The organism is Gordonibacter sp. An230, assembly GCF_002159915.1.
Taxonomy (GTDB): domain Bacteria; phylum Actinomycetota; class Coriobacteriia; order Coriobacteriales; family Eggerthellaceae; genus Rubneribacter.
This window is the reverse complement of record NZ_NFJP01000001.1, coordinates 288,358-332,631: the sequence shown is the minus strand read 5'-3', so window position 1 is coordinate 332,631 and position 44,274 is coordinate 288,358. Positions and strand designations below refer to the sequence as shown.

Genomic DNA, 44,274 nt, shown 5'->3' with positions numbered 1-44,274 from the left:
GGCGGGGCGGGCGTCGGGCATGGCGCTCACCCCCTCCTTATCGAGTAGAAGAAGCTGTCCGTCTCGTGGACCGACCACATGTACACCACGGGCAGGGCGATCCCATACTTCATGGAAGCCAAAGCCGGTTCGACCGACCTGATGACCGCGCAGAGGTCGCCGATCTTCAAAAAGACGTTTCCGGGGTCGAGGGAATTCAGCCGGAAATGGTTGTCTATGCACTCCCGCTCAGCATCGTACACGCGCACGTCGCCCGAGTGGCGACCGAGCAGAGATATGGGGTCGCCGTAGATGCGGTGGCAAACAAGGGATCCGGTGCGGGAGTGGAAGCCCGAGAGGAGGGCCCGCTCGGCGGCGTACATGGGGAAAAAGTCGCCCCACAGCGCGTAGTCGAGGCCCATCCCGTTGAAGTACTCCACGGCCCGCACCTGGCCGGCCCAGGGCGTGCCTAAGATCTCGGCCGCGCCCACCTGGGCGAGGTAGCCCCCGAGGGAGTGGCCCGTCACGTAGACGTCGTAGCCCCGGGCGGCGTACTTGGCGGCGACGCGGCTGGCAGTTCCCCGAGCAAGAGGCTCCTCGCCGTTGGCGTTCCAGACGCCCCCCAGGAAGTCGTTGATCCATTCGGGACCCTCGCTCGTGCCCCGGTAGGCCAGCACCACCTCCTTGCCTCGGACGTAGACGGTGGCGTCGTAGTGGGCTCCGAGGACGCCGACGGGCTCGCGCTCGAACTCGGCGACCTTCCACTCCAGGGCGACATCCCTGTCCTCGCCGTCTACGGGATCCACGCTCGCGCCGTTGAGGAAATAGTACCCCTCGCTGCTCTCTTGATCATACAGATCATGCCCCTCGGGCACTTCGGGAGCCCCCTTGATCTCGTCCATCCGGTAGAACCGCCCCTCCTCCTTGGCCGCCGTGCCGTCCTCGTAGCACAGCGCGGCCAGGATGGCCAGCGTGCGGGAGTCCGGGCCGTCGTAGGCCCCGGGAGAGCACGGGTCGGAAAGGATCTTGAGGTACGCACGCCGCTCGCCTTCCGACGTGAAGAAGGTCTCGACCGTCACCTCCTCGCCGTTCAGAAGACCGTCTCCGTCGTAATCGGCGCTCAGGTTGAAGTCGATGCCCTTGTAGGGCGCCGTGCCGTTCGCGAGAGTGAGCGTGCCGTCGAAGATGAGGCGAGAATGGTAGTCGGAGATGCCATCGCCGTTGGAGTCGGTCCCCCAGTCGTACTCGACGACGTAGCCGCAGGAGCCGTCGGTGCGGTAGCCCTCATTGACGAAGTCGTTCCAGCCGCCGTCCCCTCTGCGCCACATGCCGACGTAGTCCTCGTCGCCATAGGACCACTGCATGTTGTTCGGCTCTCCGGGCGACCAGTTCGTGTAGCCCACCGGGGTTCCGTCCACCCACTCGAAGCTCCGGCCGTCCCCTTCGACCACGTCGCGCATGCCTATCCAGTAGAACCCCTTCGAGCCCCTCTGAACGACCCGGTGAATCTCCTCCTGCTTCTCTGCGCTGTCGATGACGGCAAGGTGGCCGCCCTTGAGCCTGGCCGTCTCCTCGGCCTCAGTCCACGACAGCTGCTCGTCAACCACCTCGTAGCACGTGTCCTCGTTCCAGAAAGGCTCGAACTCGCTCGCATCAACCACGAGAAACGTCGAGAAATGCTCGGGCTGGAACACGATGCGGGCGCCGTCGCGCGACGAGGGCTGCTCCACGAGCTGCTGGGACTCCTCGTCGTACCAGTACACCTGCGGGTCGAAGGAGGGGTCGTCGAACAGGGCGGGATCGAGGTCGAACGTCACGGTCGCCCCGGCGCGCTCGTCGGGGGCCTCGAAGTTCCAACCGCACACGAAACCAGGAGTGCTCTGGAGGTCGAGGGCCGAGGGCGTGCCGGATATGGGCAGGATGTACGCTTGCTCGACCGCCTCGCCGGACGTCTCCACCGAAAGCGTCACGGACACCTTCTCCGAGGAGCGGCTCTCGCCGGCCTCGAAAGAGCCTTGGGCGACGAGGGGATCGTAGCCGCGCTCCACCTCCCATCCATCGTACGCGCCGTCGCCGTCGATGTCGGGCACGAGGGGGTCGGTGCCGAGGCGCACCTCGTCGCCGTCGGACAGGTAGTCGAGGTCGGTGTCGGCCGACACCGGGTCGGTGCCGAGGCGCACCTCCTCCACATTCGTCAGGCCGTCGCCGTCGGGATCCTCGTCGCCGTCGGGCGTGCCGTTGCCGTCGGTGTCGGGCGAGAGGGGATCATAGCTCAGGCGGGTGATCTCCAGGAAGTCCGAGAGGCCGTCGCCGTCGGTGTCGGGATTGCCCGGATCGGTGCCGTAGTACGTCTCCAGGTAGCCAATCAGACCGTCGCCGTCGGCATCGGCGCGGTCGATGGACAGGTCGTCCATGCGGTCGTTGCTGGGATACAGGAGCTCCACCGTATCGGAGGCCTCCTCCCCGTTCGTGAAGGCGCAGGTCACCGTCACGGTGTGCGAGCCCCTGAGCAGGCCCATGCCCTCCGCGACCCAATGATCGGCAACCTTGACGGCGCCGGAGTCGACCTCGTTGCCCTTGCCGTCGAGCACCGAGAACGACAGCGAGGCCACGTCGAGCCCGCCGGTGTCGAGCGACCCTTCCAAGAGGGCGTCGGAGGGAATCTCGTACATGTCCAGATCGCCCGCCTTCAAAAGCAGCGAGCGGTCGATCTCAAGCGACGCGGGCCGCCCCAGGTAGGTCGCGGTCACCGAGATCTCCCCGTTCGCGCCCGCCGCGGTCACGGGGCACGAGGCCCCGACCGTCCGCTCCACCCCCGGCGCATCGGACGTCTGGCCCTGCGCAGCCGATGCCGGGACGGGCGGAGCCAGGGAGGCCGCCAAAACCGCCGCCAGCAGGCACAGCGTCCCCTGCCGCGCGGCCCGGGCGGCTCGGGCGCGTCTGCGCGAGACAACCACGACGGCACATACCAGAGCCGCCATCGCCAACGCCGCAGCCACCACACACGCAGGGTCGCCCAGCTTCGCGAGGAGACCGCCGCCCGGCCCGCCGTCCCCGGCGTCGCCGCCCGCCGCCGCGCCGCCTTCCCCGGGACCCTGCGGGGCGGCCGCGCGCGCGGTCCCCGAAAGCGACAGCTCCCGCGACTCCCCGGCCGCAAGCGCGCCCACGACCGCATGGGACGCAGCCGGATCGTCCAGAACGACGCCCTGCGGAACGGACAGCGACGCCTCCACGCCGGCCAGCTCCGCGTCCGAGGCGTTCTCGAGCACGACGGTCAGCGCCACGCGGTCGCCTTCGGCGTACGAGTCCGCATCCGTCCGCACGGACACTGAGAGCGCCCCGTCGCCTCCCGAGCCCTCCGCCGCCATCGCGGGAACCGCGCCCGCGCCCAAGAGAAGCGCGAGCGCCAGGGCAGCGACGCCCTCCGCGCACCTTCTCAAAGCCTTCTTCCCCATGGCCCACCGCCTTGCTCGAAGCGTCGCCGCAGCGCAAACGTTAGTAAATTGACAGGATTTTACCGGCTCGAATGAGCCTCGTACAGCCGTTTCCCAAAAATGAGCAGGGCACTCCTCCCCCCGGTCGTTTTGACCGCCTGTGCGGCGCGTTCGCGCCCTCCCTCCGCGCCTTCCCCACCCCGGGGCCGCCTGCCTCTTGCAGGGCTACAGGGCCTCAACGTCACGGCAAACGTCCGGCGGCACTTCCGCTCGGGCAGTCACGGCGCTTCGCGCTTCCCCTAGAGTGATCGCACTCTATCCGACAGCGCGTCGAACGCTCGGCGCGCACGAGAAGAAAGGCGGCAACCCATGGGAAAGTTCAAACGCTTTTGCATGATCGTGTTCGTCATTGCTGCCGTGCTGGGCGTCGGCGTCCTCGCGTCCTTGTGGTTCGCGTGGGAGCCCTTGTTCCCCGCAATCGCGTGGCTGATGAGCATGCCCTGGTTCTACGTGGTGGAGGCCGTGTTGCTGGGCATCACCGCAGCAGGGCTGCTGGTCGTGCTCATCCGCGCGATCTCGGCGCCGGGCAAGCACTCGCAGCTTGAGCTCGATCGCGGCAACGGCAGCATCGCCATCACGCAAAACGCCATCCAGTCCACGGTCAAGCATGTTGTGGAGGGGCATCGCGGCATGTCCGTCAGCTCCGTCAAGGCGGACATCGCGAACAAGCGCGAGCCGCGCATGACCATTCACGCGAAAATCGACCCGGGCCGCAACGCCGAGCTGGGACAGCTTGGAGCTAAGCTGCAAGACGAGATCGCCGCGACGCTCGAAGCCTTCACCGGCTACCCGGTGGACAGCGTGCGCATCACGTTCATCGGCGACGCCGACGTGGTCACGCCCGCGTTCACCAACCAAGCCACCAGCCAAGCCGCCGACGCGCGTCGCCCTCACCAGACGCAGCCGGTGCCGGCCCACGCGGTGGGCAAGAGCGCGTAAGGAGGTGCACGCATGACCCAATTAGTGATGGAGCGGCACGTTGTCAACGAGATTGACATGCCTACGAAGCATTCGCCATCAACGCCGAAAGACGCCCTCGAACCTTCGAGCACCGCCAAGGAAGACACGCATGACGCCAAGCAGGTCGTCGGAATTCGGCAAAACGGCGCCCGTCGCGAGGATTCTCCGCAGAGCCACATCGCACTTGGCACGAGCAGCATGGCTTCCGCCAGAGGCGCAAGCGGCGAAGGCAAGGCCGAAAGCGCGCAAGGCGCCCGTGGCAAGGCCGCGGCCGGCACGCCCGGTCGCATCGGGAGCGAGTCTCACGGCAACGCAAAACCCGGCAAAAGCGACGCCGAGCCATCTGGCACCGAGACGAAAGCCGATACCGAAACGCAAAGCGGTCGCAGCGTATCCGCCGAAGCCAAGCGCGCGGTAACTTCCGCCATGGAGAATCACGGGCACGCGGTCCTCTACGGAACCATCGGGTTCGTCGCAGCGGCGCTCATCCTCATTGTGGGCTTCTGGCCCACTGTGCTGCTGGCGCTGTTCGCCGCCGTCGGCGTTGCCATAGGCATGTACCGCGACGGAGACCGCGCCGCTCGCGAACGTGTGAGCAGCGTCCTCAAGCGCCTCACCTAACAAGTTTGCACAAGCCGGCGGTGCGCGCCCGGCGACTGCGCGCGGCCCGACGCTCGACGGCCGTGCCCAAGCCGCCTGGCACGCACCGCCGGCAACACAGCGTTCATCCCCAACAGAAAGGAAGCACCATGGCCCAGAGCACCCTGAACCCCAGCAGCACCAAGAGCACCTACGACCCGTACTCCTCCGTAGACGAGAAGAGCAAGGGCAAGGGCGATTCCTTCGACCTGCGCGACCTCGAAGACGTCTCCGCCGAGCCGGTGTACAAGCTGGTCATCAACGAGAACGTCGTGGAGAAGATCTCCTCGCTCGCCGCGCAGAAGATCGACGGCATCATCGACATGAAGGGCAACGTCCTCTCTCGCATCCAAGAGGGCCTCGGCGGCGCCGACAAGACCAAGGGCGTCGACGCCGACATCATCGACGATGCGGGCGCCAAGCTCGACCTCGACGTCATCCTCGAGTACGGAAAATCAGCGCCCCAGGTGTTCGACGAGATCAAAAAGGTCGTCGGCGAGGACCTCAAGGACATGACCGGCCTCGAGGTGATCGAGATGACCGTGAATGTGGTCGACGTCATGACACAGGACGAGTACGACCAGAAGAACGGCAACAACAACGGCGACGGGCAGCAGGACGGCTCGTCCAACTAAAAGACGCCGCCTCGGCGCCGTGCCGCGGAGCCGCCCCGTCCGAGCTCCGCGCCCCGTCTCCCACGCCCGCCACGCCACGCGCGCGGCGGGCTTTCGCATGCAGGTCGAGGCTACACCGAAAAAGGCAGGTGGGATGCGGGAAGGAAAGCCTCGACGCACAAGGCGGAAACGAGCTGTCGCCACGCGCGACGAACGCGTTGCGGCGGAGTCGCAGCTGCGTCACGCACGCCCGCCATCGCAAGGGGCGCGCTTCACAACCAGCGCCGAACAGGGCGTGCTTCACCGCGCAACCTCGCGCTATCCCACCCATGCACATAAAATCGGGGGACGCCCCGTTCTGATCCTCGGCGAGCCCCCGTCTCACCGCAGCTCCGATTGGAGGAGCAGGGCTGCCGTTCCCCGTATTCCTCAACGCACTTCGATTCCTTCCCCGTGACAAAACGGACCTCACGCCCTCTCTGGACGCCTTCGCCCTGTCGGTCGGATGGGGCTGGCTGGATGCTCCGCGACGCTCGCGGGCCTTGTCGCACGCGAGAAACGCGCCGGACGCCCCACGTCAGATCCCGTCCGCAACGTCCCCGCATTCGCAGGAAGCCTGCTTGCCGCAGGAGGATTGTCCTCCGTAACGGCGCTCTACGCACACGCATCGCTTCCACCCGGCGCGCCCGACGCCGCGTTAAGCACGCGAGCGCTCTGGCCCACTCCCTGTCCCGGTAACCCCGAGACCGTCCCGCAGATGCGCGCCGTTTCCGCACTACCGCACATTCGAGCACACGCCATCCGAGCGCCCCGCATTTTCGCACGCCCTATCTGCGCGTTCCCTCCTGGACATACGTAATTGCTTCACGCGAAACAATCGACCCGATCCCAGCCAAGGCAACGCTTCGGGTACCAACGCGAAGAAGCGAATGGAGTATCCTCAGAAGCGTTTGACCTCAGCTGGCGCAAAGCGAGCGAGCTGCCTTATAATCGAGGCATAGTAAGGCGGCCGAAGCGGAAAAGGGAAACATGGTTAGCAGGGACGTGCAGGGGTTCGCGAACCTGGCTCATGAAGAGCTTCGCCACCCTGCACGCCTGTTCGGCATGGCTTTGTTCTGGACGTGGCTGCAAATTGTGTTTTCTTCGGCTGCACTGTCACTGCAATCGCCGCCAGACTCGCCCGTCGTTTTACAGCACCAGGTATGGACGCTCTCGCTGCTTATCACCTGTTGTGTGTTTTTCGTCACGCTCGTCGCCCGACCGCTACAAGCGTTGCGGCGCCACAGTGCTGTTGCGATATCGTCTGCGCTCATGGCCGCCGGTACGCTTTGCCTCTCCATACACCCCATGACGAACGAGGCGATAATCGGAATCGTCGGGGCAGCGGGCACAGGTATAGGCAGCGCGCTGGCATTCTTGCGCTGGGGCGATCATCTATCCAAGCTGAAGCCTCGACGCGTACTGTTTGACATGGCCGCATACGCAGTGCTCACTGCCGTGCTCTTCGGGCTCGTAGCACCTTTGCCGCCAATGGCGACGCGAGTAGCTGCCGTGACCATGCCGCTTGCGTCAGGCGTTTTGCTGTATGTTGCCGATCGCACTATCAGCGAACCTGCGCACATGCGTTCGGCGCATGACGGTCGCAAGCGCCACAGCATCGACCTGCTCGGATTGGCCGTACTAGGAGGGCTCGTCTACGGCGTCATGCGCAGCGCAACGCTGAACTTCGGGCAAGGAACGGCAGAGGAAGCCGCTACGGCCACCGTCATCGGCGTGGCCATTTCGGGCCTGCTGTTGACCGCAACGACGGTGTTCTACCGCAAGGAGAGCGAGCTCTATTTGGTATGCGAGGTGTCGTTCCCCTTGCTTGCCGCAGGTTTTTTGCTGCTTCCCCAGTTCACAGGGCACCTTCCGCTACCACTCATCGTATCCACGATCGGACATGGGTACTTCTACTTCTTATTGTGGGTGTTCTGCGTCGACCAATCCCACGCAACAGGACGCGATCCCTTCATCGTGTTTTCGGCAGGACTGCTCGCATTTTTGGGAAGCTCGCTCATAGGGTCGGTCATCAGCGATGCACTCACGCAGGCCGGCTTCGAAGGAAGCGAGGCCGCCAGCATCCTCTCACTTGTAGTGGTGTATCTTTTCGTGCTCGCGTTCGCAGTGCTGTTCAGGCGCGCACGCTCCGATCGCTCGCGTGATATGCGCGAGATGAACAAGCAGCATCAGCAGCAATTCGAGCACTGCACACAGTTAGTGGCCGAGGATGGCGGACTCACCGCTCGGGAAACCGAGATATTCGCCTTGTTGGTGCATGGCAAGGATCGTGCCGCCATCCGCGAACAACTCTGCATATCCAACGACACCGTAAAAACTCACACCCGGCGCATCTACGCGAAACTCGGCATCCATGCGAAGCAAGAGGCACGCGCCCTCGTCGAAGCGTGCATGGATCGCGAAACGCGAGGCATGTAGGAACGTCCGCGCAAGCCTCTGATCGCGTCACCCTCGGCGGGTTACGATTTCCTTCCATGTCTTTCACCCCTTGTGGGCGCTTTCGGCATTCCCATCCGAACCCTATGCTCGGCAGCGAAGGGATTCCTTCACCGGATGAAAGAGGAGGAAATCATGGGAAGCACGAACAGTCATCATGAGGCCAAAGGGAAAAGCTTGTCACGCCGTACGTTCCTCGCGAGCGCCGCGCTAGCGGGAACAACCGCCGCGCTGACGAGCTTGGGCGGATGTGCGCCATCATCTAACGGCGGCACCTCGAATGCGGGCAACAATGGATCTGGGGCAACCGCATCGCATGCCTGGCTCGACCCCGCGCCTGAGCTACCAGAGACAGTGGCCGAGGAGACATATGATGTCGTCATCGTCGGCGCGGGCATAGCAGGTTGCACAGCTGCACAAGCGGCAGCCGAAGCCGGTGCTAGCGTATACGTGGCCGAGAAGTTCGAAGGCGTCACCGCCCACGGCACCGACATCGGGGCTGTGGGGTCGTCGCTGCAACTACAGGAGGGCGTGAACATCGATTCCGCTCTCGCCGCGCGCCTCATCTACCAGTGGGGTCAATCGGAGGCAAACTATTATCTCATCAGAACGTTCGTCGAACGCAGCGGCGAGATAATGGATCGATACATCGACATGGCCAAAGAGACGGGCTACGAAGTTGTCCTCAACAGCGAGATGACCGCCCGTTCTGACTGGGACACGCTCGACGACCGCTTCAAGCAATTCCGCACAGCACACAAGTTCCTGCTTCCCGAGGGCAGCGATCTTCCCGAACAGCCATGGAATGTCGGGTACTTCATCAACATGGTGGCCGACGATGCACAGGAGCGGGGGGCCGTATTCGCGTTCAACACCACTGCCGAACAGCTTGTCCGCGAGAACAATGCGGTAACCGCCGTCATCGTGCGCGATGACGAAGGCGCAAAACGCATCAACGCCACCAAAGGCGTCATCCTGGCAACGGGCGGCATCACCGACAACGAGGAGATGAAGCGTTGCTTCTGCCCTATCGCACTGCGAGCCGACAAGTCAGACTACTTTCCTGTAGGAGGCAACCTGGGAGATGGCCTGATCATGGGCTCGTGGGTGGGCGCGGCCCTCTCGCCCTGCTATCCCGCCCCCATCATCCACCCAGTGAGCCTATCTGTTATGGGACCCGGCTTCGACACCTGTTGGCTCACCGTGAACCGCGACGGCATGCGCTACTGCTGCGAGGTGGGCTTCGAACCCATCGTAACGAACGCGCGCATGAACACTCCAGGGAACGTGGCATGGGCCATCTGGGATGCGCACTATCCCGAGCACGCGCAGCGACAGGAGCCGACGAAGTCGAAATCGTTCATGGACGGGCTGGAAGACAAGGTGGAACAAGCCGTAACCGATGGCGCTTTCTTCAAGGGCGAGACGCTCGACGAACTGGCCGAGGCAATCGGCGTGCCGGGTGACGCGCTCAAACGAACCGTCGAGCGCTACAACTCGTTCTGCGATGCGGGAGAGGATCCCGATTTCGGTGTTCCACCGAGATTCCTCAGCTCGGTCAAGGACGGCCCGTTCTACGCAAGCAACGTGTCGGCCTGGCTGCTCGCCCTCCCTTACGGTTTGCGCGTCGACCAAAACTCCCAAGTGCTCGACACCGAAGATCAACCTATTGGCGGGTTGTTCGCCATCGGCAATGTGCAAGGAGACTTTTTCGCGAACTCCTACCCTGTCACGCTGCCGGGCACAAGCCACGGACGCGGCATGACGTACGGCTATCTAGTGGGATCTGCGCTCGCAAGGGGAGAGACGCTCGGCGGATACAAAGCAGGTATAGCATAGGCTTTCGGCAAAGCCTCCGCTACGCCCTCTGCGTACGTACACTGAGCTGGGGAGAGGGAGTCGGTTCCTCTCCCCTCGTCCACCGTTCAAGGCAGCTTCCAAGACGACGCTGACACGGCACACGGCGCCATAGGCCGAGCATCCCACCCACGACCGCTCCGAACGCGCACCCACGCTACAACTTCCACTCCAAGCACAATACTGCTCGCCGGAGGACAGCATCAATTCAGAGAATCCAACGCATCGCGCCATGCATCCTGGCCTCAAACACGTTGAGAATGTTCGTGCAATCGCGCGAACAGCACGACGAAAGCAGCCGATCCTGCCACGCTCGCCCAATCAAACCTCCTTTCGCAAGGGCGAACGCGCGATCACCGAGACGGCAAGTCACCTTTTGCCCACAAGCTTGAATTTTCGAGCTGCGCGGGGAAACGACGCGCTACGATGGGAGGCGACGCGCGCCGTACCGCGCAAGACGAAGAGCGAGGAGCATTGCCCATGAACATCCTCGACTACCTGGCAACCGAATTCGCCGCCTTCGAGGAAAAGCCGTTCAATCCGGTGGACTCAGCCGCGCTTTCGCAATTCTGCATGGTGCGTGCCGAGGGAGTGGTGCCCGCCCTGCGCGAACGCAGGACGTTCCTTGGCCTGAAAACAATCGTCGAGAACCTCCTCTCCCCCGTCGGACACTCGGCACGCTTCGTCGACGCGCTACGCGCCGAGCTGTTCGACGACATGTTCACTGGCCTCGTGCCAGGGAAGATCAAGGAAAACCTCTTCGCGCTGGCCGCCAGCCCGCGCTTCCGCGACATGCGCCTTCGCGATTACCTGAGCCTGTTCGACACCGACCGTCAGATGCAGTTCGCGGCCATGACGTTCGTGCACAAGAAGGAGTTCGCCTACGTGGGCTTCCGCGGCACCGATGCCTCGTTCACCGGCTGGCGCGAGAACTTCAACATGGTGTACGATGCGCCCGTGCCGGCACAGGAGCAGGCCGTGCGCTACCTGGAGGCCGTCGCGCCGCGGCTGCCGAAACGCCTGTTCGTGGGCGGGCACTCGAAAGGCGGCAACCTCGCACTGTACGCGGCGCTACGGGCGAAGCCAGCCGTGCAGGACCGCATCGAGCGCGTGTTCACGCACGACGGGCCCGGCTTCAAGGCAGGCATGTTCGCGCCCGCCGATTGGGCGCCGCTCGAGGGCCGCATCCACCGCACCGTGCCGCAGGACTCGGTCGTGGGCCTGCTCATGGAGTCGCACGTGCCGCCGCGCGTGGTGAGGAGCACCGCCAAGGGCATCGACCAGCACAGCGTGTTCTCGTGGGAGGTGGCCGGCGATGACTTCCTCTACCTCGAGGGGCTCACCGACGGCGCGCAGCTCGCCGACGCCGTGCTCACCGAATGGCTGGCGCAGTTCAGCGACGAGGAGGTGGCCGTGGTGGTGGACGCGTTCTTCCAAGCCGTGGAGGCGTCGGGGGCGCGGGATGCCACCGAGGTGTTCTCGGGCGGCGCGAAGTCCATCGCGCTTCTGGGCGAGGCTGCCAAGAACGTCGACGGCGAAGCGCGCGACGTGCTGGCCGAAGCGCTGGGCTCCCTCGCCGAGGTGGCCGCCCGCGAAGCGACCCACGGCCTGCTGCAATGGATCACCCCCAAGGGGAAGGGGCAGGCGGGGGCGGCCGTCAACCCGAGCGAGGACGGAGTGTCGAAGACCCCCTCAAGATGACAGCGGAGTCCGATCCGGCTCATCCGCAACAGCGCTCGCCTTCGGCCGACGCCACGGGAAGGTGATGGCCGACGCGGGACAATGATCGGCGCATTCGTGACACTTCGTGCAATCGTGCAGCGCGCCCGTACCCGCATCGCGCACCAGGTCGATGTCGGAGCTGCACGCCGCATGGCAGGCGTCGCACGCAGTCCCCGTCGCCGTCGCCAAGCACTTCTCTTCGTCGATCGTCGGCACGAGCGTGCGGTTGAACCGCGCGAACAGGCCGAGGAACGCTCCCACGGGGCAGAGCGTGGCGCACCACTTGCGCAGCACCACCAGCTCGAACACGATCAACGCGGGGAACACGACCAGGTCGACCACCAGCTCGTTGAACATCGCGAGCCTGACGAGGGCGAACAGCGTGGCGAACGCGAGCCCGATAGGGCACACCAGGCAGAACACCGGGAACCCGAAGACGAGCGTGGTCGCCAAGGCGACACCAAGCACGCCGAGCGCCGACGTCCCATTCCTGCCAAGCCCCGGCCATCCGCGCTTCGAGAGAAGGCGGCCCTTCTTGCGGTCGGCGGCGAAGGCGTCACGCTCTCGCTTGTTGGTGACCAGCTTGCGCGTCAAAGGCACGGGGCAGACCCACGAGCAAAACGCACGGCCGAAGCACACCGCAGCGAGGACGGCGAGAACGATGGCGATCAAAGGCAGCGGCAGCACGATGCGCCCCGCGATCATGGTCTCAAGCGCGCCTACAGGGCACACGGCCGCGATGTCCCCGATGCCGAAAGCGGAAAGCGATCCCAGCCCCGTGCTCAGCACTACGCCCACGACGTACACGGCAAGCACGCCGAGCACCGTAGCCGTCCGCGCCACGCGGATGCGCCTGCGACGCGGCCGCGACGCTACCGAGGTCTTCTCCCCCGTTTCTTCGGCTTTCATCACGACACCTCCCCTTCCTTCGCCCGCACCGGCTCAACCGCGATGGCGCGCGCGGTGCCGCCGATGTAGCTTCGCAGGGAAAGCACGGGGCACACGTACTCGCACACGCCGCATCCGTTGCAAAGCGCCTCGTCGACTATGGGCATACCGTCGGCGTTCAAAGCGATCGCGTCGTAGGGGCACTCCTCATGGCACAGGTTGCAGCTGCTCGACGTCCAAGCGAGGCACGTTGCGCGATCAAGCTTCGCCTTGCCCACGCAACAGGCGGACACATCGCCCGCTTGCGCCGCTTCCACATCGAAGGCGCGAAGTGCGCCGGTGGGGCATGCCTCCGCGCAGTCGCCGCAAAAGTCGCAGAACCCCAGGCTGTAACGCATGACCGGCGTGCGCGCCTCCAGAAGGCCGTCGGAGATGGAAGCGACGCCTATGGCCTTGGTGCGGCATGCGCTCACGCAGCGGCCGCAATGGGTGCACCCTGCTAGGAGCGCGCGCTCATCCTGGCCGCCAGGAGGGCGAAGCATCTCGCCGTGCGCCGTCAACGCGCCGACGCCGCCCACGGCGAGCAAGGACGCCGACACGCCGGCGGCCGCAAGGAACGATCTCCGTGTGATCGACGCACGCAAACCGCCGTTTCCCGAAGAGGCCGAAAACCTCCCCCTTCGCTCGTCTTCATGAGGCGACATGGACGGACGCACCTCCTCGCCTGCACTCCATCTGCTCCAGCAGGGCGGCGTCCATGGCGATGAAGCCCTCCGTCATGGATGCGACGGCCCGGTAGAAATCGGTGTTCGCATACCGAGCGACATCCTCGCAGAATTGCGGCACCCAGTTCATCAGGTGGTTCGCCAAAAACGCGCGCTGTTCGTCGATGCTCGCCCACACGCCTTCCGCATCTCCCGAGCGTGCGGCGCGCTCGCCCTCGCGGCACAGAAGCGTCATGAACTCGAGCTCGAAAGCCACGTGGTCTTCCGGCTCGACGACGCCTCCCACGGAAAGCCCTTTCGTGCGATAGAGGCGAACCACCTCATCGCGAGCCTCCTGCATCACGAGGCCCTCAGGGCTCGTGTACACGCTCTCGTACGGAAACGCGGCGCCGCCCTGTGAGATGCCCGCCGCCAAAAACACTTTGGCGTAATCGACTGCGAGGTCCTTGCGCATCGTGAAGGACGGGCAGCTCAGCCAGGCCTGCAAACGCGCCGCGCCCTCAACGTAGCGCGCTTCACCTTCTTCCACCCGGAAGTCGATCTGCTTCAAGGCAGCGAGCAACTCGGCGTCCACTTCGCTGCGATACACGCGCGCGAAAAAGCCGTACAGGGCAACACGGTTCTCCGCCACTTCAAGGTATTCGGCACAAGCGTCCATGATCATTCCAATCTAACGAGCGAGGGAGGGGGCGGAGGACGAGGGCAAGAGGGCCGCCCTCCCGCCCTCGTCCTCCGGCAAGGGCTACAGGGTGAATCCGAAATCGATGATGCTGCTGCCCAGCGAGAACATGATGACGCGGAACGCCACCGCAGCCGCCACCATGCACACGGCGGCCGCCGCCAACGCGACCGAGGCCCCCTTGCGGTTTCGCACGAGCAAGGCGGCAAGCGGCGCGCCGATGCCGAGAACCACTACGACGCCCCAGAACAACAGGGCCATATCTCCGGTCAGCATGCGGGCTGCAGAGCGCGATGCGTCCTGATAGGGAGCGGTCGCCACCGAAACAGCGTACGCGGCAACCGCAACGGCGTGCACCGCCACCAAAGCGAGGGCGAACGCGTCCATGCGCTTGGCAGCCGGGGCTTCGACATCCGCGTCCTTCGCCCTGCCCGCTGTGAGCGCGTCGATCGCAAGGACGGTCACGCTTCCCAACGAAAGCGCCGTCGTGATGGAGACGAGCGGCAGCACGACAACGTTCCAAGCAGGCCGCGCCACCATAAGATAGCTCGATCCCACCGCGAACGTGACCACGAACGCGGGCACGACGCCCACTATGGCCAACGCACGCAGCGTGCCGGCCGAAGCCTTGCGAGCTTCGGCGACCAGGTACACGATCACGATCATCACGAGCAGCGCCGCGGAAAGCCCTTCGACGAAGATGCCGGAGCCCGGATTGGACAGCACGCCGAAGATCCGGTCGATATGCCCGAGGTGCGTCATGGACGCGATGGCTCCGACGACCACCGTGACAGCCGCCACAACGAACGCCGGGGCGACGATGCGCTCAGGCGCCTTGAATAACCCGCGGAACACCACCGTCATCGCATAGATTCCGGCGCCCCAGCAGATGAACGCCGCGAAGAAAACGAGGGACCATTGGATTTCCATGCTAGATCAGATCCTTCCATGTCGCGATCTTCGAATGCAGGATGTAGCGGATGGACGGCTGGTTGCCCACGTCGGGAAGCGAGTGGATCGCGTCGGCGTCGGCTTCGGCCAAAGCCTTCGACACATCGCTCGCCGGATCATCCGCATCGCCGAAGATGCGCGCGCCGCCCGAGCAGCACTTGACGCATGCGGGCTTGTCGCCCACTGCCTGCAGGTGGGCGCACAGCGTGCACTTCTCCACCACCTTCTGCTTCTTGTTGAAGGTGCGCGCGCCGTAGGGGCAGGCCATGGCGCAGTATTGGCAGCCGATGCACTTGTCGCGATCCACCAGCACGATTCCGTCCTCCTCGCGCTGGTGCGTGGCGTGCGTGGGGCACACGCTCACGCACGTGGGGCTGTCGCAGTGCTGGCACATGGTGGGCAGGAAGTACATCTCCACGTGGGGGAAGTCTCCGTAGGGGCCCATGGTCTCCACTTTGTTCCAATAGGATCCCAAGGCAACGTCGTTTTCCTGCTTGCAGGCGATCTCGCACGCATAGCAGCCGATGCACCTATCAAGGTCTATGACCATGGTCATCTTGCTCATCAATAAACCCCCTTGAACTGGTCCTTATCGTTGGTCGCTTCCACCTCGTCGTAGTTGGGAAGCCATGCCTCGAACTGCTCGGGCTCAGTCCAGATGCCAGCCGGCGCGCTGTCGGCCGGAGATATCCTCACCTGGAACCCGCGGTAGGTCACTGACCCGATGAAGTCGGCGAAGGGGCCTTGATCGTTCGTCAGCATGTTGATGTTCATCTCGGTGAAGCCTTTTGTGGGCGTATCGACGGTTTCGGGGAACCAGAAGCGCTCCATCCACGTGACGCCGGGGGCGATGCGCTTCGTCACATTGGCGCGCGCCTGCGTCTTGCCGCGGGGGCTTTCCAGCCACACCCAACCCTTGTGCTCGATGCCGTACTTCTCGGCGTCCACCGGGTTGACCCACACCTCGGGTACCGGGAACCGCTCGCGGATCCACGGGACGTTGCGCAGCGTGCCGTGGGTGTACATGCTCACATGGCCACCGGTGATGACGAGCGGGTACTCCTCCGCCAGCTGGGGGTCGAGCGGGCTTTCGTTCGGCTCGCGATAGTAGGGCAGCGGATCGTACTCGAAGCTGGCCGGCTCGAGCTCGTAGAGCGACCATGGCGCGCCGGTGCGACCCAAGGTGATGATCTGCTCGCCATAGCATTCGAGCTTCTTGGAGGGGGTGTTGAATCCTTGGGGCTTGCCCGTCTCCTCGTCGATGCGCTCGTACACGTGGAACTGCTGGTACTCCTCGTCGGTGCACGTTTCGAAGTAGCCATGCTCCTGCACGTAGTCGCACAGCTCCTGCCAGCTCATCGCATCGGGATCTTGCGACTTGAAGTTGGCCGTGAGCATCTCCTCCATCGAAGGCTCCCAGGGGATCTCCGTGCCTTCCCACAACTCGACGGCGAAACCCTCCGGAAGGTTCTCGGGCGTGGGTTTGCACTTCTCGGGATCGAAGGAGTCGATGAACCGCTGATGACCCTTGTCCGCCATCTTCTTGGCCAGCATGGAGAAGAACATGGGATCCTCCACCGCCTCCCACAAATGCGTGGTAGGCTGGCGCACGTAGAACTTGTTCTCAGCTCCGAAGCCCCAGTGGTTCTCCAGCCACTCAGTTGTGGGCAGCAGGTAGTCGCAGTACATGGAGAACGAGGTGGGGTACATGATGTGGTGCACGTTCAAATCCATGGACTCGAACGCCTCGCCCCATTTCGCCGCGTTCGGCATGTTCGTCATCTTGTTGAGCGAACGCTCGATGATGGCACGCACGCGGTAGGGCTCGCCGCTGAAGATGGCGTCGAGCATGAGCGAGTTGTGAGTCCACTCGCGGCGGCCGGAAGCCTTGTACTCGATGCAGCCGAAGCGTTTCTTGTACTGCTCTTCGGTCATGAAATGCTCCAGCGTGCCGGGCTCGGGCCAATAGGGGCCGTCGGAGGAGAACATCTGCATCATGGTGCCGGGCTTGGAGTAGTTGCCCATCATGGCCTCCAGGATGAACTGGCAGATGCCCACCTGCGGCGAGTTGACGGCGTGGTCGCCGGTCATGCCCATGGACATGAAGCCGGGCGTGTTCTCGGCGTAGAGGCGGATGGCCTCCTCGATCATGTCCGCTTCCAGCCAGCACACCTCGGCCGCCTTTTCCAGCGTCCATTCGCTGCAACGCTCGTGGATGAGCTGGTAGGCCGGCATGCACCGAATGCCGTTCACGGTGTAGGGGCCGCCTTCGAGCGCCGGCTCTAAAGCGTCGTCGTAGGGGTATGACATCTTCTGCGCCGAGCCGGTCTTAGCATCCCACACCATGTAGGCCAGCTCTTCGGGCTCGAGCCCGGCCTCTTCGGGCTTCAAAGTGTAGCCGGTCTCAAGGTTGACGAGGTAGGGCATGTTCGTCCACTTCATCACGGATTCCTTGTTGTACAGCTCGTGATCCATGATGTAGTTGATCCAGCACATCAAAAGCGCCACGTCGGAGCCGGGACGCACCGGAAGCCACACGTCGGCCTTGGAAGCGTCGGCCGTCATGCGCGGATCGACCACCACGGTCTTGGCCCCCATGGCGCGAATCTGCGCCGCCGGACGGCCTCCGCTCGCCACGCAGGAGCTGGAAGGATTCGAACCCCAAAGCACCATGCATTTGGTCTGGTCGCCCTTGATGAGCTCGACGTTGAGGCCCTCGTAGCTGACGAAGTCGTTGTTGTTCTTGCCCCACATGAGCTGCGACATGGTCTGACGCGGCTGCAGGCACTGCAGGCCGCCCGGCTCGAACTTGTGGCAGCCCATGACGTGGCACCAACGGCTCGCGTAGCCGTCGTAGTACGTGGAGCCGCCTCCGCCGTAACCCACCTGGATGGCCTCGGCGCCGTACTTTTCCTCGATCTCCAGAAGCTGGTCGGCTATCTCGTCGATCGCCTGCTCCCAGCTGATACGCTCCCACTGATTGGACCCGCGCTCGCCCACGCGCTTGAGCGGGTACTTGATGCGGTTGGGATTGTAAAGCGCCTGGATGAACGACAGGCCCTTCGCGCAGATAGCGCCTTTGGAGTACACGTGGTCGGGATCGCCCTCCAGCTTCACCACGCGGCCGTTCTGCACGTGCGCGAGCACGCCGCAGCGGCCCACGCAGCCGGCGCAGCAGGTTTTCACCACCTTGGTTTCCGACTCCTCTGCGGCCAAGGCCTCTTTCGGCGCGGAAACGAGGCTCACGAGCCCTGTTCCCCCTATGGCGGCAGCCAAACCCGCAATGGCCGTCGCACCCACGAACGACCTGCGGGTGATTTGAGCTTTACTCATCAATCCTCCTTTTGCGTTGATGCCGATTGTTCGCGACCAACCTGCTCAGTCCAACTGCGTCAGCCCTTGCCCGGTGGTCGTCCAACCCTTGTTCCATACCAGGCCGCCAGCTTTCTCAAGCTTGTCGAGATAGCAGCTCACCTGCCGCTTTCTCACGTCGAGCAACCCCTCCGCCACGAGCGCCTGCTCCACTTCCCGTTTGGATCGCGGGATGCGGCACAGCTCGAGCACGCGCCGGTACGCAGGATCCGCAGATCCGGCCGTCTCGATGAGGCGCGCCACTTCATCGGCCTCCTCGTGCTGGGCCCATACCCGCTCTCCCGCCTCGGTGGCAACCAACACCACATCGACCGCCCCGTCATCCGTTGCGTCCGACCCAGAATCGGCAGCCTCGGCGGCGTCGGACGCTTTCAATGCGCCCGATTCCACGAGCCATGACACGAGCGTGGCCGGTTCGTAAAGCTGCACGTGCATCTCGGGATAGGCGCATATCTTTGGTTCAAGGTCGCTGAAGGCGATGGGATCGAGGCAGTCTCCGAGAATGCGGTACAGCGCCTTCTCGTAGCGCGGCTCGGCGGAAATGCGTCGTTTGATGTTCTCCTCCATTGGTTTCACCCCCTCGTCGAGGGCGACATTATGGAAAACGCGCGCGGTGAGCACTACCGCATGACGCTTAAATCAAAGGGTAAGTTTTCTAACCGCTTCTAACCGCGTCTCTAAACCCGCCTCCATGAACCATGATTCACCTGGGGTTTTGGGACTAAACTTACCAAACAGGAGGCGGCGCCGGATCATATCCTATCCCCGAAGGTCATTTGATGCGTCGGCCCTCAGACTCCTATAATGCTTTCGTGGGTTAAACAGCCGGGGGAGAATGCGAGAAACGCATTCGGAGGACTCGCAGGAAAGACAGGCGCCTATGCAGGCCGAGATCAGGACGGGGACACAGACGCGGGGAGAGGGAATCTCGTTCGGCGCATGCCGTGCGATAGCGCTGCTCATGGTTGCCTATGCGCTGTTCCATGGCTGGGCCGACATCTTCTTCATCGGCGAGATCGTCGACCTTCCCACGACGGCGTGCAACTCCCATCAGGTTTTCATCTTGTTCCGCACGCTAGGGTTCTTTGCCTGCTTCGCGCTGTCGTACCGCCTCACGACCATCGCGAACCGGCGCGGCTCGCACCTTGCCTGCGCGGCGCTCTTGACGATGGGCACGGCGCTCATGCTCACCTCGGCCTTCGCGCCCGAAGCGGCGGCCTTCCTGCAATTCGGCGGTGCGGGCGTCGGAGGACTCGGCATCGGTCTGGCATCGATGCTCTGGTTCGAATCGATCACGCTCCTCAAGCCGCCCGCAGCGCTCGCATGCTATCTGCTTTCGGCGCTCATCACGCTTTCGCTCATCACGCCGCTTTACGCAGCCGGCTTCGAAGCCTTGGCGGCAGGCGGTTTTGCGGCGGCGGTGCTCACTCCCCTTGTCATCTGGCTTGGCACGCGATTCGTCGCCGCCCGTCGCATCGATCCTTGGGCGCTGACAAACGCGCGGCTGATCACCCGCGCGATCACGCTGCTATCCCTTTTCGGCTTCGCGCTCGCGTTCCGCGAGCCCATGATCGGCAACCAGATGTTCGCATCGGGCTCCTACACCGCCGTCGGGTCGCTCGCCATGGCGTTGATCATCCTCGTCGGCGTGGCCATATGGGGCCCTCGGTTCCGCATCTCGTTCGTCTTTCGCATCCTGCTCCCTTTGACCGCAGTGGCGTTTCTGCTGTTGCCCGCCCAGTTTCCGCTAATGGGGATCATCTCCGACACGTGCGGATCAGCCTGCGACGAGCTCGTCAAGATCCTGTGCATCGTCATTCTCACGCACCAGTGCTGGCGCAACGGCGCTTCCGCGCTGCGCCTGTTCGGGCTCGCCTACACCGTCCACGGCGCGCTTGTGTTCCTCGGCGGACAGGCATGCCTCGTGCTCATGGCCCAGGGAGTTTCGGAAGCCGACCTTTCCGCATGGTTCAACATCATCGCAGCTTTGGCCATCGCCGCGACCATTTTCATCCTGCCCAACGATCAGGATCTCGCGCCCATCTCTTTGTACGAGGAAGAGGCCGATTCGCCGGCCGAGCCCGATGACGAGGACGCTGCGCGCGCCGTGGCGCTGCGCTTCGGCTTGACGGCGCGCGAATCAGAGATCCTCGAGCTGATGCTGAAGGGCAAGGGCATCGACGACATCGCTGCCGAACTGGTCATCGCGCGCGAGACCGTGAAGACCCACCGCCGAAACTTGTTCCTCAAGTGCGAAATACACAGCGAGGAGGAGTTGAGGGGGCTGGCGAGGCGCGAGACGTAGGACCCCTCTGAAACCCGCACCCCTCGCCACCGAAAAAAAGTCGGCGAGGGCGTCATGGCGCAGCCGTTCGAGGAGCGTCGCTCGACCAGCTCCGCCATCTGCGGCTCGTTCGCCCCCTTACGCCGCAGGCATCTCGAGCGCTTCCACGGTCTTGTCGCTCAGCACGAACTTGAGCGGCTTCCTCGATACGGTTGCAATGAGGCCCTTCCCTTCCAGCTCTTGCAAGTACCGGCGCGCCGTCTGCGTGCTCACCTCGAGGTTCCCAGCGATATCCTTGAGCGAGGCCTCGGAAAACGCGCCGAACAGGTGGAAATGGGCCATAACGAACAGCACGTTCACAGCCATGTCGGTAAGCTCGCATCCCGATGCTAGCCGCCCCATGCACGCGCACGCGGCGTCGAGCTGCATCCGCTTCAGCTCGATGCTCTCGATGAGCGAGTCTTGCGCCAACCTGATCAGCTCTATGATCTGCATCACAAAGAAGGTGGCTTCAGCATGGTTCATCGGGCGCTCGGTCACGTCGAACGCTTTGTAATACTTACCCTTGTTCTCCGCGATCACGCGTGAAAGGGAGAGCACCGTCGTCTTCGACAGCGGCTCGCTTAAATAGAGCGCCAGCAGGTACCGCCCTGTCCTTCCGTTGCCGTCGTAGAACGGATGGATGTACTCGAACAGGAAATGCGAGAGGATGGCCGAGTACGTCTGCGGGATGTCGGGCGAGGCGACCAGCTCGATCATGCGGTCGACCATCTCAACGATCTTGTCCTCCGGGCCCACTCCCGTGTGAAGCGTCTTCTGGCTCGCCGACTTCACGTCCACGAGCCCGGCCCGGAACAGGTTCCCATCCGGAAGATCCCGGCCGTCGATGGCATCGGCGACCACCTTGTCGTAAATCGTCCTGATGTCGGCAGGCGTCTGGGGGTACACGTGGTTCGAATCGGTGAGTTCCAAGTAAAGGCTGGCGAATTCCCTGAACCGCTTCGCCTCCTTCGTCGGCCGCTTCGCCTCTGCGCTTTCGAGCGCCTCCTCGATCTGCCGACGGGAGCTGTGGACGCCCTCCATCTCGTTGGTGAACATGATCTCGTCCATGATGAGGCTGCGCAAATACGCCCACCGTGCGATACCCGGCAGATCGCGCCAGAGCTGGGACACCTTGCGCTCCGCCCGAAGCATCTTCTCGTTGAGGAGAGACAGCTCGCGCGGCGTTGCCAGGAAGAGCTCCCCCGAGGACAGCTCGATGCCCGTGCGGAATGAGGCGGGATTGTTGAGCCGCTTTTCAGCCTCGGCCCTCACATGCTCGACGCGCTCGGACGACGAGTCGGAATAGAAGAGCTTTTCCAGCGTTGGGTAGTCGCTCATATACTGATCCTGCCCTATTGTCATCAAATACAAGCGTCATTATACTACTCTATTTGATCAAAATCGCGATTTCTATCAAATAGCGACAGGGAATCAGTTTCTATTTGATACATTTCAACACCTGCATCACAAGAACCACTCGAGGTGGCCGCAGTTCTTGCAGACGAGTACCGTGGCGCTCCGGTTCGCCCAATCGAGGTCGAGGAACGTGAGGCCCATCGTGTTGAGCTGTGCCGACCGCTCGTCGAACGCGGTGCCGCCGCAGTGCGCGCACGCCACCTGCCTGCCCGCGAACTCGTAACCGTCATCCCCGCTCAGTCCGCGGTTGAAGCTTTCGAGAAAACCCATTCCGCACCTCCTTCGCCGGAGTTTCGCCTACTTCTTGAGTATCCTTTTCAAATAAGCGGTGTCAAGCAGGTTCACGGTCTCGAACTTGCCTTTGTAGAACACGGCCCAGTTGTTGAACACGCAGGGCAGGTCCTTCGCCGCCTGCAGGGAATCAACCTGGATCAACGTCAGCGGAACCCCATTCTCCTCGCAGTACCGCTGCACTGCGGCGATATGCCCGGGCACGTAGGGGCACTGGAAATCGTAGTAGATCGTCAGCTCGTCGCGCTCGATCCTCTGCGCCTTGGCGCGCGGCGTGAACGCCGGCACGGTGCCGTCGAACGACAGCGCGAGCAGCTCGTAGCCGTCATCGGTGGCGTCCACCGCCTCGAAGCCGAACTTCTTCGCGAACGACTGGTCGGACAGCCACGACTTCTGCTTCTTCGAGCCCAGCATGCACACGCCCGATTTACCCTGATCGCGCGCGTCGGCAAGGCAGTACTCCATGAGCGCGCGCCCGTACCCCTTTCCCCTGGAGTCGCCCAACACCCAGAGGCAGTACACGTACAGGTAATTGTCGCCCACGATGGGAGCCCATGCCGTTTCGAGCGGAGCGTACTCGATGAACACCGGGTCCCTCACCTGCAGCTTGCGGAACACATGGCCCTCGCGCAGGCGGTCGGCCAGCCATCGGCGCTTCGCCTCGACGCCCGGATGGGGCTTTTTGACGCGGATGATGCAGGAGAGGTGCTCTTCGGCGAGGTTCTCCGGCGTGAGGTTGACGAATTCGGGTTCCATTTTCCTCCTATAGAATCCATTCCAGGTGGCCGCAGCCTTGGCCAACGAGCACGAGGGAAAGCGTGCTGGCCCAATCGAGTCCGAGAAACGACGCGCCGGCCGTGTTCAACTAGGCCGACCACTCATCAAGCTCCTTGCCGCCGCAATGCAAGCACACCACCGATGCGCTTGCGACCTCGCGCCCGCCATCGTCCGGCGCCCCACCGTCGAACTCATCCAGAAAGTTCATGAGCACCCCCCTTCGTCGTCGATTTCCATTCCCTTCATACCGTATATATGTTCTATAATCGCAATTCATTGCAACAAGTGTTTCACGTGAAACACTTCGCAGCGGCACCGAAAGGCGTAAGCAGCGCATCGGGCGGGCGGGAGAGGCGCAGACCGCCAACCGGCGCAGGCGGACGAACGCGAGCAGCGCACCTGGCGCCCTCGGCGGGCGGACCTGCACGGCGGACGCATGCGTCCCATTCGATCGGCCGTCGGTCGCCAGCCGCCAAACGCATACCGACAGCCTGCGACGGGGAGCAGCGCGCCCGTCGAACCGGTGGCGGGCATGCAGGTGCCAGGTTGGCGACGAGGCCCCAAACGCACGCGGCGCACCCGGGAGGATGCGCCGCTTACGCCCTAGTCCGTGAAGTAGCTCACGCCGCCTTCGAACAGCCGCTGGAACCGGTCCCCCGGCACGTTCTTGTACAGGCCGTCGCCGCGGCGCTCTGAGTGGCCCATCTTGCCGAACACGCGCCCATCGGGGCTCGTGATGCCCTCGATGGCGAGCACGCTGCCGTTGGGATTCACCGAGAGGTCCATCGACGGCACGCCACACTCGTCCACATACTGCGTGGCGATCTGGCCGTTCGCCTTCATCTGCGCCAGCAGCTCGGACGATGCCACGAAACGGCCCTCGCCGTGGCTGATGGGCACCGTGTGCACGTCGCCCACCTCGCAACGCGAGAGCCACGGCGACAGGCTCGAAGCCACGCGCGTGCGCACGAGGCGGCTCTGGTGGCGGCCGATGTTGTTGAACGTGAGCGTGGGGCAGCCCTCGTCCATCGGGCGGATGTCACCGTACGGCACGAGGCCCAGCTTCACGAGCGCCTGGAAGCCGTTGCAGATGCCCAGCATCAGGCCGTCGCGATTCTGCAGCAGATCGCGCACCGCCTCGGTGACGGCAGGGGCGCGGAAGAACGCCGTGATGAACTTCGCCGAGCCGTCCGGCTCGTCGCCGCCGGAGAAACCTCCGGGCAGCATGACGATCTGGCTGCCCCCGATGAGGCGCGCCAGCTCGGCAGTGCTCTCGGCCACCTTGTCGGGCGTGAGGTTGTTGATGACGAACGTGTCCACCACAGCCCCCGCCTGCTCGAACGCACGAGCGCTGTCGTATTCGCAGTTGGTACCCGGAAACACCGGGATGACCACGCGCGGGCGAGCAAGGGGACCTCCGCTGCGCACAAGCGGAGCCGCGCTCGTAAAGGACACCGTCTCAACGACCTCCGCACGCTCGCAATCCTCGGCGGAACCCCTATACGGGAACACGTCCTCAAGCGCATGCTCCCACGCCTCCTGCAACGCGGCCATGTCCAGCGCTTCGCCGCACGCCGAGAACACGTAGGCTTCCGTCGTCGCGCCCAGCTCGTCGACGCGCAGGTGCTCGGTGGCCGTCGGCAGCGCGGCGTCGTCGGCCATCTCCACGAGGAAGCTGCCGTACGCAGGCGCGAACAACTCGTCAGCCGTCACGCCGTCGGCCAGCGCCACGCCGATGGCGTTGCCCACGCACATCTTGAACAGCGCTTCAGCCGCGCCGCCGTACCCCGGCGTGGACACCGCAAGGGCCGCTCCTTCGCCGATAAGGCGCTCCACCGTCGAAAGGGCTTCCAGAAGCCCCGCCGCTTCGGGACGAACGCCCTCATAAGAGGCGGGAGCGATGCGCACGATGCTATGCCCTGCGCCTTTGAACTCGGGCGACGTCACGCGATCGACCGGTCCCACCGCCGTCGCGAACGACACGAGCGTAGGCGGCACGTCCAAGTCCTCGAACGACCCGCTCATGGAGTCCTTGCCGCCGATGGCCCCAACGCCCAGATCGACCTGCGCCATGAGCGCGCCGAGCACCGCCGCCACGGGCTTGCCCCAACGCTCAGGCACGTCGCGCAGCTTCTCGAAGTACTCCTGGAACGTCAGGTACATGTCCGCACGCACGAACCCCGAGGCGACGAGCCTCGCCACGCTCTCGACCACGGCGACGTACGACCCTGCGAACGGATCGGCCTCCGTCAGATACGGGTTGAAGCCCCACGCCATGCCGCTTGCCGTGGTGGTCTCGCCGAGCACCGGCAGCTTGGCCGCCATGGCAAGCGCCGGGGTGAGCTGACGCGACCCGCCGAACGGCATGAGCACCGTACCTGCGCCGATGGTCGAGTCGAAGCGCTCCGACAACCCCTTGTTCGAGCACACGTTGAGGTCGGAGACGAGCGCCTCCATGCGCCCTGCCAGCGAACCGCCCTCCCACGTGCGCTCATACGCGCTCCCCGGCAGCACCCGCACATCTTGCTGCTTCGGCGCGCCGTTGGACGCCAAGAACGCGCGGCTCACGTCCACGATGGTCTGCCCGCGCCACGTCATGCGCACGCGCGCCTCTTCGGTGACCTCGGCGATAGGCGTGGCCTCAAGGTTCTCCTCGCGAGCCAGCGCCAAGAACGCCTCCACGTCCTCGGCGGCCAGCGCCACGGCCATGCGCTCCTGGCTTTCGGAGATGGCAAGCTCGGTGCCGTCCAAACCGTCGTACTTCTTGGGTACGCAATCGAGGTCGATGAGCAGGCCGTCGGCCAGCTCTCCCACAGCCACCGACACGCCACCCGCACCGAAGTCGTTGCAGCGCTTGATGAGGCGGCACGCCTCGCCGCGGCGGAACAGGCGCTGAATCTTGCGCTCGACCGGCGCGTTGCCCTTTTGCACCTCTGCGCCGCAGCTTTCAAGCGAGCCCGCGGTGTGCGCCTTCGACGAGCCCGTGGCCCCGCCGATGCCGTCGCGGCCCGTGCGCCCGCCCAAAAGCACGATCACATCGCCCGGAGCCGGCGTCTCGCGCCGCACATGGTCAGCCGGCGTGGCACCCACCACCGCGCCGATCTCCATGCGCTTGGCCGCGTAGCCGGGATGGTACAACTCGTTCACCTGGCCCGTTGCCAAACCGATCTGATTGCCGTACGACGAGTAGCCCGCAGCCGCCGTCGTCACCAGCTTGCGCTGCGGCAGCTTGCCCGCAAGCGTCTCGCTCACCGGCACCGTGGGGTCGGCTGCGCCCGTCACGCGAATGGCCTGGTACACGTAGCTGCGCCCGCTCAACGGGTCGCGGATGGCGCCGCCCACGCAGGTGGCCGCGCCGCCGAACGGCTCGATCTCGGTGGGATGGTTGTGCGTCTCGTTCTTGAACAGGTACAGCCAATCCCGCTCTTCCCCATCCACGTCAACCTTGCACTTCACGGTGCAGGCGTTGATCTCCTCGGACTCGTCGAGACCGGTCAAGATGCCCTTCGCCTTCAGCCAGCGCGCGCCGATGGTGCCCATGTCCATGAGGCACACCGGCTTCTCCTCGCGCCCCAGCTCGCGGCGCAGATCCAGATAGCGCTCGTACGCGGCGCGCACGGCGTCGTCGTCGATCCGCACATCGGTAAGCCGCGTGCCGAACGTGGTGTGGCGGCAGTGGTCGGACCAGTAGGTGTCGATCATCTTGATCTCGGTGATGGTGGGGTTGCGCCCCTCCTCGGCGAAGTAGCTCTGGCAGAACGCGAGGTCGGCCCCGTCCATCGCCAGCCCGCGCTCGGACAGAAACGCCGCCAGCCCCGCCTCGTCCAAATCGAGGAAACCTTCGAGCACCTCCACGTCGGAAGGCACGGGCTGCTCCATCCGCAGCGTCGTTCGCGGCTCAAGCGACGCCTCGCGCGCCTCGATGGGATTGATGACGTAGCGCTTGACGGCGGCCACGTCCTCGTTGGAAAGCGCGCCCTCCAGCACGTAGACGGTGGCGCTGCGCACCTCGGGACGCGCGCCTTGGCTGATCAGCTGGATGCACTCGCTCGCGCTGTCGGCGCGCTGGTCGAACTGGCCGGGCAGGTACTCAACCGCGAACACGACCCCGCCCCGCACATCGGGCATCTCCAACGTGGCCACGTCGGATTGCGGCTCGCTGAACACCGTGGGCACGCAGCGCGCGAACAGCTCTTCCGAGATGCCCTCCACGTCGTAGCGGTTCAAAAGCCGCACGCCCTCCAAGCGCTCGACGCCCACGATGTCGCGCAGCTCGTGCGCCAGCGCCTGGGCCGCACCGTCGAAACCGGGCTTCTTCTCCACGTAGACACGAGAAACCATGATCCCGCCCTTTCCTCTTCTTAGCTATTTGGTGGAATCCTTCGCGCTGGCCTTGCCGGCCGCGCGAGCATCGCCGGACGCGGAAGCCGCGTCGCCCGCGCCACTCTCGCCGTCTTTGCCCTTCGACCCTTCGGATGCCGCCTTCCCGACTTTCGGCAGCTTGAAGCCGCTGCCGAACAGACCGCGCTTCTTCGACGCGTCGGACTCGGCTCCGGCCGCCTCGGCATCTTCCTCGGCCTTCGCGGCGGCCTCTTTCTTGGCGGCACGCTCGGCGGCCTTCAGCTGCTTCTCGGCCGCACGCATCTCCTTTGTCTTCTTGCCCATCATCTCTTCCTGATAAGCGCGGCGCACCTTGCGGATTTTCGAAAATTCAACGTACAACGCGCCGATGATGCATGCGTACGCCAAGCCGAGCGTGACGTACGTACCCGCCTCGGGAAGGAACGAGCGTCCCAACCACGTCAGCACCGTCATCGCGATGGCGCCGATGAGCAGCCCCCACCATATTTTGCGCAGACGCTTGTATTCGGCGGTGGGAGGATTGTAGTACTGACGGTCGATCTCGACTTGCTTCGCGCGTTGAGCGCGCTGCTCGGCCTTCTTCTGCTGCTTCGTCTTCACCGTAGGCTGTATGCGCACCGACGAAGCGGCCTTCGCCTTGGGTTTCGCCGAAGCGGCGCTCTTGCGCGTCTGCCCACGATGCTCGTCGGTTTGATAGCGATCGTTCATAGGATTGCGCTGGGACATGGTGCTCCCTCAAAAAACTCGTAGGTCCAATACTCAAAAACTTGCAAGCCGAAGGCGAACTCTCAGCCCGAAAGCAACCCGCAGGCCGAACAGAAAAACCTCGCAGGTCCGCCGACGTCAGCGAGAGGCGTTGAGGTGCCCGAATTGCCGTGAAAGCCCAACGAAGCGGCCTTTTTGGCCGCGAGGAGGGCTTGGAGCGGCAAGCCAGGACGCCTCAACGCCTCGCAGCGTCGAGGCGTTCCGGCTGCCGTCAGGCAGACGGCGCAAGGCGCAGCGTCGAGGTGCTCCGTTCGCCGTCAGGCGAATGGAACAAACTCCCTGCCGGTGATCAGCTCGTAAGCCTGGATGTACTTCTGGCTCGTGCGCTCGATGATGTCCTGCGGCAAACGCGGCGGGGTGCCCTGTTTGTCCCAGTTGGCGGAAAGCCAGTCGCGTACGAACTGCTTGTCGAAGCTGGGCTGATCCTTGCCCGCCTCGTACTCATCGCCAGGCCAGAAACGCGACGAATCAGGCGTGAGAACCTCGTCGGCAAGGATGATCTTGCCCCCCAAGCTCCCGAATTCGAACTTCGTGTCAGCGATGATCACACCGCGATCAGCCGCATGGTCGCGCGCCTTCGTGTACACCGCAAGCGCCAGATCGCGCAGCTGCGCGGCCTCGTCCGCGCCCACCACCTCGCACAGACGCTCGAAGCTGATGTTCTCGTCGTGACCGCCGACCTCGGCCTTCGTGGACGGAGTGAAGATGGGCTCGGGCAGCTTCGAGGAGTTCACAAGGCCCGCGGGCAGCTGAATGCCGCACACCGTGCCCTGCTTCTGGTACTCCTTGAGGCCGGTGCCGGCCAAATAGCCGCGCACGATGCACTCGGCGGGGAACATGTCGGCCTTCTTCACCAGCATGAAACGGCCGCGCAGGTAGTCGGCGTAAGGCTTGAACCGCTCGGGCAGATCGGCCACGTCGGCGCTGATCAGATGGTTCTCCACTACACCGTCCAGAAGCTCGAACCAGAAGCAGGACAGCTGCGTGAGCACCGCGCCTTTGTGCGGGATCTCGTCTTCCAAGACATAGTCGAACGCCGAAATGCGGTCCGTTGCCACGAGCAGCAGCTTGTCCCCCAAATCGTACAGATCGCGCACTTTGCCTTGCGCATCGGGCTTGATGTCCATTCCGGTCATGCTCGTCCTTTCGTCGCTCTCGGCGTCGCGCCCCGGCGCGGCGGTCGACGCGCCTCCTCTTTGCCGACGCGTACCATTATCGTCTATTTCTGGTCTCTGCGCGACTTCCCGCGCGATTTCTGCTGCTTTTGCTGCCGTTGCTGCTTCTGGCCCTTCTGCTGGTCCTCCTCCCAGTACAGTGGGATGTGGATAGTGAAGGTGGCGCCCTCCCCTTGGCGACCCTCCACCTGCACCCAGCCGTCATGGCGGTCGACGATCTCCTTCACCACCGACAAACCGATTCCCAAACCGCCGCTCTCGCGCGTGCGCCCGGCATCGGCGCGCCAGAAGCGCGAGAACACCATCTTCGCCTCGTCGGGAGACAGGCCGATGCCCGTGTCCTGCACCGCGATGGACGCCATGATGTCGCCGGCTTTCACCCGCACGGCGATATGGCCCCCCTCAGGCGTATAGCGCACGGCGTTCGAGATGAGATTGGCCGTGGCTTGGCGTATCATGTCGGCGTCGCCGAGCACGCGCACGCCGCGCTCTCGCTCGTAGGACAGGGTGAGGCCCGAATCGGCCACAAAGGCCTCGTGCGTGGCCACGATGCCCTCGATAAGCTCGCCCACGTCCACCACCTCGGTTTTCATGGGGGTGGAGCGGTTCTCGAGCCGCGAGAGCTTCAAGATGGCGTCCACGAGGCGACTCAGGCGCTGCACCTCGGAGTTCACCGTCTCCAAGCGCTCCTCGTCGGCTTCGAACACGCCGTCCACCATCGCCTCCACCGTGGACTGGATGGCCATGAGCGGAGTGCGCAGCTCGTGCGCCACATCGGTGGTGAGGCGCCGTTCGAGCTTGCGATCACGCTCGATGGAATCGGCCATGGCGTCGAACGTCTCGCCGAGGCGCGCGATCTCGTCCTCGCCATGCAGCTCGGTGCGCGCCGACAGGTCGCCCTCTTTGATGGCTTTCGCCGTTTTGGTCATGCGGTTGATGGGGCTCACCAACGCCCGCGCGAACAGAAAGCCTATGCATGAGGCCAGCACGATGGCCAGCACCGTGGCGAAGGCCATGGCCTGGTACGAGTTATCGAGGAACGCCTCGTCGGTTTGCGTGGTCAGCGTCTCGGAGCCGTACACCCACACGCGCACCGAGCCAACGGCCACACCGTCCACTTTGATGGCAGCCGAAGCGAAGCGATTGCTGTCGGCGGCCGGAGGCGTGAGCGTACGCGACCCGGAGCCCATGTCGCCCATACCGTCCATACCGTCATCGATGCTGATCTCAGAAGAGGACCACACAACCGTACCCGCAGGGTCGCCAGTGCGGTTGTCGACGATGTCCACAGCAACGCCTGCGCTCAACCCAGCGGCGTACTGGCCGATGCGAAAAACCTCCTCGCTGCGCAGCGTGCCGGTGCCGGGCTTTTCTTCCGTTCCGGCGTACACGGCCGCAATGCGCTGGGCCGTCGACTCGGCAAGCGACTCCATGTTCGATTCGGTGTAGGTTTGGAAATGCTGCTCCCATACGAATGAGAGCACCCCGATGGCCACGAGGGCCGTCATGATGGCCACGAACGCGAACGCTGCCGTCACGCGCGTCGTGTATGTGAAATTCTCCCAGCCGAAGCGCTTGCGGCGGCGCTTCCTGTGCCCCTCGCTTTCGGAAACGCGAGCGACAGAACTAGCCGCGCCGTTCTCGGACTCGGCCGTAGCGCGCTCGGCCGCTCCCGGGGCATCCGCCGTATCGGACGGACACCCGGAGACGGTCATACGCTGTTCGCCCCCCTGCCGCACGTCGAACTACTGCGCGGCTTTGGTGGGATCCTCGAAACGGTAGCCCACGCCGTGCACCGTGTGCAGCCACTTCGGGTTGCGCGGATTGTCGCCGATCTTTGCGCGCAGGTTCTTCACGTGCGAATCGATGGTGCGCTCGTAGCCCTCGAAATCGTAGCCGAGCACCTTTTCCACCAGCTCCATGCGCGAGTACACGCGTCCCGGATAGCGAGACAGCGTGGTGAGCAGCTTGAACTCGCTGGCGGTGAGGTCGATCTCCTCGCCGTTGACAAGCACCTTGTGGCCCGACACGTCGATGGTGAGCTCGCCGAACTCCAACACCTCGCGTTGCGGCTCGCTGTCTGCGTGGACGCGACGCAAAAGCGCGCGGGAGCGGGCCACCAGCTCGCGAGGGCTGAACGGCTTCACCAGGTAGTCGTCGGCGCCAAGCTCCAAGCCGATGATACGATCTTCCACCTCGCCCTTTGCAGTGAGCATGATTATGGGAACGTCGGAATTGTCGCGGATGGCGCGGCAGACGCGCTCACCTGGCACGCGGGGCAGCATAAGGTCGAGGATGACCAGATCGAAATGGTGCTTTGAAAACTCCTCGAGGGCCTCCTGCCCGTCGCCGACCGCCGTCACCCAGTAGTTCTCGCGTTCGAGATACGCCGTCACGGCATCGCGAATGGCCTTTTCGTCCTCAACCAGAAGAATGCGTCGCGTTTCGTTGCTCATGGATCACTCCTCAAGCTTGTCGTCGTCTCGGCAGCGGAACAAACCACGCTGCGCGGACCAGCCCCGAACCCGCTGATCGTGTTTGCAGTTATTGTAGCAATTCCCCTGGACGCAGCTGTAACCTGTGCGGGAAATGACACAATAAACACCATGGTAACCCGCAGATCGACACATGCCAATCACGCGCGTCCAAGCGGCTCGTCCAAACGCCGTGCAAACAGGCGAAACGCTTCCAACGAGAAGGGGACGTTCTACGCGGGCGGCGAAGGCTCGCGCGGTCTAGGCGGACACGTGGGCAACGTGGCCGGACTGGGCGGCGCCGCCCACCCCGACAGCGGGCGGCGCGGCACGCCCAGCGTGGGCAACGTAGCGGGCTTGGGATCTGGAAGCGGTGTTGGCAAACCGCATCGGCGAGCCTCCGGAGCCGGCCGCTTCTCCTCTGCAGCACGGCCCACCCTCCGGCCCTCCTCCTCGTCCTCGCGCCCCTCGATGCGCACGCCCTCGAAAGGCCCGGCGCGCGAAACATCGTCCGCAAACGGCGTGCGCGTTCCCACCCCAAGCGGCGGCGAGGTGCTCCTCACACGGCGCCACTTCCTGTACGGCGCGCTCGGGATCGGCGCGCTGGCGGCGGCGAGCGCGGGCGGCACGGTGCTCATGCAGCAGCTGGAAAGCGAGCCGGACGACGACATCGCCGTGCTCGAAGTGCCCGAAGACGCCGTGACCGCCGTGATCGCTTCCGACGCCTTCGCGGAGGTGGACTTCGCGGAGCGTATGCAGCTGACCAGCACCTGCGAGCTGCCGTACGGCTCGCTCGTGTGGGCAAATGACGACGAGATCGCCGCATGCCTTCTGCCAGGGGAAACCGGGAAGCCGCTCACGCAGGTCGCGCTGCTCTCGATCTCGTCGGGCAGCTATGTCATCGTGCTCGAGCAAGCCGTGGGAATGGACGAGGGTTTCGAGGTCTATGACGTGCGCGCCACCTCCTCGGGCCTCGTTTGGACCGAAGCCGACATCCTCGATGGCGTATGGCGCATTTACACCGCCCGAACAGACGGATCGAGCCTCGGCACGCCTTCTCTCGTCGACGAGGGAAACTCCGACTGGGAGACCCCCGCCATCGCCGCAGTCGGCAACCGAGCGTTCTGGCAGGTTCTTCCGAAAGCCGATGGGGCAAAGCAAGCCGAGGACTCTCTGCTCAAACGCGCCACCATGGGCGCGACGGACGTCGAAGTGGCATGGACATCTCACGGACGCATGGCATCGGCCCCTTACGGCCTGAAGGACTCTCTCGTCATCACGCCGCGCACCGACACCAACTCCATCCACTACCAGCTCACCCATCTTGACGCGACCTCGGGCGAGACGCTCGACACCCTCGTGCTGCCCTCGTCCATGAAACCGCTTGAAGCGGGCTACGGCACGACGGGATTCTCGTTCGCGTTCGATGGCGCCTACCAATACGGCGACGGGATCTCGGATCTCGGCACGTACCTGCCCGCCATCACCGTGGCCGACGGCGCCTACAGCGGCGCACCTTGGGTGCGCTTCGATCGCTCGCCCTCGGCGGCGCCGGCATGGTGCGGGCCGTTCTTCATGGTGAAGTCCACCTCAGCCGTGTGCGGCGTCGACCTTGATGCCCGCGAATGGTTCGCATTCGATGTGGAAAGCGGCGCGGACACCTATGGGGAGTACCTCGCCTCCACCGGCATCCGCGACACTGTGGTGACGTTCTCCAACATCGACGACAAGCCCGTTGACGCCGACCCGCGGAAATGCTGCCTCGTACGCGTCTGGACGCCCACAGCATAGGATGAGGCCTCGCACCCCGCGCAGCTCCTCCCTGCGCTCCTTCCAAGACCTGCCGACAGCGAATGCGCGCCGAACATGCATGCTATGTTAATGGGCTTGTTTTTGTCATTACGGCACCACCCGATGGCTACCGGGCAATATCCGGGGCTTTGCGCCCGACCAACCCCGACAAGCGGCGCCCGCATGACCAGTAAAAGATCCAAGTTCGCCCCCCTTCGTTATAATGAGCTCAACGGGACGAGGGGGCGACGATGCCGGCAAGAGAGCTCTTGCTCATAGCGCTGGGGGGCGGAACGAACCTCAGCTTATACGGAATAGGAGTCTGGAACGGCAGCACCGTGCTGACGGGCGGCTCTCTGTTCGGCCCCGATGCCCAAACGCTCTCGGACTGGTATGTGCTCTTCGCAACCGTCGGCATGCTCCTCGGAATCCTCGCACGCGCGGCAATCTCTGCGGCAACGGGTGCGAACGGGCGCTTCCATGTGCGCACAACATGCGGAACCGCGATCTGCGCTGCCGTATTGCTGCTGGGAGGGTTTTGGACCGACAACCTCTTCGCGCTGTGCCTCGCCGGACTGTGCACCGGATGGACGTATGCCTGCCTGCAGGTGTTCTGGATGACGCGCATCTCCATGATCCCCTCGAAAGCCCGAATCGCCTTCCCCCTCGTGCTGGCATGCTCCGCGCTCGCCAACGCGTGGTATGCCTCAACGCCCCGCGACCTGCTCCACATCTTCCTGGCCGTCGCGCTGCTGACGTCGACCGCGTGCAGCATCGTCCTTTTTGCCCTTGGCGCCGACAGCCGCTCTCCCCTGCACCCGATTCCGGCATACCGCCTGAAAAGCGAGTACATCCTTGCTCTCAAACAGTTCGCAGAGGTCCTCTTCTGCGTCATCGCGTTGCAGACGGTCGCTCCAACGATGAACTACATGGGCCTCATGAACACGCTCGACCCAGCCACCCAGCTTGGTGTCGTGTGCGTAGCCCAGACGATAGCCGCCGGCGTCGTTCTTCTCGTGCTCGGCCGCGCAAAGGGCCATCAGCACTCCGTCCAGCTCTTCAAATTCGCAACTCCTGTGCTCATCTTGGCCTTGTTCCCCGTTCCGTTCGCAGGCCACCCCTACTCCCTGGGCGTGCTCCTTGCGGGATCGTGCCTGCATTTCGTGGTGGTGTCAGTGCTGTTCTGCGTGGACGCTGCATCCCTCGCGCGACAGAACCGCCTGACGTTCGAGCTGTTCTACTCCTTAGGATACTTCGTGCTCATGACCATCTGCGTCGCCCTCGAGTACGTCATGCCGATGGTGCTCCGCTCGTCGAATTCGGCGGAGCTGCTGTTGGTGTTCGGCGTGTTCTTCTGCATCTACGTCCTGAGCATGGCCTTCATGCACACCCGCAAGCGCAAGCAGGAGGCCAGAGACGACCGTGTCGACCTCTCTGCGGCGGCATCCCACCCCGACGCGCAGAATAGAGGCCTCGAGCCCTCCACCACATCCCCCGTCGATCCGTCCGTATGCGTCCGCGCCCTTCAAGTCCGACACGGACTGAGCGACCGCGAAGCGCAGGTCGTAGGGATGCTGCTGCGCGGAAAGAACGTTCCTGCCATCGCCGAAGAGCTTTTCATCAGCCAAAACACCGTCCGCTCCCACGTTAAGCGAATCTATCGGGCAACGGGCATCCACGCCCGCCAAGACCTCATCAGCTATTGCGAGCGCATCGGCGAGAACGGCGAAATCACCTAGCCCTCCATACGAATCACCTATTTTGAGACACGGGAGGCGCTTCATCCTCACCTATCGTGTACGCCGCCCCGCATACGAGGAAGCGGGGCGGCACCGACAAGGAGAGGAGAACATCATGGGAACCCTGTCCAGACGATCGTTCCTGACCGGATCGGCCCTCACCGCAGGAGCCATCGCTTCGCTCGGCATCATGGGTTGCGCCCCGAAACAGGCTTCGTCCGCGCCCGGAGAGCAGGAAGGCGTCGCATCCGGCACCGCCGACGCGGCAACGGACGTGCGCGCCCATGCGGCGAAGCTCAATCCGCAAAACGCCCCGTCCTCGCCTGCGAGCGGGACGTGCCCGTCGCTGTTCACCGAATGGAAGATGGGCGCCCTCACGCTGCCCAACCGCGTGGTGAAGTCGGCTGCGGGCTTCATCGGCGTCACATCGCGCGGCATCACGGGCGATCTGCACCTGCAACACTACGCGTCCCTCGCCAAAGGAGGCGCGAGCATCGTGTACTGCGACGACTTCGCCGAGCTGTACGACCACTTCAAAGCCGTCCCGGACGTGGGCAAGTTCGCGGAATGGACCGAGGACGAACTGCGCACGTTCGCTTCGGCCATAAAGGACAACGGCAGTCTCGCAGGCTATCAGCTGGCCACCATGGGGCTCATGTTCAGCGGATTCGAACCCGACCCGAACGCGCTGTTCCAATCCTCGGATTGCATGGACATGACCGCCCAGGAGATCCAAGATCTCATCGCCGACACCGTGAAAGTAGCATCCACGCTCAAGGCATGCGGCTTCGACTGCGTGGAGATCAACGCAGCCGGCGAGAACATCGGCCAGACGTTCATGTCGCGCAACCGCAACAAGCGCGACGACGAATACGGCCCGCAATCGTTCGAGAACCGCACGCGCTTCGTCTGCGAGATCGTACGCGGCATCAAAGAGACATGCGGGGACGACTTCCCCGTGCAGGTGCTCATCAACGGCGTGGAGGAAAACGACAAGAACGTCGGAGACAACGCCTTGTTCACCACCGTGGAGGAGAACAAGGAGATGTGCAAGCTCATCGAGGAGGCGGGCGCCGACTCGCTGCACATCCGCATCGGGCCCTGCGGCATGCACGTTGCCGAATTCGCAGGAGATCTGTATTTCGCAGGCTACGGCATCGAGGGCACCACGGGCTACGGAACCCAGTTCGACTTCCAGCGCCATTGGCAAGGCATGCTCAAAGCCGATCAATCGGGCCTCGGGGTCATGACGAAGGTGGCCGCCGAGATAAAGAAGGCCGTCTCCATCCCCGTCGGCGCCGTCACCTACATGGACCCCGCGCGCGACCCCGAGTTCTTCGAGCGCCTCATCGCCGACGGCGAGATCGATTTCATCCTGATGAACCGCCCCTTGAGCGTTGAGCCCGAGTACCTGGCCAAGCTCAAGGAAGGACGCCTGGACGAGATTCGCCCCTGCACGCGCTGCATGCACTGCCACTGGGATGCCGACTTGGAGGGCAACCAAGTGTTCAGCTGCCGCACGAACGCAGCGCACCCCTTCCGCATCGTATCCGGCCAGCTACCCGGGCTCTACGAGCCGGAACCGGCCGCCAACGCGAAGAACGTGATGGTGGTGGGAGGCGGCCCTGCCGGCATGGAGGCCGCGCGCGTGGCAGCCGAACGCGGCCACAACGTGACGCTGTACGAGCGAAAAGGCGCGCTCGGCGGGCTCTTGGAGTTCGCGAGCAACGTGAAAGGCCCGCATGAGAACCTGATCCCGCTCAAGACTTACCTGGCCAAACAGCTGGAAGTCGTCGGCGTGAACGTGGTCACCGACCAGGAGGTGGACGCGAGCTTCATCAACGAGCAAGCGCCCGATGCGGTGGTCTTGGCCGTGGGAGCGGTGCGCGACACGCTGGGGCTTTCCGGCAGCGGCGGCACGAACGTCGTCTCCATCGACGACTTCCTGACCGCCGACGTGGCCGACGACGTGGTGGTGGTCGGATCGAACGCCCAGGCCATCGACACCGTGATGTACCTCATGGCGCAGGGCAAGCACGTTCAAGTGGTCACGCCCAGCCCCGCAAGCGCCATCGGCGCGGGCCACTCGTACTGGATCAAAACCTACACGCAACCCCTCATCAAGGCGCTCGGCACGCGCTTCTGGCCCCAAGCCGAGGTGGTGAGCGTGAACGATGGCAGCGTGACCATCAAGACGGACACCGGCGCGGAAACGGAACTGGCCTGCGGCACGCTCATCGAAGCGCTGGACGGGCTGCCCAACACCGACCTCGCGCAAGAGCTCTCCATGGACGTCTATCCCGTGGGGGACTGCGCGAACCCCTTCAACATCGGCGAGGCCATCTGCACCGCCAACGCCGCCGCACGGACCATCTGAGAAAGCCCCCTCAAGGTGCGGCCCTGGCAGGTCAGCCAGGGCCGCACCGACGCGCATCGGCGCAAGGGACCTACGTCGCCGCCAGGAAGAATGCCTCTCGTTCGAACGCAGCCCCCGTTGCCCAATCGGCAGCCACCCGCCATGCATGCCCGACGGCCCCTCCTGCGGGAAGTCGGATAGCCAAAGCGCCGTGTCGATGCCGCTCGCCGCGCATGCCGACAATCCCACCCTACCCACAAAAAACGCCTTCACGAACAGCGAAGCTTCCTGCCCCCATTACAGTTTGAGCCGAGCTCCGAACCGACTCTTATGCGTTCACCCAGCCTTGGAAATACGATTGGAGCCGGCCTTGCGAGGGCAGCTGGTCGACCGCCCCGGACAGCCTTTCCGCCCCCTCTTCCTCGCATATGCCCGATCAGCGACTTGCGCGCCAACCTCAACGAGGCGTGCGACTTGGCACGCGAAAGCCAAGAGCCTGGCTCATGACCAAAAGCGGAAATCGGGCCTCATGGCGATCGACTGCGAAACGCACGAGAACAAACGACATCACGAACACTCTGGGCAAAAGCCGCAGGAATGCCGAGATAGAAGCGCAGTGCCGCGAGGAAACCGCCAGTCAAGCGGAACGAGGCGAGCGAATGCGATGCATCTTCGCCCATCAGGGCCCCTGATACACGAGATACGCTGCCGCTCGCGGACACGTTCGACCCGAAGTCCATCCCGAAGTCCATCGTCGTTTGCCTTGGCGAAGCGCAAAAGTCCCTCGCCGCCGCGCTGCGCACCTACCACAGCATCGAGGAAACAGTCGCCCCGATCAGCGATACGCCCGCTTCAGGAAAGCTGTTTTTCAACGACGCCTTCGACTGGAGGGGCCACCGCTCCCACCTGGCGTGTTCTACACCTTCGACAAGGAACCCTCACCATCTGGCGCGCTGTTTACACCCGCCAATACATCGACGACTACGCCCTCGCTGACTGGGAGTCAGATCGCGCGAAATCGTCACACGCCCCGCTCACCTCTCACCTCCCACATAAGATCGGAGTTTGCCTGCTCGTATTCGTTGAGCAGAGAAGGCAGGGCATCGTACTCTTCGGGGGTGTAAAGCCGAACGTACCAGCTGCATTGGGAGAAATGTTCAGCCAGATCATCCTGCAAAAAGCCTTTTCCGTGTCGTGCGTATATCTCGTTATGCCCGACATACAACTCCCAATCGGACAGCGCTTCGAGCTCCTCCCGCGAGTAGTACCGACTATCGCTGTCGGGAAGGACGTACTCCGACGAAGGCGCCAGCGCGCCCAAGCATGCCGGAGCTATCCCGCGAAGGGAGATGGCCGCAGAAGACAGAGGAGCGAAATGCATCACAGCCAGCGCCGAAACAAGAGAAGCTCCGAGCAATCCGATGCCCAGCCAAAATGATCTCCAGAAGACGTCGCGGGAAGCCCACGTCGAAACCGGAGGATATGCCCTGCCGGGAGGAAAATCGGGAGGGTAGTAAGACGCGATACCCTCCAAGGAGAGTTTCCACTCGTCGAGAGAGGGCGCACGTCCCTTTTGGCGCACCTCCTCAACCATGCGCGCCAACCGAAAGCCGTCCACTAGCTCAAAATCGTCATCGATCTCGCGAACCCATTGCCTGGCAGTCGGCAAAAACTTGCCAGTGGTGATAAAAATCATACGATCAGCTTTGCACTTTCGATTGGCGCCGGCAAGCTTCTGCACGAGTTCGCGACCTACCGACTGGTCGGGAGCGTAGCATTTGCATTCGACGATCGCCGTCTTTCCCTCAGGGGTCACAAGCTCTATGTCGCGCCCCTCGTCATTCGAGCTTGACGTGACATGCACTTTGCAGCCCATCCGCTCATACAGCTGCGCACAGAATCGCTCGAACGCATCGCCAGCCGCTTTCTTGTCGCGCTTCCCCTGGGAAAAGCACCATTCGTAGATCGATTGCGCGCGAAAAGCCGACTCCCACCCGATTCTTTTGCGAACGAACCGCTCATAGCCGTCTCGCTCTTCGAGACATCGCGCTATCGGAACTCCCTTTCCCCGCAGCTCTTCAACGAGCAGAAGCGTATGCCATGGGCTTGCGCACGCAACAAGAAACCGTCCGATGCGCAAACGGCAAGAACCCCATTGCACGCGATTGCCGTTGCGCCTTCCATCCTTCGAGCCATCCTTGTTGGGGAACGTCCAGCGTGGAAAGTCGAGAGCGAAAACACCAGCCCCCTCTCGCTTCCTCCGCACATGAACGCGAAAGAAGGGCTGGGGCTTCACGCCGTACTCTTTGTAGAACTCTTCACGCATACGCCTATGGTAATAATCTTTCATCGACCATAGAGCGCATGCGCAAAGGGCTAGTGCCGCCGCAATCAGCGGTAGCGCTAGCCCTATCAGGAGAACACTATCGAATACCCCCCCCCATTGTCACTTCAAACATTAGAACTCCAGCCCGTTCAGACGGTCGAACACCACGTCCTTGCGGGTGAGGAAGTCCCACGGGTCGAAGATCTCGTCGAGCACTTCCTTCGTCAGGTTCGCCTCGGGGTCGGCCTCCAAGCGCTCGCGGTAGGTGGGGCCGTCCACCGCGTTCTGGATATCCTCCCACACCTTCATGGCGTTGCGCTGCACGATCACGTAGGCGTCCTCGCGCGTGATGCCCGTCTGCACGAGCGCCAGCAGCACCTTCGAGCTGAAGATGAGGCCGCGCGTGCGCCACAGGTTATGCTCCATCTTGGCGGGGTAGGTTTGCAGGCCGTCGAGCATCCATTGCATCTTGCCGAACATATAGTCGAGCGCGATGAAGCTGTCGGCCAGCGCCACGCGCTCGGCACCGGAGTGGCTGATGTCGCGCTCGTACCACAGCGCCACGTCGTCGAGCGCCACCTGCGCGTTGGACTTCACCACGCGCGCGAGGCCGCAGACGCGCTCAGCCGTGATGGGGTTGCGCTTGTGCGGCATGGCGCTCGAGCCCTTCTGGCCCTTCGTGAACGGCTCCTCGGCCTCTATCACATCGGACTGCTGCAAGAGGCGCACCTGCATGGCGATGCTCTCCAGCGTGGCGGCGGTCACGGCCAGCGCGCACATGACCTGTGCGTGACGGTCGCGCGCGAGCACCTGCGTGGACAGAGGATCGGGAGAGAGCCCCATCTTCTCGCACACGTACTGCTCCACAAACGGGTCGATGCTGGAATACGTGCCTACCGCGCCCGAGATGGCGCCCGTGGCGGCCACCTTGCGGGCCTCCTCCATGCGCGTCTGGGCGCGCTTGAGGGCCCAGGCCCAGCTGCCGAACTTCATGCCGAACGTCATGGGCTCGGCGTGGATGCCATGGGTGCGGCCCACGCAGAGCGTCTCCTGGAACTCGAACGCGCGGCGCTTGCACGTTTCGCCCAGCTGCTTGATGTCTTCGAGGATGATGTCGATGGCCTGCGTGATCTGGTAGGACAGCGCTGTGTCGCCCAGGTCGGACGACGTCATGCCGTAGTGCACCCAGCGGCTCGGCGGCTCTTGGCCCTCGGGCACGTCGGCGTCGATGTACTCGGCCATGTTCGTGGTGAACGCGATGACGTCATGGTTCGTCACCTTCTCGATCTCGTCGATGCGCTCCACGGTGAAGTCGGCATGCGCGCGGATCCACGCGGCCTCCTCCTTCGTGATGCCGGACTTCCCCAGCTCGGCCTGCGCCTCGCACGCCAGCACCTCGATTTCCTTCCAGATGGAGAACTTGTTCTCGAGTTCCCAGATGGCGCCCATAGCCGGGCGCGTGTAACGGTTGATCACGCCGGTCCCTTTCACCCTATTCCGCCTGATGGTCTTAGCTTACCGTATACGGCACCCCCCTGGCGTATTTTCACGGAAAGCGCCGAGGGGCGGCGCGTTCGTCGTCCTGTGCCAGCACCTCCGCAACGGTGGCGCAATGCTTGTAGCCGCCCGCACTTTTACCTTAGCAGAAAAATCGACTTATGAACGAAAAGGGCTTCGACTAACTTTTCGCAACCTGGTGTTATGATCGGCAGGCGTTAAAACCGCCTCGAAAAATCGTTCATAAATCGATTTCTCTGCTAGCAACAGCGGTAGCGCTTGACGTCTTTATTCTTAATCGAGTATCATTATTCCTACTGAGTTGCTATGTTTTAAGGAAGGGTGGCGCCATGGAGAATCTAGCGGCGGGGAGCGTCCGATCCGTCAACGTGTCACGATGCAAGGGCGGACGCAAGACGCCGTGCGCGAACGGTGCCACCATCGAGGAGAACCGCGGCATGGCGGGCGATGCGCACGCCGGCGACTGGCACCGACAGGTTTCGCTTTTGGCGTGGGAGTCCATCGAAAAGGCGCGAGCCATGGGCCTTGACGTGGCCGAGGGCGATTTCGCGGAGAACGTCACCACCGAGGGTATCGACCTGCTGTCATTGCCGCTGGGCACGCGTTTGCGCGTAGGCGGGGCGGTCTTGGAGCTCTCGCAGATCGGCAAAGTGTGCCACACGAAGTGCGCCATCTACCACCTGGCCGGCGACTGCATCTTCCCCCGCGAGGGCGTGTTCTTCGTGGCGTTGGAGGGCGGAGAGGTGAAGCCCGGCGATCCCGTGCAAGTGATCGCGCTGGGTGACGGCACGTGCGCCCACACCCCTCCCGAAGCCCTTGAGGAGCTGGCTGCGGCTCGATAGCCTCCTGAACGGAAGCGCAACGCAGATTCGAAAATGGCTAGACGCAAGCCTCTATAGCGACTTGAACAGGGCGCGCACCTGATCGAGCACCTCGGTATCCACCACGACAATCGCCTTGTCGCCCGGATAGAGCACCGAATCCTCACTCACCACTTCCACGTTGTCATCGTCCTTGGGCGACACAGCGGCGATGAGGCTGTTCGGCGGCATGGGAATGGACGATGCGAGGATACCGTCCTCGTTGGAATGGTGGCGCATGCGCGGAACAACGATTTCGGCCAGCACCACGTTACCGTGCGTCAGCGACGAGGCCACGCTCATGCTGCCCAGAAGCGTCTCCTCTTCGATAAGGTTCGCGATGAGCGTGGTTGACGATACGCATTCGATGCCCACCTCCTTGAAGATACGAAGGTTCTTAGGGCTGTTCACGCGCGCAATGCAGCGCGGCACGTTGAACACGCGCTGCGCGATCTCGCACGACACGAGGTTGTTGTCGTCCTGGCCAGTGGTGGCCACGAACACGTCGGCGCGACGAATACCCGCATCCTCCTGATACTTCGAATCGCATCCGTCGCCGCGAATAACGAGATAGCGACCTTGCAGTACCACCGACAGGCGATCCGCCGTAGCGAGGTCCTTCTCGATCACCGCCACGTCGTTACCACTCGAAAGCAGCACGCTCGCAAGGTACTCGCCGATCTTGCCGCCTCCTGCGATCACAATGTACATAGCCGTTCCTTTCTGCTGCGAACCGCCCGTCCGACGCAATCGTCGAGCGCCTCCGTCGGCAACCTCAAAAGGCGAACGTCACGGCCGAGGCCGCCTCGCACGCCAAGCGAGTCGGCGCTCCGTCCAATCCCTCTCCACGCGCTCGCGCAAAAGCGCTTTGCGCGAGCTACGCGTACGGAAAAACAAGTCGATGCGAAAGGGGCGAGCCCGCTCGCTGCGAAGAACCGCCCTCCGATCGCCGGAACACCGAAACCATCAATCCTGCACGTACTTTGAAAACGACTCTATCAGCTCATGACGCACGCACACGAGCACCGAGTCGCCGTTATAGAGAATGGAGTCGCGCGTGGGGATGGAGCTGGCCGAACCGTCGCCGCGCTCGAACGCGATGATGCGGATATCGTGATCGCGCTCTATCTCGGACACGCGAATGGTGCGCTTGTCCCCCTCGCGCCAACTGAGGTCGAGCGAGAAGCGCAGCACTTCGAACTCGCCGAACGTGTCGAGGTGCGCCCCGTGGCCGGACACGATCTTGCTGAACACGTCTTCGGCCACAAGCGATGTGCCGCACACGTAGTCGATACCCAGCTGCATGTAAGCGCGCTCATGATCGGGATTGTACAGACGGGCGATGACGTGCGGCACGCCAAACAGCCTGCTGCCCACCTCGGCGCACATGAGATTCGTGTTGTCGAACTGCGTGACAGCAGCCATGACGTCGCAGTCCTCGACGCCCGCCTTCACCAGCGTCTCCTCATCGAAGCCGACGCCTTGCACCGTGGAACCGTTGAAGTTCCGTCCCAGATTGGCGAACGCGTCGGGGTTGCGGTCGATCACGCATACGTTGCTGCCGTTGTCGGACAGCATGCTCGCCAATTGGGAGCCGACGCGACCGCAGCCAACGACGATCACATTGCTCATACCGATCCTTTCGCCGGGCGCGCGCACGCGCCGTTTTCGTCCAGCGCATAGGATACTGCAATCAGCCCCTGCATGCACGGACAGCATAAA

32 protein-coding genes are annotated in these 44,274 nt (G+C 63.7%); 11 read left to right on the top strand and 21 right to left on the bottom strand.

Translation table 11 applies throughout. The annotated features are described in order from the left end of the window. Positions 1–26: 26 nt before the first annotated feature. Positions 27–3,434, bottom strand: a complete 3,408-nt coding sequence (locus B5F40_RS01205) for a lectin-like protein (RefSeq protein WP_087192541.1) — start codon at positions 3,432–3,434, stop codon at positions 27–29. Positions 3,435–3,782: 348 nt separating this feature from the next. On the opposite strand from B5F40_RS01205, the gene amaP reads away from it, so the two are divergent. From amaP to B5F40_RS01175, 6 genes are all read left to right on the top strand, one after another. Continuing rightward, positions 3,783–4,412 carry an alkaline shock response membrane anchor protein AmaP gene (amaP, locus tag B5F40_RS01200; RefSeq protein WP_087192540.1) on the top strand — a complete coding sequence of 210 codons (630 nt, stop codon included), beginning with the start codon at positions 3,783–3,785 and terminating at the stop codon, positions 4,410–4,412. Positions 4,413–4,424: 12 nt separating this feature from the next. Further along, positions 4,425–5,054, top strand: coding sequence for a DUF2273 domain-containing protein (locus tag B5F40_RS01195; protein WP_239442835.1), 630 nt, complete (start codon positions 4,425–4,427; stop codon positions 5,052–5,054). Positions 5,055–5,182: 128 nt separating this feature from the next. Further along, positions 5,183–5,707: an Asp23/Gls24 family envelope stress response protein gene (locus tag B5F40_RS01190; RefSeq protein ID WP_087192539.1), complete on the top strand. Its 525-nt coding sequence runs from the start codon at positions 5,183–5,185 to the stop codon at positions 5,705–5,707. Between the two features lie 1,008 nt (positions 5,708–6,715). Next, positions 6,716–8,164, top strand: a complete 1,449-nt coding sequence (locus B5F40_RS01185; protein WP_087192538.1) for a helix-turn-helix transcriptional regulator — start codon at positions 6,716–6,718, stop codon at positions 8,162–8,164. Positions 8,165–8,317: 153 nt separating this feature from the next. Next, entirely contained in the window at positions 8,318–10,021 is a 1,704-nt protein-coding gene (locus tag B5F40_RS01180; RefSeq protein ID WP_162610841.1) for an FAD-dependent oxidoreductase, read from the top strand. 498 nt (positions 10,022–10,519) lie between these two features. Next, positions 10,520–11,740 (top strand): Mbeg1-like protein, encoded by a 1,221-nt coding sequence (locus B5F40_RS01175; RefSeq protein WP_087192563.1) that lies wholly within the window; start codon positions 10,520–10,522, stop codon positions 11,738–11,740. Here B5F40_RS01175 and B5F40_RS01170 read toward each other — a convergent pair. From B5F40_RS01170 to B5F40_RS01140, 7 genes are all read right to left on the bottom strand, one after another. Continuing rightward, positions 11,732–12,670, bottom strand: coding sequence for a 4Fe-4S binding protein (locus B5F40_RS01170; protein ID WP_087192536.1), 939 nt, complete (start codon positions 12,668–12,670; stop codon positions 11,732–11,734). The genes B5F40_RS01175 and B5F40_RS01170 overlap by 9 nt on opposite strands. Next, positions 12,670–13,353, bottom strand: coding sequence for a 4Fe-4S dicluster domain-containing protein (locus tag B5F40_RS01165; RefSeq protein ID WP_087192535.1), 684 nt, complete (start codon positions 13,351–13,353; stop codon positions 12,670–12,672). The genes B5F40_RS01170 and B5F40_RS01165 overlap by 1 nt, the downstream gene beginning before the upstream one ends. Then, positions 13,340–14,032 (bottom strand): TorD/DmsD family molecular chaperone, encoded by a 693-nt coding sequence (locus B5F40_RS01160; protein ID WP_162610840.1) that lies wholly within the window; start codon positions 14,030–14,032, stop codon positions 13,340–13,342. The genes B5F40_RS01165 and B5F40_RS01160 overlap by 14 nt, the downstream gene beginning before the upstream one ends. Positions 14,033–14,116: 84 nt before the next feature. Beyond that, positions 14,117–14,983: a DmsC/YnfH family molybdoenzyme membrane anchor subunit gene (locus tag B5F40_RS01155; RefSeq protein ID WP_087192533.1), complete on the bottom strand. Its 867-nt coding sequence runs from the start codon at positions 14,981–14,983 to the stop codon at positions 14,117–14,119. 1 nt (position 14,984) lies between these two features. Continuing rightward, on the bottom strand, positions 14,985–15,569 hold the full coding sequence (locus tag B5F40_RS01150; protein ID WP_087192532.1) for a 4Fe-4S dicluster domain-containing protein: 585 nt from the start codon (positions 15,567–15,569) through the stop codon (positions 14,985–14,987). Then, entirely contained in the window at positions 15,569–18,337 is a 2,769-nt protein-coding gene (locus tag B5F40_RS01145; RefSeq protein ID WP_087192531.1) for a molybdopterin-containing oxidoreductase family protein, read from the bottom strand. Before B5F40_RS01145 ends, B5F40_RS01150 begins: the two co-directional genes overlap by 1 nt. Positions 18,338–18,382: 45 nt before the next feature. Continuing rightward, complete coding sequence (locus tag B5F40_RS01140; RefSeq protein WP_087192530.1) at positions 18,383–18,943, bottom strand: hypothetical protein; 561 nt, start codon at positions 18,941–18,943, stop codon at positions 18,383–18,385. A gap of 313 nt (positions 18,944–19,256) precedes the next feature. Here B5F40_RS01140 and B5F40_RS01135 point away from each other — a divergent pair, with 313 nt between their 5' ends. Further along, positions 19,257–20,681, top strand: a complete 1,425-nt coding sequence (locus B5F40_RS01135; protein WP_162610839.1) for a response regulator transcription factor — start codon at positions 19,257–19,259, stop codon at positions 20,679–20,681. A 117-nt stretch (positions 20,682–20,798) separates the two neighbouring features. On the opposite strand, the gene B5F40_RS01130 is transcribed toward B5F40_RS01135, so the two are convergent. The 8 genes from B5F40_RS01130 to B5F40_RS01090 form a co-directional block, all read right to left on the bottom strand. Then, entirely contained in the window at positions 20,799–22,040 is a 1,242-nt protein-coding gene (locus tag B5F40_RS01130) for a Fic family protein (RefSeq protein WP_087192528.1), read from the bottom strand. 126 nt (positions 22,041–22,166) lie between these two features. After that, positions 22,167–22,388, bottom strand: a complete 222-nt coding sequence (locus B5F40_RS01125; RefSeq protein WP_087192527.1) for a DNA-binding protein — start codon at positions 22,386–22,388, stop codon at positions 22,167–22,169. A gap of 27 nt (positions 22,389–22,415) precedes the next feature. Next, positions 22,416–23,165 carry a GNAT family N-acetyltransferase gene (locus tag B5F40_RS01120; RefSeq protein WP_087192526.1) on the bottom strand — a complete coding sequence of 250 codons (750 nt, stop codon included), beginning with the start codon at positions 23,163–23,165 and terminating at the stop codon, positions 22,416–22,418. A gap of 624 nt (positions 23,166–23,789) precedes the next feature. After that, positions 23,790–27,527, bottom strand: coding sequence for a phosphoribosylformylglycinamidine synthase (locus B5F40_RS01110; RefSeq protein ID WP_087192525.1), 3,738 nt, complete (start codon positions 27,525–27,527; stop codon positions 23,790–23,792). Between the two features lie 24 nt (positions 27,528–27,551). Further along, on the bottom strand, positions 27,552–28,274 hold the full coding sequence (locus B5F40_RS01105) for a hypothetical protein (RefSeq protein ID WP_239442834.1): 723 nt from the start codon (positions 28,272–28,274) through the stop codon (positions 27,552–27,554). 296 nt (positions 28,275–28,570) lie between these two features. After that, positions 28,571–29,449, bottom strand: coding sequence for a phosphoribosylaminoimidazolesuccinocarboxamide synthase (locus B5F40_RS01100; protein ID WP_087192524.1), 879 nt, complete (start codon positions 29,447–29,449; stop codon positions 28,571–28,573). A gap of 83 nt (positions 29,450–29,532) precedes the next feature. Next, complete coding sequence (locus B5F40_RS01095) at positions 29,533–31,203, bottom strand: sensor histidine kinase (protein ID WP_087192523.1); 1,671 nt, start codon at positions 31,201–31,203, stop codon at positions 29,533–29,535. Between the two features lie 30 nt (positions 31,204–31,233). Continuing rightward, the gene (locus tag B5F40_RS01090) at positions 31,234–31,944 is read right to left on the bottom strand and encodes a response regulator transcription factor (RefSeq protein ID WP_087192522.1); all 711 of its coding nucleotides are present in this window, start codon (positions 31,942–31,944) and stop codon (positions 31,234–31,236) included. A 291-nt stretch (positions 31,945–32,235) separates the two neighbouring features. Between B5F40_RS01090 and B5F40_RS01085 the strand changes: the two genes are divergently transcribed. From B5F40_RS01085 to B5F40_RS01075, 3 genes are all read left to right on the top strand, one after another. After that, positions 32,236–33,753 (top strand): Tat pathway signal protein, encoded by a 1,518-nt coding sequence (locus tag B5F40_RS01085; protein ID WP_087192521.1) that lies wholly within the window; start codon positions 32,236–32,238, stop codon positions 33,751–33,753. 251 nt (positions 33,754–34,004) lie between these two features. After that, positions 34,005–35,492 (top strand): LuxR family transcriptional regulator, encoded by a 1,488-nt coding sequence (locus tag B5F40_RS01080; protein ID WP_087192520.1) that lies wholly within the window; start codon positions 34,005–34,007, stop codon positions 35,490–35,492. Positions 35,493–35,607: 115 nt separating this feature from the next. Then, positions 35,608–37,869, top strand: a complete 2,262-nt coding sequence (locus tag B5F40_RS01075; RefSeq protein ID WP_087192519.1) for an oxidoreductase — start codon at positions 35,608–35,610, stop codon at positions 37,867–37,869. Positions 37,870–38,375: 506 nt separating this feature from the next. Here B5F40_RS01075 and B5F40_RS15770 read toward each other — a convergent pair. The 3 genes from B5F40_RS15770 to purB all read right to left on the bottom strand — a co-directional run bounded on the left by B5F40_RS15770 (position 38,376) and on the right by purB (position 41,650). Further along, positions 38,376–38,600: a hypothetical protein gene (locus tag B5F40_RS15770; protein ID WP_140396368.1), complete on the bottom strand. Its 225-nt coding sequence runs from the start codon at positions 38,598–38,600 to the stop codon at positions 38,376–38,378. A 269-nt stretch (positions 38,601–38,869) separates the two neighbouring features. Then, positions 38,870–40,174: a restriction endonuclease gene (locus B5F40_RS01070; protein ID WP_162610838.1), complete on the bottom strand. Its 1,305-nt coding sequence runs from the start codon at positions 40,172–40,174 to the stop codon at positions 38,870–38,872. A gap of 132 nt (positions 40,175–40,306) precedes the next feature. Beyond that, complete coding sequence (gene purB / locus B5F40_RS01065; protein ID WP_087192517.1) at positions 40,307–41,650, bottom strand: adenylosuccinate lyase; 1,344 nt, start codon at positions 41,648–41,650, stop codon at positions 40,307–40,309. Between the two features lie 371 nt (positions 41,651–42,021). Here purB and B5F40_RS01060 point away from each other — a divergent pair, with 371 nt between their 5' ends. Continuing rightward, positions 42,022–42,534 carry an MOSC domain-containing protein gene (locus B5F40_RS01060; RefSeq protein ID WP_087192516.1) on the top strand — a complete coding sequence of 171 codons (513 nt, stop codon included), beginning with the start codon at positions 42,022–42,024 and terminating at the stop codon, positions 42,532–42,534. Between the two features lie 51 nt (positions 42,535–42,585). Here B5F40_RS01060 and B5F40_RS01055 read toward each other — a convergent pair whose 3' ends face one another. Together B5F40_RS01055 and B5F40_RS01050 are read right to left on the bottom strand one after the other, a co-directional pair. Next, positions 42,586–43,263, bottom strand: a complete 678-nt coding sequence (locus tag B5F40_RS01055; protein WP_087192515.1) for a potassium channel family protein — start codon at positions 43,261–43,263, stop codon at positions 42,586–42,588. 255 nt (positions 43,264–43,518) lie between these two features. Next, positions 43,519–44,184, bottom strand: coding sequence for a potassium channel family protein (locus B5F40_RS01050; protein ID WP_087192514.1), 666 nt, complete (start codon positions 44,182–44,184; stop codon positions 43,519–43,521). Positions 44,185–44,274 lie beyond the last annotated feature (90 nt).

Coding starts and splice junctions, on each gene's coding strand:
- B5F40_RS01195 (WP_239442835.1), top strand. CDS start 4,425: ATGACCCAATTAGTGATGGAGCGGCACGTTGTCAACGAGATTGACATG.
- B5F40_RS01080 (WP_087192520.1), top strand. CDS start 34,005: ATGCCGGCAAGAGAGCTCTTGCTCATAGCGCTGGGGGGCGGAACGAAC.
- B5F40_RS01175 (WP_087192563.1), top strand. CDS start 10,520: ATGAACATCCTCGACTACCTGGCAACCGAATTCGCCGCCTTCGAGGAA.
- B5F40_RS01135 (WP_162610839.1), top strand. CDS start 19,257: ATGCAGGCCGAGATCAGGACGGGGACACAGACGCGGGGAGAGGGAATC.
- B5F40_RS01055 (WP_087192515.1), bottom strand. CDS start 43,263: ATGTACATTGTGATCGCAGGAGGCGGCAAGATCGGCGAGTACCTTGCG.
- B5F40_RS01205 (WP_087192541.1), bottom strand. CDS start 3,434: ATGGGGAAGAAGGCTTTGAGAAGGTGCGCGGAGGGCGTCGCTGCCCTG.
- B5F40_RS01190 (WP_087192539.1), top strand. CDS start 5,183: ATGGCCCAGAGCACCCTGAACCCCAGCAGCACCAAGAGCACCTACGAC.
- B5F40_RS01130 (WP_087192528.1), bottom strand. CDS start 22,040: ATGAGCGACTACCCAACGCTGGAAAAGCTCTTCTATTCCGACTCGTCG.
- B5F40_RS01165 (WP_087192535.1), bottom strand. CDS start 13,353: ATGTCGCCTCATGAAGACGAGCGAAGGGGGAGGTTTTCGGCCTCTTCG.
- B5F40_RS01155 (WP_087192533.1), bottom strand. CDS start 14,983: ATGGAAATCCAATGGTCCCTCGTTTTCTTCGCGGCGTTCATCTGCTGG.
- amaP (WP_087192540.1), top strand. CDS start 3,783: ATGGGAAAGTTCAAACGCTTTTGCATGATCGTGTTCGTCATTGCTGCC.
- B5F40_RS01050 (WP_087192514.1), bottom strand. CDS start 44,184: ATGAGCAATGTGATCGTCGTTGGCTGCGGTCGCGTCGGCTCCCAATTG.
- B5F40_RS01090 (WP_087192522.1), bottom strand. CDS start 31,944: ATGAGCAACGAAACGCGACGCATTCTTCTGGTTGAGGACGAAAAGGCC.
- B5F40_RS01095 (WP_087192523.1), bottom strand. CDS start 31,203: ATGACCGTCTCCGGGTGTCCGTCCGATACGGCGGATGCCCCGGGAGCG.
- B5F40_RS01125 (WP_087192527.1), bottom strand. CDS start 22,388: ATGGGTTTTCTCGAAAGCTTCAACCGCGGACTGAGCGGGGATGACGGT.
- B5F40_RS01170 (WP_087192536.1), bottom strand. CDS start 12,670: ATGAAAGCCGAAGAAACGGGGGAGAAGACCTCGGTAGCGTCGCGGCCG.
- B5F40_RS01140 (WP_087192530.1), bottom strand. CDS start 18,943: ATGGAGGAGAACATCAAACGACGCATTTCCGCCGAGCCGCGCTACGAG.
- B5F40_RS01160 (WP_162610840.1), bottom strand. CDS start 14,032: ATGGACGCTTGTGCCGAATACCTTGAAGTGGCGGAGAACCGTGTTGCC.
- B5F40_RS15770 (WP_140396368.1), bottom strand. CDS start 38,600: ATGGACTTCGGGATGGACTTCGGGTCGAACGTGTCCGCGAGCGGCAGC.
- B5F40_RS01185 (WP_087192538.1), top strand. CDS start 6,716: ATGGTTAGCAGGGACGTGCAGGGGTTCGCGAACCTGGCTCATGAAGAG.
- B5F40_RS01075 (WP_087192519.1), top strand. CDS start 35,608: ATGGGAACCCTGTCCAGACGATCGTTCCTGACCGGATCGGCCCTCACC.
- B5F40_RS01070 (WP_162610838.1), bottom strand. CDS start 40,174: ATGCGTGAAGAGTTCTACAAAGAGTACGGCGTGAAGCCCCAGCCCTTC.
- B5F40_RS01060 (WP_087192516.1), top strand. CDS start 42,022: ATGGAGAATCTAGCGGCGGGGAGCGTCCGATCCGTCAACGTGTCACGA.
- B5F40_RS01120 (WP_087192526.1), bottom strand. CDS start 23,165: ATGGAACCCGAATTCGTCAACCTCACGCCGGAGAACCTCGCCGAAGAG.
- B5F40_RS01180 (WP_162610841.1), top strand. CDS start 8,318: ATGGGAAGCACGAACAGTCATCATGAGGCCAAAGGGAAAAGCTTGTCA.
- B5F40_RS01105 (WP_239442834.1), bottom strand. CDS start 28,274: ATGTCCCAGCGCAATCCTATGAACGATCGCTATCAAACCGACGAGCAT.
- B5F40_RS01145 (WP_087192531.1), bottom strand. CDS start 18,337: ATGAGTAAAGCTCAAATCACCCGCAGGTCGTTCGTGGGTGCGACGGCC.
- B5F40_RS01100 (WP_087192524.1), bottom strand. CDS start 29,449: ATGACCGGAATGGACATCAAGCCCGATGCGCAAGGCAAAGTGCGCGAT.
- B5F40_RS01110 (WP_087192525.1), bottom strand. CDS start 27,527: ATGGTTTCTCGTGTCTACGTGGAGAAGAAGCCCGGTTTCGACGGTGCG.
- B5F40_RS01150 (WP_087192532.1), bottom strand. CDS start 15,569: ATGAGCAAGATGACCATGGTCATAGACCTTGATAGGTGCATCGGCTGC.